Annotated in this window: 50 protein-coding genes and 1 other RNA gene (2 of these 51 only partly in view); 16 read left to right on the top strand and 35 right to left on the bottom strand. The window is 63.0% G+C overall.

Features of this window, described 5'->3' with window-relative positions:
- From FEM01_RS13290 to FEM01_RS13260, 7 genes are all read left to right on the top strand, one after another.
- On the top strand, positions 1-687 hold the end of the coding sequence (locus FEM01_RS13290; RefSeq protein WP_138219943.1) for a putative bifunctional diguanylate cyclase/phosphodiesterase. The gene continues 1,365 nt to the left of window position 1, outside the view; only the last 687 of its 2,052 coding nucleotides appear in the window; its start codon lies off the left edge, out of view; its stop codon occupies positions 685-687.
- 162 nt (positions 688-849) lie between these two features.
- Positions 850-2,184 carry an imelysin family protein gene (locus tag FEM01_RS13285; RefSeq protein WP_138219942.1) on the top strand — a complete coding sequence of 445 codons (1,335 nt, stop codon included), beginning with the start codon at positions 850-852 and terminating at the stop codon, positions 2,182-2,184.
- A gap of 178 nt (positions 2,185-2,362) precedes the next feature.
- Positions 2,363-3,784, top strand: a complete 1,422-nt coding sequence (locus tag FEM01_RS13280) for a di-heme oxidoredictase family protein (RefSeq protein ID WP_138219941.1) — start codon at positions 2,363-2,365, stop codon at positions 3,782-3,784.
- Positions 3,785-3,803: 19 nt separating this feature from the next.
- The gene (locus tag FEM01_RS13275; RefSeq protein WP_138219940.1) at positions 3,804-4,868 is read left to right on the top strand and encodes an imelysin family protein; all 1,065 of its coding nucleotides are present in this window, start codon (positions 3,804-3,806) and stop codon (positions 4,866-4,868) included.
- Between the two features lie 2 nt (positions 4,869-4,870).
- Complete coding sequence (locus FEM01_RS13270; protein WP_138219939.1) at positions 4,871-5,968, top strand: DUF1513 domain-containing protein; 1,098 nt, start codon at positions 4,871-4,873, stop codon at positions 5,966-5,968.
- Between the two features lie 166 nt (positions 5,969-6,134).
- Positions 6,135-7,259 (top strand): efflux RND transporter periplasmic adaptor subunit, encoded by a 1,125-nt coding sequence (locus FEM01_RS13265; RefSeq protein WP_138219938.1) that lies wholly within the window; start codon positions 6,135-6,137, stop codon positions 7,257-7,259.
- Positions 7,260-7,269: 10 nt separating this feature from the next.
- The gene (locus FEM01_RS13260; protein WP_138219937.1) at positions 7,270-10,302 is read left to right on the top strand and encodes a multidrug efflux RND transporter permease subunit; all 3,033 of its coding nucleotides are present in this window, start codon (positions 7,270-7,272) and stop codon (positions 10,300-10,302) included.
- Positions 10,303-11,177: 875 nt separating this feature from the next.
- On the opposite strand, the gene FEM01_RS13255 is transcribed toward FEM01_RS13260, so the two are convergent.
- From FEM01_RS13255 to colR, 5 genes are all read right to left on the bottom strand, one after another.
- Positions 11,178-11,408 carry a hypothetical protein gene (locus tag FEM01_RS13255; RefSeq protein ID WP_138219936.1) on the bottom strand — a complete coding sequence of 77 codons (231 nt, stop codon included), beginning with the start codon at positions 11,406-11,408 and terminating at the stop codon, positions 11,178-11,180.
- Positions 11,408-12,106, bottom strand: coding sequence for a lipopolysaccharide kinase InaA family protein (locus FEM01_RS13250; protein WP_138219935.1), 699 nt, complete (start codon positions 12,104-12,106; stop codon positions 11,408-11,410). The genes FEM01_RS13255 and FEM01_RS13250 overlap by 1 nt, the downstream gene beginning before the upstream one ends.
- Before the next feature lie 8 nt (positions 12,107-12,114).
- Positions 12,115-12,795 carry a class I SAM-dependent methyltransferase gene (locus FEM01_RS13245; RefSeq protein WP_138219934.1) on the bottom strand — a complete coding sequence of 227 codons (681 nt, stop codon included), beginning with the start codon at positions 12,793-12,795 and terminating at the stop codon, positions 12,115-12,117.
- Between the two features lie 107 nt (positions 12,796-12,902).
- The gene (locus FEM01_RS13240; RefSeq protein ID WP_138219933.1) at positions 12,903-14,231 is read right to left on the bottom strand and encodes a sensor histidine kinase; all 1,329 of its coding nucleotides are present in this window, start codon (positions 14,229-14,231) and stop codon (positions 12,903-12,905) included.
- Entirely contained in the window at positions 14,221-14,904 is a 684-nt protein-coding gene (gene colR / locus FEM01_RS13235) for a two-component system response regulator ColR (protein ID WP_003255215.1), read from the bottom strand. Before colR ends, FEM01_RS13240 begins: the two co-directional genes overlap by 11 nt.
- A gap of 180 nt (positions 14,905-15,084) precedes the next feature.
- Here colR and FEM01_RS13230 point away from each other — a divergent pair, with 180 nt between their 5' ends.
- Positions 15,085-15,813, top strand: coding sequence for a phosphatase PAP2 family protein (locus FEM01_RS13230; RefSeq protein WP_138219932.1), 729 nt, complete (start codon positions 15,085-15,087; stop codon positions 15,811-15,813).
- A 161-nt stretch (positions 15,814-15,974) separates the two neighbouring features.
- Here FEM01_RS13230 and groL read toward each other — a convergent pair whose 3' ends face one another.
- The 5 genes from groL to FEM01_RS13205 all read right to left on the bottom strand — a co-directional run bounded on the left by groL (position 15,975) and on the right by FEM01_RS13205 (position 20,601).
- Positions 15,975-17,615 (bottom strand): chaperonin GroEL, encoded by a 1,641-nt coding sequence (gene groL, locus FEM01_RS13225; protein WP_138219931.1) that lies wholly within the window; start codon positions 17,613-17,615, stop codon positions 15,975-15,977.
- A 48-nt stretch (positions 17,616-17,663) separates the two neighbouring features.
- The gene (locus tag FEM01_RS13220; protein WP_003260750.1) at positions 17,664-17,957 is read right to left on the bottom strand and encodes a co-chaperone GroES; all 294 of its coding nucleotides are present in this window, start codon (positions 17,955-17,957) and stop codon (positions 17,664-17,666) included.
- Between the two features lie 249 nt (positions 17,958-18,206).
- On the bottom strand, positions 18,207-18,668 hold the full coding sequence (locus FEM01_RS13215; protein ID WP_138219930.1) for an FxsA family protein: 462 nt from the start codon (positions 18,666-18,668) through the stop codon (positions 18,207-18,209).
- A 66-nt stretch (positions 18,669-18,734) separates the two neighbouring features.
- Positions 18,735-19,466 carry a HugZ family protein gene (locus FEM01_RS13210; protein WP_138219929.1) on the bottom strand — a complete coding sequence of 244 codons (732 nt, stop codon included), beginning with the start codon at positions 19,464-19,466 and terminating at the stop codon, positions 18,735-18,737.
- Between the two features lie 127 nt (positions 19,467-19,593).
- The gene (locus FEM01_RS13205) at positions 19,594-20,601 is read right to left on the bottom strand and encodes a DUF481 domain-containing protein (RefSeq protein ID WP_138219928.1); all 1,008 of its coding nucleotides are present in this window, start codon (positions 20,599-20,601) and stop codon (positions 19,594-19,596) included.
- 153 nt (positions 20,602-20,754) lie between these two features.
- On the opposite strand from FEM01_RS13205, the gene FEM01_RS13200 reads away from it, so the two are divergent.
- Entirely contained in the window at positions 20,755-21,108 is a 354-nt protein-coding gene (locus FEM01_RS13200) for an MGMT family protein (RefSeq protein ID WP_138219927.1), read from the top strand.
- 43 nt (positions 21,109-21,151) lie between these two features.
- Positions 21,152-22,693, top strand: a complete 1,542-nt coding sequence (locus FEM01_RS13195) for an AmpG family muropeptide MFS transporter (RefSeq protein WP_138219926.1) — start codon at positions 21,152-21,154, stop codon at positions 22,691-22,693.
- A 99-nt stretch (positions 22,694-22,792) separates the two neighbouring features.
- Here the strand turns inward: FEM01_RS13195 and FEM01_RS13190 are convergent, their stop codons facing one another.
- The 3 genes from FEM01_RS13190 to FEM01_RS13180 form a co-directional block, all read right to left on the bottom strand.
- Positions 22,793-24,052 carry an MFS transporter gene (locus FEM01_RS13190; RefSeq protein ID WP_138219925.1) on the bottom strand — a complete coding sequence of 420 codons (1,260 nt, stop codon included), beginning with the start codon at positions 24,050-24,052 and terminating at the stop codon, positions 22,793-22,795.
- Between the two features lie 171 nt (positions 24,053-24,223).
- Positions 24,224-25,063 carry a mechanosensitive ion channel family protein gene (locus FEM01_RS13185; protein WP_138219924.1) on the bottom strand — a complete coding sequence of 280 codons (840 nt, stop codon included), beginning with the start codon at positions 25,061-25,063 and terminating at the stop codon, positions 24,224-24,226.
- 116 nt (positions 25,064-25,179) lie between these two features.
- Entirely contained in the window at positions 25,180-25,665 is a 486-nt protein-coding gene (locus FEM01_RS13180) for a YajQ family cyclic di-GMP-binding protein (protein ID WP_138219923.1), read from the bottom strand.
- Positions 25,666-25,767: 102 nt separating this feature from the next.
- Between FEM01_RS13180 and FEM01_RS13175 the strand changes: the two genes are divergently transcribed.
- Genes FEM01_RS13175 through FEM01_RS13165 form a run of 3 tightly spaced genes read left to right on the top strand, consistent with a single transcriptional unit; the run spans position 25,768 to position 29,307 of the window.
- Positions 25,768-26,685: a putative 2-dehydropantoate 2-reductase gene (locus FEM01_RS13175; RefSeq protein ID WP_138219922.1), complete on the top strand. Its 918-nt coding sequence runs from the start codon at positions 25,768-25,770 to the stop codon at positions 26,683-26,685.
- A 35-nt stretch (positions 26,686-26,720) separates the two neighbouring features.
- Positions 26,721-28,742 (top strand): sensor histidine kinase, encoded by a 2,022-nt coding sequence (locus FEM01_RS13170; RefSeq protein ID WP_138220047.1) that lies wholly within the window; start codon positions 26,721-26,723, stop codon positions 28,740-28,742.
- 1 nt (position 28,743) lies between these two features.
- Positions 28,744-29,307, top strand: a complete 564-nt coding sequence (locus FEM01_RS13165) for a cob(I)yrinic acid a,c-diamide adenosyltransferase (protein ID WP_138219921.1) — start codon at positions 28,744-28,746, stop codon at positions 29,305-29,307.
- A 61-nt stretch (positions 29,308-29,368) separates the two neighbouring features.
- On the opposite strand, the gene FEM01_RS13160 is transcribed toward FEM01_RS13165, so the two are convergent.
- The 4 genes from FEM01_RS13160 to secA all read right to left on the bottom strand — a co-directional run bounded on the left by FEM01_RS13160 (position 29,369) and on the right by secA (position 35,161).
- A complete protein-coding gene (locus FEM01_RS13160; protein WP_138219920.1) occupies positions 29,369-30,313 on the bottom strand; it encodes a Nudix family hydrolase in 945 nt (314 codons plus the stop codon).
- The gene (locus FEM01_RS13155; RefSeq protein WP_138219919.1) at positions 30,310-30,942 is read right to left on the bottom strand and encodes a glutathione S-transferase family protein; all 633 of its coding nucleotides are present in this window, start codon (positions 30,940-30,942) and stop codon (positions 30,310-30,312) included. The genes FEM01_RS13160 and FEM01_RS13155 overlap by 4 nt, the downstream gene beginning before the upstream one ends.
- A 93-nt stretch (positions 30,943-31,035) precedes the next feature.
- The gene (argJ, locus tag FEM01_RS13150; RefSeq protein ID WP_138219918.1) at positions 31,036-32,253 is read right to left on the bottom strand and encodes a bifunctional glutamate N-acetyltransferase/amino-acid acetyltransferase ArgJ; all 1,218 of its coding nucleotides are present in this window, start codon (positions 32,251-32,253) and stop codon (positions 31,036-31,038) included.
- Between the two features lie 172 nt (positions 32,254-32,425).
- The gene (gene secA / locus FEM01_RS13145; RefSeq protein ID WP_138219917.1) at positions 32,426-35,161 is read right to left on the bottom strand and encodes a preprotein translocase subunit SecA; all 2,736 of its coding nucleotides are present in this window, start codon (positions 35,159-35,161) and stop codon (positions 32,426-32,428) included.
- Positions 35,162-35,479: 318 nt separating this feature from the next.
- Between secA and FEM01_RS13135 the strand changes: the two genes are divergently transcribed.
- Positions 35,480-35,935, top strand: coding sequence for a DUF721 domain-containing protein (locus FEM01_RS13135; RefSeq protein WP_138219915.1), 456 nt, complete (start codon positions 35,480-35,482; stop codon positions 35,933-35,935).
- A gap of 61 nt (positions 35,936-35,996) precedes the next feature.
- On the opposite strand, the gene lpxC is transcribed toward FEM01_RS13135, so the two are convergent.
- From lpxC to rsmI, 18 genes are all read right to left on the bottom strand, one after another.
- Entirely contained in the window at positions 35,997-36,908 is a 912-nt protein-coding gene (lpxC, locus tag FEM01_RS13130; RefSeq protein ID WP_138219914.1) for a UDP-3-O-acyl-N-acetylglucosamine deacetylase, read from the bottom strand.
- Positions 36,909-37,020: 112 nt separating this feature from the next.
- A complete protein-coding gene (gene ftsZ, locus FEM01_RS13125; RefSeq protein WP_003251871.1) occupies positions 37,021-38,217 on the bottom strand; it encodes a cell division protein FtsZ in 1,197 nt (398 codons plus the stop codon).
- A gap of 55 nt (positions 38,218-38,272) precedes the next feature.
- Entirely contained in the window at positions 38,273-39,541 is a 1,269-nt protein-coding gene (ftsA, locus tag FEM01_RS13120) for a cell division protein FtsA (RefSeq protein WP_138219913.1), read from the bottom strand.
- A 14-nt stretch (positions 39,542-39,555) separates the two neighbouring features.
- Positions 39,556-40,425: a cell division protein FtsQ/DivIB gene (locus tag FEM01_RS13115; protein ID WP_138219912.1), complete on the bottom strand. Its 870-nt coding sequence runs from the start codon at positions 40,423-40,425 to the stop codon at positions 39,556-39,558.
- 6 nt (positions 40,426-40,431) lie between these two features.
- The gene (locus FEM01_RS13110) at positions 40,432-41,388 is read right to left on the bottom strand and encodes a D-alanine--D-alanine ligase (protein WP_138219911.1); all 957 of its coding nucleotides are present in this window, start codon (positions 41,386-41,388) and stop codon (positions 40,432-40,434) included.
- Positions 41,385-42,833 carry a UDP-N-acetylmuramate--L-alanine ligase gene (murC, locus tag FEM01_RS13105; RefSeq protein WP_138219910.1) on the bottom strand — a complete coding sequence of 483 codons (1,449 nt, stop codon included), beginning with the start codon at positions 42,831-42,833 and terminating at the stop codon, positions 41,385-41,387. Before murC ends, FEM01_RS13110 begins: the two co-directional genes overlap by 4 nt.
- Positions 42,826-43,905, bottom strand: coding sequence for an undecaprenyldiphospho-muramoylpentapeptide beta-N-acetylglucosaminyltransferase (gene murG, locus FEM01_RS13100; protein ID WP_138219909.1), 1,080 nt, complete (start codon positions 43,903-43,905; stop codon positions 42,826-42,828). The genes murC and murG overlap by 8 nt, the downstream gene beginning before the upstream one ends.
- Positions 43,895-45,109, bottom strand: a complete 1,215-nt coding sequence (gene ftsW, locus FEM01_RS13095) for a putative lipid II flippase FtsW (protein ID WP_138219908.1) — start codon at positions 45,107-45,109, stop codon at positions 43,895-43,897. Before ftsW ends, murG begins: the two co-directional genes overlap by 11 nt.
- On the bottom strand, positions 45,106-46,452 hold the full coding sequence (gene murD, locus FEM01_RS13090) for a UDP-N-acetylmuramoyl-L-alanine--D-glutamate ligase (protein ID WP_138219907.1): 1,347 nt from the start codon (positions 46,450-46,452) through the stop codon (positions 45,106-45,108). The genes ftsW and murD overlap by 4 nt, the downstream gene beginning before the upstream one ends.
- A gap of 6 nt (positions 46,453-46,458) precedes the next feature.
- The gene (mraY, locus tag FEM01_RS13085) at positions 46,459-47,541 is read right to left on the bottom strand and encodes a phospho-N-acetylmuramoyl-pentapeptide-transferase (RefSeq protein ID WP_138219906.1); all 1,083 of its coding nucleotides are present in this window, start codon (positions 47,539-47,541) and stop codon (positions 46,459-46,461) included.
- Entirely contained in the window at positions 47,541-48,908 is a 1,368-nt protein-coding gene (locus tag FEM01_RS13080) for a UDP-N-acetylmuramoyl-tripeptide--D-alanyl-D-alanine ligase (RefSeq protein ID WP_138219905.1), read from the bottom strand. The genes mraY and FEM01_RS13080 overlap by 1 nt, the downstream gene beginning before the upstream one ends.
- Complete coding sequence (locus tag FEM01_RS13075) at positions 48,901-50,388, bottom strand: UDP-N-acetylmuramoyl-L-alanyl-D-glutamate--2,6-diaminopimelate ligase (RefSeq protein WP_138219904.1); 1,488 nt, start codon at positions 50,386-50,388, stop codon at positions 48,901-48,903. The genes FEM01_RS13080 and FEM01_RS13075 overlap by 8 nt, the downstream gene beginning before the upstream one ends.
- Positions 50,388-52,118, bottom strand: a complete 1,731-nt coding sequence (locus FEM01_RS13070) for a peptidoglycan D,D-transpeptidase FtsI family protein (protein WP_171030959.1) — start codon at positions 52,116-52,118, stop codon at positions 50,388-50,390. The genes FEM01_RS13075 and FEM01_RS13070 overlap by 1 nt, the downstream gene beginning before the upstream one ends.
- The gene (ftsL, locus tag FEM01_RS13065; protein WP_054899260.1) at positions 52,118-52,411 is read right to left on the bottom strand and encodes a cell division protein FtsL; all 294 of its coding nucleotides are present in this window, start codon (positions 52,409-52,411) and stop codon (positions 52,118-52,120) included. Before ftsL ends, FEM01_RS13070 begins: the two co-directional genes overlap by 1 nt.
- Positions 52,408-53,355 (bottom strand): 16S rRNA (cytosine(1402)-N(4))-methyltransferase RsmH, encoded by a 948-nt coding sequence (rsmH, locus tag FEM01_RS13060; protein ID WP_431188594.1) that lies wholly within the window; start codon positions 53,353-53,355, stop codon positions 52,408-52,410. Before rsmH ends, ftsL begins: the two co-directional genes overlap by 4 nt.
- Positions 53,352-53,807, bottom strand: a complete 456-nt coding sequence (mraZ, locus tag FEM01_RS13055; RefSeq protein WP_004575120.1) for a division/cell wall cluster transcriptional repressor MraZ — start codon at positions 53,805-53,807, stop codon at positions 53,352-53,354. The genes rsmH and mraZ overlap by 4 nt, the downstream gene beginning before the upstream one ends.
- A 309-nt stretch (positions 53,808-54,116) precedes the next feature.
- Positions 54,117-54,476, bottom strand: an RNA gene (gene rnpB / locus FEM01_RS13050) — RNase P RNA component class A.
- Between the two features lie 67 nt (positions 54,477-54,543).
- Positions 54,544-55,434: a 16S rRNA (cytidine(1402)-2'-O)-methyltransferase gene (gene rsmI, locus FEM01_RS13045; RefSeq protein WP_171030955.1), complete on the bottom strand. Its 891-nt coding sequence runs from the start codon at positions 55,432-55,434 to the stop codon at positions 54,544-54,546.
- Positions 55,435-55,640: 206 nt separating this feature from the next.
- Between rsmI and FEM01_RS13040 the strand changes: the two genes are divergently transcribed.
- Both FEM01_RS13040 and FEM01_RS13035 read left to right on the top strand, forming a co-directional pair.
- Positions 55,641-57,458: a penicillin-binding protein activator gene (locus FEM01_RS13040; RefSeq protein ID WP_138219901.1), complete on the top strand. Its 1,818-nt coding sequence runs from the start codon at positions 55,641-55,643 to the stop codon at positions 57,456-57,458.
- Positions 57,458-57,671 carry the 5' portion of a YraN family protein gene (locus FEM01_RS13035; protein WP_138219900.1) on the top strand. 158 nt of this gene lie beyond the right edge of the window, so the window shows 214 of its 372 coding nt (coding positions 1-214); it begins with the start codon at positions 57,458-57,460; the stop codon falls past the right edge of the window. Before FEM01_RS13040 ends, FEM01_RS13035 begins: the two co-directional genes overlap by 1 nt.

Raw genomic sequence — 57,671 nt, 5'->3', positions numbered from 1 at the left:
GTCGAGGCTCTGCTGCGTTGGCAGCACCCGGAGCTGGGCATGGTTCCACCGGACCAGTTCATCCCCCTGGCCGAGCAGAATGGCAACATCATCAGCATCGGCGAATGGGTCCTGGACCAGGCCTGTCGCCAACTGCGCGAATGGCACGACCAAGGTTTCAGCGAGCTGCGCATGGCAGTCAACCTGTCCACCGTGCAACTGCACCACAGCGAGTTGCCACGTGTGGTCAACAACCTGCTGCAAGCTTACCGCCTGCCGCCGCGCAGCCTGGAACTGGAAGTGACCGAGACCGGCCTGATGGAAGACATCAGCACCGCAGCCCAGCACTTGCTGAGCCTACGCCGCTCAGGGGCATTGATCGCCATCGACGACTTCGGCACCGGCTACTCCTCGCTGAGCTACCTGAAATCGCTGCCGCTGGACAAGATCAAGATCGACAAAAGCTTTGTCCAGGACCTGCTCGACGATGACGACGATGCCACCATCGTGCGTGCCATCATCCAGCTGGGCAAGAGCCTCGGAATGCAGGTAATCGCCGAAGGTGTCGAGACCAGCGAGCAGGAAAGCTACATCATCGCCCAGGGCTGCCACGAAGGTCAGGGCTACCACTACAGCAAACCGCTGCCGGCACGCGAGCTGACCGCGTTCCTCAAGCAAGCGCAACGCAATCAGGTCTCGGCGTTGTAACGGCGGCCAGCCCATCCCCCGCATCAGGAACGGGCGTTTGCATGAAATGCACGCCCTACCCCTTTACAGCAAATGCAAATCTTTCGCATGATGTGTCGTTTTCGCGTGCCACGGCGCACGGCTCAACCATTGGTCCAACCAACACGACGCAGGAAATCCACAATGATTCGAATGCCTCTGGCCTCCGCCAGTCTGCTGGCCATTGCCATTGCCCTTGCCGGTTGCGGCGAGAAGGACGACAAGGCGAGCGCACCTCAAGCCCAGGCCCCTGCTGCCGCCAGCACCACGGCCGCCGCGCCCGGCGCTGTCGACGAAGCGGCCGGCAAGGCCGTGGTCAAGCATTACGCCGAGATGGTCTACGCCGTGTACAGCGATGCGTTGAGCACCGCCAAGCAGTTGCAGACTGCGGTCGATGCATTCCTCGCCACGCCGAACGAGCAGACCCTCGCGGCCGCCAAGCAAGCCTGGGCCGCAGCCCGCGTTCCGTACCTGCAAAGCGAGGCATTCCGCTTCGGTAACACCATCATCGACGACTGGGAAGGCCAAGTGAACGCCTGGCCACTGGACGAAGGCCTGATCGACTACGTCGACCAGAGCTACGAACACGCCTTGGGCAACCCCGCCGCCAGCGCCAACATCATCGCCAATACCGAGATCCAGGTGGGCGAAGAAAAAGTCGACGTCAAGGACATCACCCCTGAGAAACTGGCCAGCTTGAACGAGCTGGGCGGTTCCGAAGCCAACGTCGCCACCGGCTACCACGCCATCGAATTCCTGCTCTGGGGCCAGGACCTCAACGGCACTGGCCCAGGCGCAGGCGCGCGTCCGGTCTCCGACTACCTGGAAGGCAAAGGTGCCACTGGCGGTCATAACGACCGTCGCCGCGCCTACCTCAAGGCGGTTACCGAGCTGCTGGTCAAGGACCTCGAAGAGATGGTCGGCAACTGGGCGCCGAACGTCGCCGACAACTATCGCGCAACGCTTGAGAACGAGCCGGTCAACGACGGCCTGCGCAAAATGCTGTTCGGCATGGGCAGCCTGTCGCTGGGCGAACTGGCTGGCGAGCGCATGAAGGTTTCGCTGGAAGCCAACTCGCCTGAAGACGAACAGGACTGCTTCAGCGACAACACCCACTACTCGCACTTCTACGATGCCAAGGGCATCCGCAACGTCTACCTGGGCGAGTACACCCGTGTCGACGGCACCAAGATGACCGGCCCGAGCCTGTCTTCGCTGGTGGCCAAGGCCGATCCTGCAACCGACGCTACGCTCAAGGCCGACCTCGAAGCCACCGAAGCCAAGATTCAGGTCATGGTCGATCACGCCCTCAAGGGTGAGCACTACGACCAACTGATCGCCGCCGACAACGCGGCCGGCAACCAGATCGTGCGCGACGCCATCGCATCGCTGGTCAAGCAGACCGGTGCAATCGAGCAAGCCGCTGGCAAGCTGGGGATCGACAACCTGAACCCGGACACCGCCGATCACGAGTTCTGATCGTTGCGGCAGAAAACAGGCGGCCATGGCCGCCTGTTTTTTTAGCTGCAAGCTAGAAGCTAGAGCTGCGACTGGCGCGGGTTTTCTTGAGGCTTGCAGCTTGAAGCTTGCAGCTGTTTTCCCCTCCCCGGCCTGCTAAGCTTGCACGCCGGTTTTTCGCCTACGTCCAGGATTATCGATGTCCTTGCTCCGCCTAAGCCCCCTGCTACTGGCCCTCACCCTCACCGCCTGCGACGACGCACCGCGCTTCACCCAGGCCGAGCCCGGTGAAGCCCTCTCGGGAGGCAACACAACGGTGCAACGCAACGACCGTGGTGCTTATTCGCTGCCCTCGGCCAACCTTTCGCCCGAACGACGCCTGGATTTTTCGGTGGGCAACAGCTTCTTTCGCAGCCCCTGGGTAATCGCCCCGAGCACCACCACGGCCCGCGACGGCCTCGGCCCGCTGTTCAACACCAACGCCTGCCAGAACTGCCACGTGCGCGACGGACGCGGCCACCCGCCCGCGCCAGACGACAGCAACGCGGTGTCCATGCTGGTGCGCCTGTCGATCCCCGATCAACCCTATCTCGCCGGTGAGATCGAGCGCCTCGGCGTGGTCCCGGAACCGACCTACGGCACCCAGTTACAGGACATGGCGATCCCTGGCGTTGCGCCAGAAGGCAAGGTCCGCGTGCGCTATGACAGCCACACCGTAACCTTCAAAGACGGTCATCAGGTCGAACTGCAACGCCCGACGCTGCACATCACCCAATTAGGCTATGGCCCGATGCACCCGGACACCCGCTTCTCGGCCCGGGTCGCCCCGCCGATGATCGGCCTGGGCCTGCTCGAAGCCATCCCCGAGGCCGACCTGCTGGCCCACGAAGACCCGGACGACCGCAACCGTGACGGTATCCGTGGCCGCGCCAACCGTGTCTGGGACGACGCCCAAGGCAAGACCGTGATCGGCCGCTTCGGCTGGAAAGCCGGCCAGCCCAACGTCAACCAGCAGAACGTACACGCCTTCGCCGGCGACATGGGCCTGACCAGCACGTTGCAACCGAAGGACGACTGCACCCCGGCACAAGTCGATTGCCTGGCAGCGCCCAACGGCGACGGCGTGGATGGCGAAAAGGAAGTCAGCGACAACATCCTGCGCCTGATCACCTTTTACACCCGCAACCTGGCGGTCCCGGCCCGCCGCGACGTCGACGCCCCGCAGGTCCTGGCCGGCAAGAACCTGTTCTTCCAGGCTGGCTGCCAGGCCTGCCACACCCCCCAGTTCACCACCGCCAAGGACGCCGCCGAGCCAGAACTGGCCGGCCAGGTGATCCGCCCCTACAGCGACCTGTTGCTGCACGACATGGGGCCGGGCCTGAGCGATGAACGCACCGAGTTCGCCGCCAATGGCCAGGACTGGCGCACCCCGCCGCTGTGGGGCATTGGCTTGAGCGAGACCGTCAGCGGCCACAGCCGTTTCCTGCATGACGGCCGTGCCCGCAACCTGCTCGAAGCCGTGCTTTGGCACGGCGGCGAAGCTCAAGCGGCGCGCGACCAGGTACTGACCTTCAACGCCGAGCAGCGCGACGCGCTGCTGGCGTTCCTGAACTCCCTTTAAACCGCACAAGGAGCCGGGCATGTTCCGACCCAAACTGTTGTTCACCAGCCTTGCCGCCCTCGCCCTCGGCGCCTGCTCGCCGCAAGACCCGCAAGCGGTAACCTCTGCGGCGATCGCCAAGCAAGTGATCCTGCCCACTTACAGCCGCTGGGTCGAAGCCGACCGCAACCTGGCCGCCAGTGCATTGGCCTACTGCGAAGGCAAGACCTCGCTGGACACCGCCCGCGCCGACTTCCTCAACGCGCAGAAAGCCTGGGCAGAACTGCAACCGCTGCTGGTCGGCCCGCTGGCCGAAGGCAACCGCGCCTGGCAGGTACAGTTCTGGCCTGACAAGAAGAACCTGGTCGGGCGTCAGGTCGAGCAACTGCTCAACGGCGACAAACCGGTGGACAAGGACTCGCTGGGCAAGGCCAGCGTCGTGGTGCGTGGCCTGTCCGCCTACGAATACATCCTCTTCGACAGCAAGCCTGACGTCGCCACGGCCGAACAAAAAGCCCGCTACTGCCCGCTGCTGGTAGCCATCGCCGAGCATCAGCAAGCCCTGGCCGAGGAAATCCTCAAGAGCTGGAACAGCACCGACGGCATGCTCTCGCAGATGACCAAGTTCCCCAACCAGCGCTACGCCGACTCCCACGAGGCGATCGCCGACCTGCTGCGTGCCCAGGTCACCGCCCTGGACACCCTGAAGAAGAAGCTCGGCGCACCGATGGGCCGCCAAAGCAAAGGCATCGCGCAACCGCTGCAGGCCGAAGCCTGGCGCAGCCATTCCTCGCTCAAGAGCCTGGAGGCCTCGCTCAAGGCCGCCGAAACCGTGTGGCAGGGCGTCGACAACCAGGGCCTGCGCGCCCTGCTGGGCAAAGACCAGGCCGCCCTGGCGCAGAAGATCGACGACGCCTACGCGACCTCGCTCAAGCTGCTGGCCGACAACCAGCAGAGCCTGGGCGAGCTGTTGGCCGACCCAGCCGGCCAGCAGAAACTCAACCAGATCTACGACAGCCTCAACGTCCTCCACCGCCTGCACGAAGGCGAGTTGGCCAAAGCGTTGAACATCCAGCTGGGCTTCAATGCCAACGACGGTGACTGATCATGCTGCGACGCCAGGCCCTCAAACTCGGTAGCGTATTGCTCAGCGCCCTGACCCTAGGCGGCTGGAGCCTGTTTCGCAGCAAAGGCAGCCAACCTCTGCTGCTCTCGGCGCGCGATGATGGCAACGGCAAACACTATGCCGTCGGGTTTCGCCTGGACGGCACCGAGGTGTTCAGCACCGAGGTGGCGCAGCGTTGCCACGCGATCATCAACCATCCTGAGCGGCCCATCGCCCTGTTCGTGGCACGCCGGCCAGGCACCGAAAGCTACCTGATCGACCTGCGCGACGGGCGCTTGTTGCAGACCCTTGTCTCGCAGCCTGATCGGCACTTCTACGGCCATGCCGTGATCCACAAGGGCGGCGAGTGGCTGTACGCCACCGAGAACGATACCACCGACCCCGGGCGCGGGGTGCTGGGCGTATACCGTTTCGACGGTGAGCGCCTGGTGCACACCGGCGAAATCCCGACCCACGGCATTGGCCCCCACGAAGTTGCCTGGCTACCCGACGGCGAAACACTGGTGGTGGCCAACGGCGGCATCCGTACCGAGGCCGAAAGCCGGGTCGAGATGAACCTCGACGCCATGCAGCCGAGCCTGGTGCTGATGCAGCGTGACGGCACATTGCTGAGCAAGGAAACCCTGGCCCAGCAGATGAACAGCGTGCGTCACCTGGCCATAGGCGAGGATGGCACGATTGCCGCCTGCCAGCAGTTCATGGGTGGCGCAGAGGAAACCGCCGAGCTACTGGCGATCAAGCGTCCGGGCGAGCCGTTCAAGGCCTTTCCGGTGCCGGAATACCAGTTGCAGTCGATGGCCCAGTACACCGCCAGCGTCGCCATCCACAGCGACCTGCGCCTGGTCGCACTGACGGCGCCACGTGCCAACCGGTTGTTCATCTGGGACCTGGACAGCGGCGCGGTGAAGCTCGATGCGCCGATGCCTGACTGTGCAGGTGTAGGTGCGGTAAAAGACGGCTTCGTGGTCACCTCCGGCCAGGGGCGCTGCCGCTTCTATGACTGCCGCAAGCCGGCACTGATCGGGCAACCGATGAACTTGCCTTCCGGGTTCTGGGATAACCACCTGCATCTGGCCTGATCGCTCACGCACCTGTAGCGGCCGTGTCGCGGGGTAAGCCCGCGATACGTACGCCGGGTTTCCCTCCCCTTTTCGCAAATCTCGACAATACTTCTCCCATCGCCCATGGGCAGGATGCTCGCGCGCGTACAACCCCACCCTCACCTCGCCTCCAGGGAACCGGACCATGTTGCGCCGCCGCATGCTGATCATGTTGGCCGTCGTCCTGCTGATCGTGCTGATTCTGGGAGGCATCAAAGGCCTCTCCATCTACCGGCAGGTACAGATGTTCTCGCAGCCCAAGCCGCCGGTCAGCGTCGCCGCGGCCCACGCCGAGCTGCGCCAGTGGCAGGAACGCCTGCCAACGGTCGGCAGCCTCAAGGCCTACCAGGGCGTGGAGCTGAGCCTGGAAGTGGCCGGCACCGTCAAGGCGCTCTATTTCGAGTCCGGGCAGCCAGTCAAGGCCGGGCAGTTGCTGCTGCAACTGGACAACGACCAGGAAACCGCACAACTGGCGACCGCCGAGGCCGACCTGGGCCTGGCCAAGGTGGACTTCGGGCGCGGCAGCCAGCTGGTCGGTGACTCGGCCATCTCGCGCGGCGAATTCGACCGCCTCAGTGCACAGTACCGGCGCAATCAGGCCGTGGTCAGTCAACTCAAGGCGACCCTTGCGAAAAAGCGCATCAACGCGCCGTTCAGCGGCACCATCGGCATCCGCCAGGTGGACGTCGGGGCCTACCTGCCCAGCGGTACGGTGCTTGCGACCCTGCAAGACCTTTCCAGTCTCTACGTCGACTTCAACGTGCCCGAGCAAGCCCTGCCGCAGCTTGCCTTGGGCCAGCAAGTGCAGGTACAGGTGGCGGCCTATCCGGGCCAGACCTTCCCTGCCAACATCAGCGCGATCAACCCCAAAATCGAGGAAAGCACCCGCAACCTGCTGGTACGCGCGACCCTGGCCAATCCTGATGGCAAGCTTCTGCCGGGCATGTTCGCAAGCCTGCAAGTGCTGCTGCCCGGCCCCAGCCCACAGGTGGTGGTGCCCGAAAATGCCATCACCTACACCCTCTACGGCAATTCGGTGTACGTGATCACATCGAACAAGGACGCCGGGCAAAACGCCGAAGCGCCGCTGATCGCCGAGCAGCGTACGGTGCAGACCGGCGAGCGGCGTGACGGCTGGGTCGTGGTGAGCAAAGGCCTGCATCCGGGCGACCAGGTGGTGACCGCTGGTCAGCTCAAGCTCACCCCGGGCGCCACGGTGCATATCAGCACTGACACAGCCCTCAAGCCCACTGCCTCCGGCACCGACTGAGGGACCCGGCATGGCCTTCACCGACCCGTTCATCCGTCGTCCCGTGCTCGCGTGCGTGGTCAGCCTACTGATCCTGCTACTGGGGCTGCAAGCCTGGAGCAAGTTGCAGATCCGCCAGTACCCGCAGATGGAAAACGCCCTGATCACCGTGACCACCGCCTACCCAGGAGCCAACGCCGAGACCATTCAGGGCTACATCACCCAGCCTCTGCAACAGAGCCTGGCCAGCGCCGACGGTATCGACTACATGACCTCGGTGAGCCGGCAGAACTTCTCGGTCATTTCGATCTACGCCCGCGTGGGCGCCGACAGCGACCGGCTGTTCACCCAATTGCTGGCCAAGGCCAACGAAGTGCGCAACAAGCTGCCACAGGATGCGCAAGACCCGGTGCTGAGCAAGGAAGCAGCCGATGCTTCAGCACTGATGTACGTGAGCTTCTACAGCAGCGAAATGAGCAACCCGCAAATCACCGACTACTTGTCGCGGGTGATCCAGCCCAAGCTTGCGACCCTGCCAGGCATGGCCGAGGCCGAGATCCTCGGCAATCAGGTGTTCGCCATGCGCTTGTGGCTGGACCCGGTGAAACTGGCCGGGTTCGGCCTGTCGGCCGCGGATGTGACCAGCGCGGTCCGCCGCTACAACTTCCTGTCGGCCGCCGGCGAGGTGAAAGGTGAGTATGTCGTCACCAGCGTCAATGCGCGTACCGAGCTTAAGTCCGTCGAAGACTTCGCTGCACTGCCGGTCAAGACTCGCGGTGACAGCCGGGTGCTGCTGGGCGACGTCGCACGCATCGAAATGGGCGCGGAGAACTACGACACCGTCAGCTCCTTCGACGGCACGCCGTCGGTGTACATCGGTATCAAGGCAACACCTGCGGCCAACCCGCTGGAGGTGATCAAGGAGGTGCGGCGGATCATGCCGCAGTTGGAAGAACAACTGCCCTCGACCCTCAAGGTGTCGATCGCCTACGACGCCACGCTGTTCATCCAGGCCTCCATCGACGAAGTGATCAAAACCCTCGGCGAGGCAGTGCTGATCGTTATCGTGGTGGTATTCCTGTTCCTCGGCGCGTTGCGCTCGGTGCTGATCCCGGTGGTGACCATCCCGCTGTCGATGATCGGGGTACTGTTCTTCATGCAGATGATGGGCTATTCGCTCAACCTGCTGACCCTGCTGGCGATGGTGCTGGCCATCGGCCTGGTGGTCGACGACGCCATCGTCGTGGTGGAAAACATCCACCGGCATATCGAAGAAGGCCAGTCGCCGTTCGACGCAGCGCTTGAGGGGGCCCGGGAAATCGCCCTGCCGGTGGTGTCGATGACCATCACCCTGGCCGCAGTTTATGCGCCCATCGGCTTTCTGACCGGGCTGACCGGCGCACTGTTCAAGGAGTTCGCCCTGACCCTGGCAGGGGCGGTGATCATCTCCGGTATCGTCGCCCTGACCCTGTCGCCAATGATGTGCGCCCTGCTGCTGCGCCGCGAGCAAAGCGACGGCGGCCTGGCCCAGCGCCTGGACCGCGTGTTCGACCGGCTCAAACAGCGCTACCAGCGTCTGTTGCACGCCACCTTGGACAGCCGCCCGGTAGTGATGGTGCTCGCCGTGCTGATCTTGTGCCTGATCCCGGTGTTGCTGATGTTCACCCGCAACGAGCTTGCCCCGGACGAGGATCAAGGGGTGATTTTCATGATAAGCAGCTCACCGCAGACCGCCAACCTGGACTACCTGAACGCCTACACCGACCAGTTCACGCCGATCTTCAAGCGCTTCCCCGAGTACTACTCGTCGTTCCAGATCAATGGCTTCAACGGGGTGCAGAGTGGCATTGGCGGTTTCCTGCTCAAGCCCTGGAACGAGCGGGAACGCACGCAGATGCAGCTGCTGCCGCTGGTACAGGCCGAGCTTGGGAAAATCGGCGGGTTGCAGATTTTCGGCTTCAACCTGCCGTCGCTGCCGGGCACGGGTGAAGGTTTGCCGTTCCAATTCGTGATCAACACCGCAGGCGATTACCCTGCCCTGCTCGACGTGGCCCAGCGCGTCAAGACGCGCGCCCTGGCTTCGGGCAAGTTCGCCTTTCTGGACATCGACCTGGCCTTCGACAAGCCTGAGGTGATGGTCGATATCGATAGGGCCAAGGCTGCGCAGATGGGGGTTGCGATGGATACCCTGGGGAGCACGCTGGCGACCTTGCTGGGCGAGGCCGAGATCAACCGTTTTACCCTCGAAGGCCGCAGCTACAAGGTGATTGCCCAGGTCGAGCGCCCTTACCGCGCCGAACCCGGTTGGCTGAACCGCTACTACGTGAAGAACGAGCAAGGCCAGCTGCTACCGTTGTCGACCCTGGTCACCCTCACTGATCGTGCCCGGCCGCGCCAGTTGAACCAGTTCCAGCAGTTGAACTCGGCGATCATTCAGGGCTTTCCACTGGTGAGCATGGGCGAGGCCCTGGACACGGTACGCAGCATCGCCCGCGAAGAGGCGCCCGAGGGGTTCTCCATCGATTACGCAGGGACCGCCCGGCAATTCGTGCAGGAGGGCAGCGCGCTATGGGTGACCTTTGGCTTGGCGCTGGCGATTATCTTCCTGGTGCTGGCGGCGCAGTTCGAAAGTTTCCGCGATCCGTTGGTGATCCTGGTGACCGTGCCGCTGTCGATCTGTGGGGCGCTGTTGCCGCTGTTCCTGGGGGTGTCGAGCATGAACATCTATACCCAGGTGGGGCTGGTGACCTTGATTGGGCTGATTACCAAGCATGGAATCCTGATCGTCGAATTCGCCAACCAGCTACGTGAGGAAAAGGGCCTCGGGGCACGTGCAGCTATCGAAGAAGCGGCGGCGATTCGCTTGCGTCCGGTGCTGATGACCACGGCGGCCATGGTGTTCGGCATGGTGCCGTTGATACTGGCCAGTGGCGCCGGGGCGGTGAGCCGGTTCGATATCGGCGTGGTCATTGCCACAGGGATGTCAGTGGGGACGCTGTTTACGCTGTTTGTGTTGCCTTGTGTTTATACGGTTTTGGGGCATCGGGGAGGGGCCGGTTTATAAGGGTTTGTTTTTGGAAATGTATGCACATTTATTGACGATGTCGACTTTTCGGCACCTTTCCGCCCTTACGGCGGGTCCCTTTTTGAAGCATCAAAAAGGAACCAAAAAATGCTCGCTCCATCATCCGGCCCCTGCGCTGCGCTCCGGGGTTCCCTCGCTCCGGCGCCTTTCGGGCCCGCGGGCCTGCGACTTGCTACGCAAGTCTACATCTCGCGCCTTCGGCTACGCCGAAGGGTGCTGCGCACCTGGCCCTACAGACGCCTACACTCGGCCTACTGAAGTCGCAATTGGCGGCGCCTGGGCTATTGCGCGCTTAGAAGCAAGAGCAAGAGCAAGAGCAAGGTCTGAAGTTTTGAGCAATTCAGGTTTTGCACAATCCTGTAGGAGCGGGCTTGTCCCGCGAAGCAGGCAACGCGGTGGATGGCACCGGCTACGCCGGTGTGCGCGGCACAAGTCCGCTCCTACAGGTGCAGCGCTGGACTCAGGCTTGGCGCAGTCCTGTAACCCAGAGTTCCCACATCTGTAACTAGCGGTTAGCTGCGCAAGCCCAGGCGCCACCCGTAACTTCGCGACTTCAGTAGGCCGAGCGAAGGTGACTGGAGGGCCCAAGGTGCGCAGCACCCTTCGGCGTAGCCGAAGGCGCGAGATGTAGACTTGCGCAGCAAGTCGGAGGCCGCGCGGGCCCGCAAGTCACCGCAGCGAGGGAACCCCGGAGCGAAGCGCAGGGGCCGGATGATGGAGCGAGCATTTTTTGGTTCCTTTTTGATGCTTCAAAAAGGGACCCGCCGTAAAGGCGGAAAGGTGACTCAAAGTCGACATCACTAATGAATGCGCATACAACTTTCAAACCAACCCAACCCTAGCCTAACCAGCCATCACCCAAACGGCCGCAACCCCTGCCGCATCCCAAACAAAAACAACAAGAAATCATGATCGGGCTCGACCCGACTCTGCTCGACCTTGGCCACCCGCGGCAGCGACGCTACCCCGGGCACCTGTGCCTGACTCAACACCATCATTCTCGGCTCTTCCCAAGCCGCAAATGCGAGGGTCGTGACACCAAGCGCCGCGACCAGGAACAAACCTCGAGCGATTTCTAGTTTCATTACTCCAACCCTTTGACAGCGCTGCCAAACGCCCTCTGGTAAAAGTAGAGCAAGGTTTTCCAGTGCGCCTCGTCCAACGACGAGTGGCGACGCAACTGACGCAAATCGTTGTAGGCCGCCCGCTGACAACTGATCCGCCGACGGCACTTTTCCAAGTCCAGCAATGCCACCTCTGCCTGGGCCTGCTCACCCTCACCGATCACTTTCACGAACACGTGCTTGCCGTACAGGCAACCATGTTGCCAATGCCCCAGGTGCATGCGCGCCAGGTTATCCGCCAGATCCTTGAGCATGCGCTCGTGAACCACCGGCGCATAACGCTCGCGGGCCCCTTCGGCGAGCCAGGTTTCCAGGTCGACGAACCCATCGAGGGCTTCGCTGATCAACAGCGCATGCCACTGCTGATCGTCACTGCGCTCGGCGCCCGCGTAAACGATGCGTGGTACACGTACCCCCAATTGCTCGAAGCTGTTCAGCGCATCAAGCTCACGCAGTACCGTCGGCCGCCCGAACGGATGCCTCAGGCTGCGGTAGATATGGCCCACCTGACGCTTGGCATACAGCACTTGGCCGCTGGCGTCGCACAAGCGCTGCACGCCGCTCTCGCCGCCACGTCGCTGATTGGGCTCCTCGACCCATTCACCCTGCTGCTGCCAGTAAAACTCGAACTGCTCGGATCGTCTCTGGGCCACTGCCATCGGTTTCCTTATCCCTTGCGCAATACATAAACTCGCCACATCGCATAGAGCGGCAGAAAGTCCAGGCGCTCCTGAATTCTGAAACCTGCGGATGCGAACTCTTGCTCGACTGTGTGCGCAGGTAACACGAAGCGATTCTGGTAGCTGCCTGGCTCGCTTTTAGCGCTACGGCGCGCCTCCAGCTTACGGCGTCGCCAGGCCTTGAAGTTACCATCGACCCACAGCGACAGTATCACGCTGTCGCGGCTAACCCGTTGAAACTCCGACAAAATTTGCTTGCGGTGCTCTGCTTCGCCGATGTGGTGGAACAAGCGCATGCAGAAAATGCTGTCCACGGCGTTATCGGGCAGATCAATGGCAAAGGCTGAAGTCTGCAAAGGGCGTACCCGCGCGACCACTTCTGGCGGTTGTGCCGCGCAGGCCGTCTCGATCATCGCAGCAGAGTTGTCCGCACCGATGATCACGCGGTTAGGTTTTTCCGCCAGCAGCGGCCAGAAGCGGCCAGCGCCGCAGGGCAGGTCGAGCACTAGACCGGGCTCGCCAGCCAGCGCCAGGGCACGCCGGGCCAGCTGTTCATCACGCTTGTGCGAAAGGCGTCGGGCCAGGCCGTCCTGGTGCTTCAGAAAATACTCCTGAGCATGCTCTTGGTCGTATTTGTCTGAAAATTCAAGTTTGGTGGGGGTGCGCATAGGTATCTCCTGACTCCAGTGCGCACACCTTATTCAGGCAAGCGTTGGAATCAGGTCATGCCGATGTGAAAAAACTGTCATCCGCGCACCTTGAGTTTTACAAAAAACTACGTCAGATCCGAGGCTTGCCTGCCCCCTACGTCGCTGTGCAGCGCAGCGCGGCCCTGGCTCAAATCCACGTGGAACCGGCAGCCATGGGGCAAGGTGGTGGTCAAGGTGACCCGCCAACCCTGGTCGTCGCAGATCCGCTGTACCAATGACAGGCCCAACCCCAAACCCTCGCCACGGCGCTCGTCACCCCGTACAAAAGGCCGGAACATCGCCTCGCGCTGTTCTTCGGGGATGCCAACACCACTGTCCTCGACACTGAAACCGTCACCTTGCAAACTCAGGCGGATATAACCGCTATCGGTGTAATGCGCCGCGTTACGTAACAGGTTGCCCATGACCGACTGCAAGAACGTGGCGTTGTACAACACAGGGCTTGCACCGACCTGGCCATCGTAGTGCAGGGTCAGGCCTTTCTGCTCGATGGTGTCGCGCCACACCCCGGTCAGATCGTCGGCCACCTCGCGCAGGGTCGCCTGAGAGGCCACGGCTCCCTCGTCACGCTGCGCACGGGCCAGCATCAGGAAGGTCTTGACCAGTTCGCGCATCTCCTCGGTCGCCCGCGCGATGCGCTCCACCTGGCTGCGTGAACGGCTATCGAGGTTGGGGTTCTCGATCAGCAGTTCGCAGGAAGTGGCCAAGACCATCAGCGGCGTACGCAGCTCGTGGCTGACATCACTGGTGAACAGACGCTCACGGGTCAAGGCATCGCGCAACCGGCCCAACGTGTCGTCGAACGCCACCGCCAACTGGCCCACCTCGTCCGCCGCGTAGTCCGGCGCCAACGGAGGTGCCAAACCCAGCAACTGGTCGCGGTGGCGTACCTGTCGGGCCAGGCGAATGACCGGTGCCATGACCCGGCGCGCCAACAGCCAACCGAGAATCACCGCCAGCGCTAGGCTGAGCACGAAGCCGACCACGACCACCGCGAACAGCACCCGCTCGCGCTCTTCGAAATCGCTTTGGTCCTGCAACAGCACGTAACGGCGACCGTCGACGATCTCGACCATGGCGTGGTACGAGAGCTGGTCACGGAACACCTCATGGAAGCCCGGATTCAGGTGACGCAGGTCCTTGGGCATTTCGAACTCATCACGCCCGCCACTGAAGTAGAACAACTGGTCCGGCCGCGGACGGTGGCTCCAGTCGCTGACGCTGTCCATGCGTAGCAGACGCTGTAGGTCACCGCCGAGCACCGAGGAAATCAGGCGCTCCTCGACCAGGTGCACCGTGGCGACGATACCGAACGCGAAGGCGCCGGCTACCAGCGCGCTCATCAGCGCGAAAGCGATGATGATGCGCTGGGCAAGGCTTTGCTTAAACTCCATCGCGACCCTCGGCGAGGCGATAGCCAACGCCATGGACCGTATGCAGCAACGGTTTTTCGAACGGCTTGTCGATCACTTGGCGAAGCTGGTGGACGTGGCTGCGCAGGCTGTCGCTGTCAGGGCAGTCGTCGCCCCACAGGGCTTCCTCCAGCACCTCGCGACGCAGCACGTGGGGACTTTTCTGCATCAGGACCGCCAACAGTTTCAGGCCAACCGGGTTGAGCTTGAGCAGGCGGCCCTGACGGGTGACTTCGAGGGTGTCGAGGTCGTAGCTCAGGTCAGCGACCTGCAAGGTACGCCGTCCGCCACCCTGGGCGCGGCGCAGTACCGCCTCGATGCGCGCCGCCAACTCCGACAGCGCGAACGGCTTGAGCAGGTAGTCGTCAGCCCCGGAACGGAAGCCCTGCAGGCGATCGTCGAGTTGGTCGCGGGCGGTGAGCATGATCACTGGCGTGTCGCGCCGGGCATCTTCGCGCAGGCGCTTGCACAGCGTATAGCCATCGATGCCTGGGAGCATGATGTCGAGCACGATCAAGTCGTAGTGTTCGGTGGCAGCCAGGTGCAGGCCCGACAGGCCGTCCTGGGCGCAATCGACGGTGTAGCCTTTCATGCCGAGGTAGTCGGCAAGGTTGGCTAGAATATCGCGGTTGTCTTCAACCAAAAGAATACGCATCGAGGTCTCCTGGGCGTCGCTTCGCGCGGCGCGGCTGGCGGCAGCTTAAGGCCATCGCGCGCACTGTGCCAGTGCTGTGGAAATATCGCCGAAGTTGACAGTTTTTTCACTCATCCTTCACGGACACAGGATAGCGGCCAGACCACAATGCCCGGTCTTTTTCTGTCCCTTGGAGTCGCCATGCAGGAAACCATCCGCCCTCGCCCGCTCAACCCATGGCTGTACCTGGGCATTCCGATCGCCACCATCCTCGCCTTGATCCTGCTTGAGTCGACCTCGATCGACATGAACATCGCCGACCTGTTCTTCGACCAGCAAGCCGGAGAGTTCATCGGACGCCACAGCTACCTGCTGGAAAACATCCTGCATGACCGGGTCAAGCAAGGTGTGATCGTGTTCGGCCTGCTGGCCGTGGTGGGCTTTATCGCCAGCTTCTTCGTTCAGCGCCTGTATGGCTGGCGTCGCGAACTGGGCTGCCTGGTACTGGCGCTGGGCCTGTCGACCGCATTCGTCACCCCGCTCAAGCAACTGACCCAGGTGCAATGCCCATGGAGCCTGACTCAGTTTGGCGGCAAGGAAACCTACAGCAAGCTGCTCGAACCGCGTCCGCCCACCGACAAGCCCGGCCTGTGCTGGCCAGGCGGCCATGCGGCCACCGGTTTCTGCCTGTTCGCATTGTTCTTCGTGCTGCGTGATCGCAAGCCACGCCTGGCCAAGGCCGCGCTGGGGCTGGCGTTCGTCGCGGGCTCGCTGCTCTCGGTGGGGCGGATGATGCAGGGCGCGCATTTCTTGTCGCACAACATCTGGACGGCGGTGTTCTGTTGGCTGATCGGGCTGGGCTGCTACTACCTGGTGCTGTATCGCCGAGGGATCGCCAAGGTGCCGGTGACCGAGCGCGGCGTGGCCTGAATACCCACGTCCCTGTAGGAGCGGCCTCGCCGGTCCGGCGCCCCGGCGAGGCCGCACCTACAGGGGGACGTGCAGCCACCGCGATTGACGGGTTGGCGCACATGAAAAAGCCCCGGCTATCACTAGCCGGGGCTTTGCTTACAACAGGGGGTAAGGCTGGCTTACATCATGCCGCCCATGCCACCCATGCCGCCCATGTCAGGCATGCCAGCAGCTGGCTTGTCTTCCGGCAGGTCGGCAACCATGGCTTCGGTGGTGATCATCAGACCACCGATCGAGGCAGCGGCTTGCAGCGCCGAACGGGTGACCTTGGCTGGGTCCAGGATACCCATCTCGATCATGTCGCCGTATTCGCCGGTAGCGGCGTTGTAGCCGTAGTTGCCCGAACCTTGCTTGACCTTGTCAGCGACAACGCTTGGCTCGTCGCCGGCGTTGGCAGTGATCTGGCGCAGCGGCGCTTCGACAGCGCGACGCAGCAGAGCGATACCGACGTTCTGGTCTTCGTTGTCGCCTTTGAGGTCAACGATAGCAGCCAGGGAGCGAACCAGGGCAACACCACCGCCAGGCACCACGCCTTCTTCAACGGCTGCACGGGTAGCGTGCAGGGCGTCTTCAACGCGGGCTTTCTTCTCTTTCATCTCGACTTCGGTGCCAGCACCGACCTTGATCACGGCAACACCGCCAGCCAGCTTGGCCAGGCGCTCTTGCAGCTTCTCACGGTCGTAGTCCGAGGAAGTCTCTTCGATCTGGGCACGGATCTGCTTGACGCGTGCTTCGATGTCGGCGTCAACGCCAGCACCGTCGATGATGGTGGTGTTTTCCTTGGACAGGATGACGCGCTTGGCGTTACCCAGGTGCTCCAGGGTGGTGGTTTCCAGGGTCAGGCCGATTTCTTCGGAGATGACCTGGCCGCCGGTCAGGACGGCGATGTCCTGCAGCATGGCCTTGCGGCGATCGCCGAAGCCCGGAGCCTTGACCGCAGCGACCTTGACGATGCCGCGCATGTTATTGACGACCAGGGTAGCCAGGGCTTCGCCTTCGACGTCTTCAGCGACGATCAGCAGCGGACGACCGGCCTTGGCAACAGCTTCCAGCACCGGCAGCAGCTCACGGATGTTGGAGATCTTCTTGTCGACCAGCAGCAGCAGCGGGCCTTCCAGCTCAGCGACCATGGTGTCTGGCTTGTTGACGAAGTACGGCGACAGGTAGCCACGGTCGAACTGCATGCCTTCGACGACGGACAGTTCGTTTTCCAGGCCCGAGCCTTCTTCAACAGTGATCACGCCTTCTTTACCGACTTTTTCCATGGCTTCGGCGATGATTTCACCGATGGAGCTGTCGGAGTTGGCGGAGATGGTGCCGACCTGGGCGATGGCCTTGGAATCGGCGCATGGCTTGGACAGGTTCTTCAGTTCGGCGACGACAGCCGCGGTGGCCTTGTCGATACCGCGCTTGAGGTCCATCGGGTTCATGCCGGCGGCAACGGCCTTGAGGCCTTCGTTGACGATGGCTTGAGCCAGAACGGTGGCGGTGGTGGTGCCGTCACCAGCAGCATCGTTGGCCTTGGAAGCAACTTCCTTGACCAGCTGGGCGCCCATGTTCTCGAAAGCGTCTTTGAGTTCGATCTCTTTGGCGACGGAAACGCCGTCCTTGGTGATGGTCGGTGCGCCGAAGCTCTTGGCCAGAACCACGTTGCGGCCTTTCGGGCCGAGGGTCGCTTTGACGGCGTCAGCCAGTACGTTGACACCAACCAGCATTTTCTTACGAGCGGAATCGCCGAATTTTACGTCTTTAGCAGCCATGATCGTTTAATCCTTGAAAATCTTTGGAGTAACGGGAAGTCGGGGAAATCAGCCTTCGATGACGGCGAGAATCTCGTTCTCGGCCATGACCAGCAGGTCTTCACCATCGACTTTCACGGTGTTGCTGCCCGAGTAAGGGCCGAAAACCACTTTGTCACCCACTTTCACGGCCAGCGCACGTACTTCGCCGTTGTCCAGGATGCGACCGGTGCCGACGGCGACGACTTCACCGCGGTTTGGTTTTTCAGCGGCCGAACCTGGCAGAACGATACCGCCAGCGGTTTTCGATTCTTCTTCGCTGCGACGGATGACGACGCGGTCATGCAGAGGACGAAGCTTCATTGTCGATCTCTCCCAAATTGTGGTTTTCATCGGCCGGTATAGACACCGGCGGGTTGATGCAATCCGGCGTTGCCGGGGGTGGCCCGCGTTGGGCGAACCACCTGAGTCATGTCTGGTGCAACCACCAGAAACCTTGCGGTGACCACTACATGAGGCCGCCTGATTCGATTACAAGGCTTGCTGCAGAAATTTTTTACTCAAGTGGGTGTCCGTGATCCAAAACCCAGACTGCCTGGCGCCCGCCAGCAATCACTGGTCGCGGCGCTCGTACTCGCCTTCGATCACGTTCGGACGCTGAGCGCCCTCGCGCGGCTGGGCCTGGAAGGGATCGTCCTGGAAGGCACGCTGGCGCATCGCTTGCGCCTCGGCACGCTGACGCAGCTTGCCGGCCACCAGGCGGCGGGTGAACGGCAGCAGGCACAACAAGCCCAGTACATCGCTGATAAAGCCCGGCACCACCAGTAGGCCGCCACCGACAGCCAACATCAGCCCTTGGAACATGTCCTCGGCAGGCAGCTCGCCACGTTGCAGGCTTTCACGCGCCCGCAGGGCCGTCGCCAGGCCGGCAAAACGCATCACCAGCACGCCCAGGGCGGAACCGGCGATGATCAGCAACAGCGCCGGGAAGAAACCGATCGCCCCTGCAACCTTGACGAAGACGAACAGCTCGAGCACAGGGAAAATCAGAAACAGCAATAGAAAGGCACGCATCAAGAATTCCTCGACGGAAGAGAATCTTCCTGTAAGACCTTCAGATGGATGCGTCGTCCTGGGTTTTCAACCCTCGGTCGTCGCCGCAACCGGCCACTGTTGCGCGCGGGCCAACAAGACCAAGGCTTCGCGGACTTGTGTCGGCGTATTGCACGTTTCCGGGAAGGCCAGCCAGTAAACGGCCTGGCCGATGCGCAGGTGCATGCCTTCGCTGTCGATGCCGACCAGTTCGGCCGGCGCCGTGCGCGGCAGGCCGGTGAGTTCGACGTAGTGAGCGATGGCATTGGCATGGTCGCTGTTCATGTGCTCGACCATGCTGGCCTCAGCCTTGCCGGCGAAGGGGTTGGCCAGTGTGACCTGATCGAGCCAGTGGATTGCGCCAAAGCCACCGATATAACGGTGGCGCACCGGCTGTAGTACCCAGAAATCGAAGTCGTGGGCCTTGTGGTAGTTGGCCGACTCAGGGAAATACCGGTAGTAACGTGCGGCAGCCGCTTCGATGGCGGCGTCCTCGGTCAGCTTGTGGGCTTCGGCCATCACGGTCAGGCGCCCCACCGCCTGAACGTCCTCGGCCTCACGCTCGCCGACCAGCAGCGAACACTTGGGGTCTTTGAGCAGGTTATGGGTGTGCTGGGCGATGCGGCTGATGAGGATCAGCGGATGGCCTTCAGCATCCAGGCAGTACGGGACCACCGAGCCGAACGGAAAACCAGGCATGGACTTGGAATGCGTCGACAGCACCCCGCGGTACTCCTTGAGCAGCAGTTCCCGGGCAGGGCGAAGGGCGTTGATACTCACGGCAAGAACCTCGAACAAGAATCAGTTGCAAGCTATAAGCTACAAGCTGCAAGAAAAAGCAAGGGCTGCGGCCCTGCAACCACCGTGCTTTTTCTTGCAGCTTGCGACTTGCAGCTCGCAGCTGCCCTTACCAGGTAACGCCGAAGCCTGCGGTGTAGCGCGTCTTGCTCAGGTCGCTGTCGTCAGTGCCCTTGATCAGGTCTTTTTCGGCCTTGAGGTTGAGCGACGCCCACTCGGTCACCTTGTAGCGCAGGCCCATTTCCGCATCCAGGGTGTAGTCGGCGACACCGCCAAATGGCTTGCCCACCTCACCGGTGGTGAAGAACTCGACACGCTTGCCGATCAGGTAACGGTTGTAATCCCACTTCAAAGACGCGGCATAGAAGTTGTCCTTGTCACCGTCGCGATATTCGAAGTCGCTGCGGTTGATCAGCGAACTCAAGGAAAATGCGCCCAACTCGTCATCCCAGAACTGGTAGCCCGGACCGGTACCGACAGTGCGTTGGCGGGCTAGGTCTTCGATCTGATCGCGCTTGTACTCCGCCCTTCCCTGCCAGAACCACTGCTCGGTAATGAAGCGGTCCAGCGCGTACTCGGCGCTCCAGTTGTTGGTGGTGGTGACATCGTCCTTGCTCTCGCGGTTGTATTCGCCTTCGGCGTTATGCCGCCAGCGCCCGTGACGCGCGGTGGTCTTGAAGCTGACGTCGTAGTCGTCGGTGTCGTTCTCGGCGCGTTTGTAGTCCATGGCCACATCGACGTTGCCCTTCCACATCAGGTCCTCGACGACCGGACGCGGCTTCATGATCTGCTGGATACTGGCCAGTTCCACGGTTTTGGGGGCCTCGCCATTGGCCAGGGTGACCTTGCCGGGCTCGGCGGCCTTGAGCGACTTGGCCTTCTCGCCGCTGTAGGCGTCCTGCTTGACCAGCAACTCCTGATCGCTTTCCAGGGTCTGCACCTGCTTCCAGTCCAGTGCGATCGAGCCGCCATACGGCGTCTGCAACACCAGCTTGCCGCCATCGAAGACCGTGATCGTGCCGGTCAGACGGTCGCCGTTCTTCATCCAGACGGTGTCGGCGAAAGCTGGGGTGCACAGGGAGGCAGCGATGAGGCACAGCAGGGTTCTGGAAGGCATAGGCGCACTACGGGTTCGATTCGGCGAAAAAAGCGGGCATTATTCGAATGCCCGGGCACTGAACATGCACAGACCCGGCCCTACCCGATGAGTTCCATTCCCATTCACTGCCACCGCCTGTCCGGTTTCATCCGCAGGCCAGGAATCGCGCCGATGCCAGCCCTCACGTCTGCGCCCACGGACAATGCCCAAGCCCGACGGATGGCACTGTATAGCGTTTTGGGCCAAGTACCCGCAGGTAAAGTGGTCAGCTATGGCCAACTCGCCGAACTGGCAGGCCTGGGCCGCGCGGCACGCTGGGTTGGGCGAACCCTGGGGCAACTGCCAGGCGACACACGCCTGCCCTGGCACCGGGTACTGGGCGCTGGTGGGCGGCTGAGCCTGGCCGCAGGCACCCCGTCCGGCGACGAACAGCGTGCCAGGCTGCGCGCCGAAGGCGTGAATGTGTCCAATAATCGTGTGGATATAGCACGCCATGGCTGGCGTCCAATGGAGCACAGCGGTTAGAGTGCGCGCTTTGTTTTCGAAAACTTGAGGCAGATGTTGGCCCATGCCCCGTAAAACCTGGCGCGCTGCGCTCGCTGCCTATGCCAGCCCGTCAACCCTGGTGCTCTTGCTGCTTGGCTTCGCCGCCGGCCTGCCTTACATGCTGGTGTTTTCGACCCTCTCGGTATGGCTGCGCGAAGCGGGTGTGGCCCGCGAGACCATTGGCTACGCCAGCCTGATCGGTCTGGCCTATGCCTTCAAATGGGTATGGTCGCCACTGCTCGATCAATGGCGCTTGCCGCTGCTCGGCGGCATGGGCCGACGCCGCTCCTGGCTGCTGCTGTCACAGGTGTTGGTGGTGCTGGGCCTGATAGGCATGGGCTTTTGCGACCCACAGAAACACTTGTCCTGGTTGATCGCCCTGGCGGTACTGGTGGCCTTCGCCTCGGCCACCCAGGACATCGCCGTCGACGCCTACCGCCTCGAAATCGCCGACGACCAGCGCCAAGCCGCACTGGCAGCCAGTTATATGGCCGGTTACCGCGTCGCCGCACTGCTGGCCACGGCTGGCGCACTGTTCTTCGCCGAGTGGTTCGGCTCGACCGGTTTCAGCTACCTGCACAAGGCCTGGACAGGCACCTACGTGCTGTTCGGCGTGCTCATGCTGCCTGCGGTCTTCACCACCTTGGTGATGCGCGAACCGCCAGTGCCGCTGCGCACCCAGCTATCTGCGGCTCGCTACGGCCTGATGCACCAGTTGGTGTCGGTGTTCGTACTGATCATCCTACTGGTGTCGGTACCGGCCAGCTTCACCCAAATGTTCAACACCGACTGGGCCAGCGTGCTGTTCGGCGATGCCACCGTGCTCGATCTGCTGCTGGAAGACCGCGCGTTCCTGCGCCTGCTGCTGTACGCCCTGTTGACCTGGGCGTGCCTGTCGTCGCTGGGCCGCCGTGGCCTGGCCCCAGTGCTGACCCCGGTCAACGACTTCATCGTGCGCTACCGCTGGCAAGCCCTGCTGTTACTAGGCTTGATCGCCACCTACAGGATGTCGGACACCGTGATGGGGGTCATGGCTAACGTCTTCTACATCGACATGGGCTTCACCAAGGATCAGATCGCCAGCGTGAGCAAGATCTTCGGCCTGATCATGACCCTGCTCGGTGCCGGTGTCGGCGGCTTGCTAATCGTGCGCTTCGGCATCCTGCCAATCCTGTTCATCGGCGGTGCGGCCTCGGCAGCCACCAACATCCTGTTCGTAATGCTCGCCGACATGGGCCCGAACCTGCAGATGCTGGTGGTGACCATTTCGCTGGACAACCTCAGCTCAGGCCTGGCCACCTCGGCCTTCGTCGCCTACCTATCGAGCCTGACCAACTTGAAGTTCTCGGCGACGCAATACGCGCTGCTGAGTTCGATCATGCTCTTGCTGCCGCGCCTGATCGGCGGCTACTCCGGGGTGATGGTAGAGAAATTCGGCTACCACAATTTCTTCCTGATCACCGCCCTGCTAGGTGTGCCGACACTGATCCTGATCGCACTGCACTGGCGCCAGCAGAGCGGTCGGGGCAAGCCGGCAGCCGCCCCGACAGCCGAGAAAAACTGACGCTGCAACCAGCGCCGCCCCTGTAGGAGCGGCCTTGTGCCGCGAAACGAGGGCGCAGCCCTCCCGGCAATCGTGCATGAGGCCGAATTCCTATGGCCGCTACGCGCCCGGTTTGCGGCGCAAGGCAGCGCCTACAGCCCGTTGCCTACCGACGACGAACCACAATGGCCAGAGTGCCAGAGCCCCGGCAAGCCCCGCAGCCACGGCGAAGTGCAGCAAGCTCGCGCCCGCCCCCACCATCGCCAGCAGCGCACCGCCCAGGCCCAGCAAGGCAATGGTGATCATCCCCAACATCGCCGAAACCAGGCCCTTGCTCTGCTCGCTGGCAAACAGTGTCATGCGGTACAGCACCGCATTGGCCACCCCCAGCCCCAGGGCATACAACGACATGCCCGCCACCACGCTGACCACCGTCTGCCAGTACCAGGTAGCCACGACCATCAGGCACAGGCCCGCCAGGTAGGGCCACAGGGCACCGCGCACCAACGCCGGCAGCGGATAGCGCTCGGCAATACGGTTGATGATCAGGTTGCCGGCAATCAGCCCAGCGAACACCGGCAGTTGCCACAGCGCGTAGTCCATCGTGCTCAGGCCTTCGTCATGAATCAGCAGCACCGGCGACAGACCGATCCAGCCGATCAGCGGCAGGCCCACTAGCCCCAGCGCCGCGCTGCCAGCGACGAACTTGCGGTTGCCCAGCAACTGGCCGTAACCGGCCAGCAGCGGCAGCAGGTGGATCGGCGTGAATGCCAGGCGTGAACCATCCCGGCGCTCCACCCCCAAGGTCTCGGGCATCAGGCGCCACAACAGGAGCCAGCACAGCACCGCGCCCACCGCAAAGGCCACGAACAGCCAGCGCCAGTCGAGCCACTGCAACATCAAGGTGCCGACCAGCGGCCCAAGCAGCGGTGAAAGCAGCGCGATATTGGCCAACAGCGCCATCATGCGCACCGCATCGGCCTCGCTGAACGCCTCGTTGAGTGCTGGGTAGCTGACCGTCACCACGAAACCCAGGCCAATGCCCTGCAATAGGCGCAGCAGGTTGAACAGGCCGATATCGTGTACCCAGTAGGTCGCCAGGCAGGCGATGCCGAAGCACAGGCAACCAGCCAGCAACAGTGGACGACGCCCATAGCGGTCGGCCAGCGGGCCGATCAGCCACTGCAATACCACCCCGCCCAGCAGGTACAGGTTGAGGGCATGGGGGATGTACTCGGGGCTGGCCTGAAGGTCGCCGACCACCACCGGCATGGCAGGCATGACCGCATCGCTGGCCAGGTAGGTGAGCAGCTCGAACAAAGCCAGGGTCAGGCCGAACAGCAGGGCTCGAAGGGGGGTGATGTACAGCAGTGGTTTCATGGTGGGTATCGGGTACAGGCAGGTAGGGGCAGGTTATATGCCAGAAACAGCCGGGGTTGGCTGTGAACAAGTGTAAGGCGTGCAAATGCACGCGGGGCAAGCCTGCCTCCACGCAGCCTGTACAAGGCCTTGTGAGGGCGGGCTTGCCCCGCGATGAGCGCTACGCCGATGTTACTGCGCGGCCGTCTCCTGCACCACGCGAATCACTCGCTGCGGAAAAGGAATGTCGATGCCCTGGGCCTTGAGCCGGTCACGGGCATGCTCGTTGAGCATGAACATCACATCCCAGTAATCCGAGGTCTTGGTCCACAGGCGCAGCGACACGGTGATCGAACTGTCGCCCAGGGTGGAAATCACTGCCTGGGGCGCCGGATCCGACAGCACACGTGGGTCCTGCGCCAGTTCCAGCAGGACCTGGCGCGCCTTCTGCAGGTCGGCTTCGTAATCGACACCAACGTCGAACACCACCTTGCGCGTTGGCTGACGGTTGGTGTTGGTGATGATGCCGTTGGACAGGCTGCCGTTGGGCATGATCACGGTCTTGTTGTCGCCGGTACGCAACACGGTATGGAAGATCTGGATGCTGTCTACCGTACCGGAAACCCCCTGCGCCTCGATCCAGTCACCGATGCGAAACGGTCGGAACATCAGGATCAGCACGCCGCCAGCGAAGTTCGCCAGGCTGCCCTGCAACGCCAGGCCAATGGCAAGGCCCGCGGCACCGATGGCCGCGACGAACGAGGTGGTCTCGATGCCGATCATCGACGCCACGCTGACCAGCAGCAGTACCTTCAGCACGATGTTGGCCAGGGTGCTGATGAACCCCTGCAAGGCCGCGTCGGCACGCAGGCCGACCAGTTTGCCCAGGCGCGCACTGACCTTGTTGACGATCCACCAACCAATGGCCAGGGTGAGCAACGCCAACAGCAGCCGGCTGCCGTACTGCATGATCAAAGGGATCCAAGTCTGCGACTGGCGGACCAGCTGATCGACCTCTGCGTTCAAATCCATATTCATCTCCTGAGCCCTGCGGCACCTACACAGTGAAGCAAGCCGCCAGTCTCGCCGGGCGGCCTCGAACCCACATGGACATCACTGCGCCATCAAGGTTCAAGGTCCACGGCCGATCAATCGCGGAAGTTGTTGAACTGCAGCGGCATATCGAATTCCTTGGTGCGCAGCAGGGCAATGGCTTCCTGCAGGTCGTCACGCTTCTTGCCGGTAACACGCACCTGCTCGCCCTGGATCGCGGCCTGGACCTTCAACTTGCCGTCCTTGATGGTGGCGACGATCTTCTTGGCCAGGTCCTTGTCGATGCCTTCACGGAACTTGGCTTCCTGCTTCTTTTCCTTGCCCGAGGGGTACGGGTCCTTGGTTTCCAGGCACTTGACGTCGATCTTGCGCTTGACCAGCGCCAGGCGCAGGATTTCGAGCATGGCTTCGAGCTGGAACTCCTCCTCGGCGGTCATGAGCACGGTCTGCTCCTTGTCCTTGAACTCGAACGTGCCCTTGCCCTTGAGGTCGTAGCGACGGTCGAGGTCTTTGATGGCGTTGTCCACAGCGTTCTGCACTTCGTGCTTGTCCAGTTCCGATACCACGTCGAACGAAGGCATTAGGTAATCTCCATAAATGAAACGCGCGCTCGGTCTGAAGATGGAGCACGCGGTATTAGATAGTTAAAATGCGGGCTCATTATAACGGGTTGCGAAACGCAGATGAGCAGCACCTGGCATATTCTCGGCGCCGGCAGCCTCGGTACCCTCTGGGCCTGTCGCCTGGCCCGCGCCGGCAAGGCGGTTCGCCTGATCCTGCGCGATGCTGCACGCCTGGCCGACTATCAAGCGGCCGGCGGGCTGACGTTGGTCGAACAGGACCTGCGCAGCCACTACGCGATTCCTGCCGAAACCTGCGCGGCAGCTGGCCCTATCCACCGCCTGCTGGTGGCCTGCAAAGCCTACGATGCCGCCCTCGCCGTGGCACGCCTGGCACCACGCCTGGGCGCCGGTGCCGAGCTGGTACTGCTGCAAAACGGCCTGGGCAGCCAGGACGAAGTCGCCGAACAGGTGCCGCATGCGCGTTGCGTGTTTGCCTCCAGCACCGAAGGCGCGTTCCGTGAGGCCGACTGGCAGGTGCGCTTCGCCGGCCACGGCTTCAACTGGCTGGGCGACCCCGCCAATCCCAGCGTGCCGACTTGGTTCGACGATTTGCAGCAAGCCGGTATCCCGGCACAGTGGAGCCTCGACATCCTTGGCCGGCTGTGGCGCAAGCTGGCGCTAAACTGCGCGATCAACCCACTGACGGTGTTGCACGACTGCCCGAACGGCGGCCTGCTGGGTCACCTGGCCGAAGTCAATGCCCTGTGCGACGAGCTGGCCGAGCTGCTGCGCCGCTGCGGCCAGCCGGATGCCGCCAGCGGCCTGCACGAAGACGTACAACGGGTGATTCTTGCCACCGCGGCCAACTACTCTTCGATGTACCAGGACGTACGCCATGCGCGGCGCACCGAAATCCACTACCTGCTCGGCCACGCGTGCCGCGCCGGCAGACGTCATGGGCTGGCACTGCCAAAACTGGAACGTCTGCACCAGCACCTGGTCGACAGCCTGACGGCGCGCGGCTTGCCCAGCGCCTGAACCCACGCTCAACGGATACGGAAGCGGCCTTGCCCATGACCTTGCGCCAACGCCTGGAAAACCTCCCAGTCGGGCAAAAACTGCTGGCGGCCCTGCTGGTACTGCTGGTGACCATCCTGCTGGTGGCCAACCTGGCCTTCATCAGCGCCGCCTACTGGATTACCCAGGAGAGCATGGCGCCTCAAGCCTTGCAAACACTCGGCAAGCTGGTGTCCAACCCGCAGCTGTCGGCCCGCGCCGGCGACAGCCCCGAGCGCGCCGAAGCACTACTCAAGGCGCTCGACAGCTACACCCCACTGCGCGCCGCCGCAGTCTACGGCAGCGACGGACGCCAGCTCGCCCAACTCCAACATGGCGATGCACTGAGCCTGCCCAAGCGCTTTCGCAACGTCGACGCCTGGCGGCTCATGGAGTTTCGCAGCACCCAGCTGATCCGCCTGCCGCGCGACGGCAGCGCGCCGGCATACCTGCTGTTGGTGGCCAGCAGCGAACTGCCCAGTGCCTTCTACACCGGCACACTTTCCGCCAGCCTGGCAATCCTGGTGTTCAGCGTGGTGCTGTGGATCCTTATCGCCCGCCAGATCAAGCGCCTGATCACCGTGCCGATCAACCGCCTCGAAGAACTCACCCGCCAGGTCACTCGCGAAGAGAGCTACGCCCTGCGTGCCCAGCGTGGCAACGATGACGAGATCGGCAGTCTGGCCCAGGCGTTCAACACCATGCTCTCGCGCATCGAGGCGCGCGAGCAGCAACTCAAGAGCGCCCGCGACGAATTCCAGAGCGCGTACGACCAGGCCCAGGGCCTGGCCGAGGAAACTCGCCACACCAACCGCAAGCTGGAACTGGAAGTCCAGGTACGCAGCAAGATCGAGAAAAAACTCACAGGTTTTCAGAACTACCTCAACAGCATCATCGACTCGATGCCTTCGGCGCTGATCGCATTGGACGAGCAGCTCTACGTCACCCAATGGAATCAGGAGGCCACGGCACTCTCCGGCACGCCGTTGGACCAAGCCTTGAATCAGCCTATCTTCCTCGCCTTCGAGCCGCTCAAACCGTTCCTGCCGCAGCTCAAGGAGAGCGTCGAGAAGCATCGGGTGGCGAAGATCGAGCGGGTGACCTGGCCCAAAGGCGACGAAGCGCGCCACTATGCCCTGACGTTCTACCCGCTGACCGGCGGCGGTGGGCGTGGCGTGGTGATCCGCATCGACGACATCACCCAGCGTCTATCCCTGGAAGAAATGATGGTGCAGTCCGAGAAGATGCTGTCGGTGGGCGGCCTGGCGGCCGGCATGGCGCATGAGATCAACAACCCGCTGGGCGCGATCCTACACAACGTACAGAACATTCGCCGGCGCCTGTCACCGGAGCTACCGCGTAACCAGGAGCAAGCTGACGAGCAAGGCATCGATCTACTCAGCGTCAACCGCTACCTGGAAAGCCGCGAAGTACCGCAGCTGCTCGACGGTATCCAGCAGGCCGGGGCACGCGCCGCGAAAATCGTCACGCACATGCTCAGCTTCAGTCGCCGCAGCAATCGCCAGCTGGCCCCCTGTGACCTGCCCGCACTGATCGACCAGGCAGTGGACATCGCCGGTAACGACTTTGACCTGACCATCGGCTTCGACTTCAAGGGCCAGGCCATCGTGCGTCAGTTCGACCCAGAGCTGGGCCCGGTGCCCTGTACCGCCAACGAGCTGGAACAAGTGCTGCTGAACCTGTTGAAGAACGCCGCCCAGGCCATTCACCAGCGCCCGCAGCCAAGTGAGCCTGGGCGCATCACCCTGCGCACCCGGCTCAACCCACCGTGGGCGGAAATCCAGATCGAGGACAATGGCATCGGCATGCCCGAGGCCGTGCGCAAGCGCACCTTCGAGCCGTTCTTCACCACCAAGGAGATCGGCCAGGGCACCGGGCTTGGGCTGTCCGTGTCGTACTTCATCATCACCAACAACCACAAAGGGCAGATGGAGGTGCACTCCACGCCCGGCCAGGGCACCTGCTTCACCCTGCGCCTGCCCCTGGGCCCAGCCCAGCCGAACAAGACGGAGACCTGACATGGGCAATCGCCTGACCAAGATCTACACCCGCACCGGAGACCAGGGCCAGACCGGCCTGGGCGACGGCCGCCGGGTACCCAAGGACCACCCGCGCATCGAGGCAATCGGCGAAGTGGACAGCCTCAACAGCCAACTGGGGGTGTTACTGGCGGGGCTGGCGCAGGCCGGCATCGACGAGGTACTGGAGGTGCTTGCCCCCTGCCAGCATCGGCTGTTCGACTTGGGCGGCGAACTGGCAATGCCCAGTTACCAGGCACTCGATGCGCGCGAGGTGGAACGCCTGGAGCAGGCAATCGATGTGTGGAATGACGAGTTGGGGCCGCTGAAGAACTTCATCCTGCCCGGCGGTTCGGCGCTGGTCGCCCAAGCCCATGTGTGCCGCAGCGTGGCGCGGGCGGCAGAACGGCGCTGCCAGCAATTGAATGCGCTCGAGCCGTTGGCCGGGGTTGGGTTGGCTTACATCAACCGGGTGTCGGATTTGCTGTTCGTCGCGGCGCGGATCATCGGGCGACGCCAAGGCGTGGACGAGGTGCTGTGGCAGCCGGCAGCGAAGCCTGACTGAGCCGCTCGCAGGGCAAGTCGCCTCGGTACGCCGAGTCGACTTGCCCTGCGAGCGGGGCGACTCAAGCGTCTGGCCAGAACGCCCGAATACCCGCCACCCCCTGTGCCCCAACCTGCCAGGCACGCTCACGCTCATCCGGCCCGACGCCACCGAGCAGATACACAGGATGCTTGAACGCGCCGATCAGCCGCTGCGCCGCCTCCCACCCCAGCGGCGTGGCATCAGGATGGGTCTGGGTCGCCTGCACCGGCGACAGGGTGACGAAATCCACTCCCATCTGCTCGGCCAACGCCAGCTCTTCGGCACTGTGGCACGAAGCTGCCAACCAGCGCGAAACCGGGAATGGCCGACCGTTAGCTGCATATTTACGCAACTGCGCAGCCGTCAGGTGCCAGCCTGCCGAAGGGAAGTCGCCCAGCCATTCCAACGGCCCCTTGAGCATCAACTGCGCCTTGCCAGCGCACAGGCCCACCGCATCCACTGCCACGTCGCGGTACTTGGGATCGTACATGTCCGGGGCGCGCAGCTGGATCAGGCGAACACCACTGGCCACGGCCTTCTGAATGCCCTTGAGCAGCGCAGGGACCTCAAGCCCGTCCGGCGTGATCAGGTACTGATCCGGCAAGCGCGCGGCGGCGACGATAGGCTTGTTGGCCTCGGGAAACGCGTACTGGTCTAGCTCCCGCGCGGCCACCCAGGCCAGCGGCTGGCCTTCGGCGCCGTGGGGTTCGCCGGTAAAGGCGTCGACTTCGCGCACCTCCAGCAGTACCTGCTTGTCCGGGTAATCGTGACTGACCGTGATCAGCGGGCGCGAGCGCGTGACCTCGATGCCAAGCTCCTCGCGCAGTTCACGGGCCAGCGCCGCCTCGACGCCTTCGCCCTGCTCCACCTTGCCGCCGGGGAACTCCCACAGGCCACCCTGGTGCTGCGTGTCGGCGCGCCGTGCGATCAGGATGCGTGCTTCTGCACCGCGGATCACCGCAGCCACTACATGAATCCGCTTCACCCTTCACGCTCCGCCAAGCCCGCTTTCTGCCAGGCCTGGAAGGCCGGCCACTGATAGATTGCCTCAATGTAAGCGGCCGCCTCTGCCGGCACTTCGACGCGATAGGTGCGCAGACGCACCGCTACCGGGGCGAAGAACGCATCGGCAAGGGTCGGCCTGCCGAACAGGAACGGGCCGCTGTCCTTGGCGACCAGGCGGCATTCGGCCCACAGCGCGAGGATCCGGTCGATGTCCACCTGCACCTCCAGGGGAATGCTCTCCAGCGCCTGGTCACGCGACAGATCGAACGGCATGTTGCTGCGCAGGGCGAGAAAACCGCTGTGCATCTGCGCGCAGGCCGAACGCGCCTGGGCCCGGGCAGCCACGTCCTCGGGCCACAAACGGGCCTCTGGATGCTGTTCGGCGAGGTACTCGGCGATGGCCAGGGAATCGGCGATCAGACCGTGCGGGGACTTGAGCAGCGGGACTTTACCACTGGGAGAGAACGCCAGGATGCGCTGACGCGTGTCAGGCTGCTTGAGCTTGACCAGGGTTTCATCGTAGGAAGCACCGGCCAGTTCCAAGGCCAAGGCGCCGCGTAGAGACCAGGAAGACAGCAACTTGTCGCCGATGATCAAGTGATAATTCATGGGTCGGCTCCATTGAATGGGCAATTCAGGCCCTGCTGGCTGTCCAGCAGCCAATCGCGGGCAAGCCCGCGACAAGGCCTTTGGATCAATACATCAAGTACGGTACTCGGCGTTGATCTTCACGTACTCGTGGGACAGGTCGGTGGTCCAGATGGTTTCGCTGCACTGGCCGCGGCCCAGCTCGATACGGATGGTGATCTCTTCCTGGGCCATGACCTTGGAGCCCTGCTCTTCGGTGTAGCTGGGGCTACGACCGCCCTGACTGGCAATGCACACGTCGTCGAGATAGACGTCGATCAGGCTGACATCCAACTCGGGTACGCCCGCACGGCCAACGGCAGCCAGAATGCGGCCCCAGTTGGGATCGGAGGCGAACAGCGCGGTCTTGATCAGTGGCGAGTGGGCCACGGCGTAGCCGACGTCCAGGCACTCCTGGTGGTTGCCGCCGCCGTTCACCTGCACGGTGACGAACTTGGTGGCGCCTTCGCCGTCACGGACGATGGCTTGGGCCACTTCCATGCACACTTCGAACACCGCCTTCTTCAGCGCTTCGAACAGCTCGCCGCGCGCTTCGGTCACTTCAGGCACGTCGGCCTTGCCAGTGGCGATCAGCATGCAGCAGTCGTTGGTCGAGGTGTCGCCGTCGATGGTGATGCGGTTGAACGACTTGTTGGCGCCGTCGAGCATCAGGTCCTTGAGCACGGCCGGGGCGACCTTGGCATCGGTGGCGATGTAGCCGAGCATGGTCGCCATGTTCGGACGGATCATGCCCGCGCCCTTGCTGATACCGGTGACGGTGATGGTCTTGCCGGCGAACTGGAACTGGCGGCTGGCACCCTTGGGCAGGGTGTCGGTGGTCATGATGCCGGTAGCGGCTTCGGCCCAGTTGTTCTCGGAGAGGTTGTCCAGGGCGGCTTGCAGGGCGCCTTCGATCTTCTCGACCGGCAGCGGCTCACCGATCACGCCGGTGGAGAACGGCAGAACGGACTCGGGCGCAACACCCGTCAGCTCGGCCAGCTTGGCGCAGGTGCGCTCGGCAGCGGCCAGGCCCGGAGCGCCGGTGCCGGCGTTGGCGTTACCAGTGTTGGTCAGCAGGTAGCGCACAGTGCCTTGCACACGCTGCTTGGAGAGGATCACCGGGGCTGCACAGAAGGCGTTGAGGGTAAACACCCCTGCCACGCTGGAGCCTTCGGCGCAGCGCATCACGACCACGTCCTTGCGCCCTGGGCGCTTGATGCCGGCCGAAGCGATGCCAAGTTCGAAACCGGGAACCGGGTGCAGGGTAGGCAGGGGACCAAGACCAACAGCCATTAGAGCGCTCCTAGAAAAATCGGTTGATATCAAAAAGCGGGGCCGCTTCGCGCCCCATCGCGACACAAGGCCGCTCCTACAAGGTGGTTGCGATACCTGTAGGAGCGGCCTTGCGTCGCGAAAGGGCCGCAAAGCGGCCCCCGGTTGTCTCCGTCTGCACAGCCTGCTCAGATCACTCGATCTGACCGTGGCAATGCTTGAATTTCTTGCCCGAACCACACCAGCACGGCTCGTTGCGGCCCAGCTTCAGGTCGTTGCGTACAGGGGCGGAGGCGACGGCGACTTCAGCGCCCTCATCGGCCAACTGCTCGCCTTCAAGGCCCGGCGCTGCGGCGTGCTGGAACTGCATGCGGCTGGCCAGTTCCTCGGCTTCGCGGCGCAGGCGCGCCTCTTCTTCTGCCGGGTCTTCGCGACGTACCTGAACGTGCGAAAGCACACGGATGGTGTCGCGCTTGATCGACTCCAGCAACTCCTGGAACAGGGTGAACGACTCGCGCTTGTACTCCTGCTTCGGGTTCTTCTGCGCATAGCCACGCAGGTGGATACCATGGCGCAGGTGATCCATGGTCGACAGGTGGTCTTTCCACAGGTCGTCCAGCACGCGCAGCAGGATCTGTTTCTCGAAGGTACGCAGGGCGTCGAGACCGGCCTGGTCTTCCTTCTCGTTGTAGGCGTCGGTGATTTCCTTGAGCAGCTTCTCGCGCAGGGTCTCTTCGTAGAGGTGATCGTCCTCGTCGAGCCACTGCTGGATCGGCAGCTTCATGGCGAAGTCGCTGGCCAGGGAAGCTTCCAGGCCGGCCACGTCCCACTGCTCGGGCAGCGATTGCGGCGGAATGTGCTGGCTGATGGTGGCATCGAGCACTTCCTGACGGAACTCGGCGATGGTATCGCCGATGTTTTCTGCGGCCAGCAGGCTGTTGCGCATGTGGTAGATCACCTTGCGCTGTTCGTTGGCCACGTCGTCGTATTCGAGCAGTTGCTTGCGGATGTCGAAGTTGCGGCCTTCGACCTTGCGCTGGGCTTTCTCGATGGCATTGGTGACCATGCGGTGCTCGATGGCCTCGCCGGACTGCATGCCCAAGGCCTTCATGAAGTTCTTCACCCGATCAGAGGCGAAGATGCGCATCAGGCTGTCTTCCAGCGACAGGTAGAAGCGGCTGGAGCCGGCGTCGCCCTGACGGCCGGCACGGCCGCGCAACTGGTTGTCGATACGACGGGACTCGTGGCGCTCGGAGGCGATCACGTGCAGGCCACCGGCCTCCAGCACTTGCTGGTGACGCTTCTGCCAGTCGGCCTTGATCTGGGCGATCTGCTCGGGGGTCGGGTTGTCTAGGGCGGCCACTTCGGCCTCCCAGTTACCACCCAACAGGATGTCGGTACCACGGCCAGCCATGTTGGTGGCGATGGTCAGCGCACCCGGCGCACCGGCCTGGGCGATGATCTCGGCTTCTTTTTCGTGGTACTTGGCGTTCAGGACCTTGTGATCGATGCCTTCCTTCTTGAGCAGGTTGGACATGTGCTCGGAGGTTTCGATGGTCGCGGTACCGACCAGCACCGGACGACCCTGGGCCATGCTTTCCTTGATGTCGGCGATGATCGCGGCGTACTTCTCGTCGGCGGTCAGGTACACCAGGTCGTTGAAGTCCTTGCGCGCCAACGGCTTGTTTGGCGGGATGACCATCACGTTGAGGTTGTAGATCTGGGCGAACTCGAACGCTTCGGTGTCAGCGGTACCGGTCATGCCGGACAGCTTGGTGTAGAGACGGAAGTAGTTCTGGAAGGTGGTCGAGGCCAGGGTCTGGCTCTCGGCCTGGATGTTCAGGTTTTCCTTCGCTTCGATGGCCTGGTGCAGACCCTCGGAGAGACGGCGGCCCGGCATGGTCCGACCGGTGTGTTCGTCGATCAGCAGGATCTGGCCGTCCTGCACGATGTATTCGACGTTACGGTGGAACAGCTTGTGCGCACGCAGCCCGGCATAGACATGCGTCAGCAGGCCAAGGTTGTGCGCCGAGTACAGGCTTTCACCTTCGGCCAGCAGGCCCGCCTGGGTCAGCATGTCCTCGATGAACTGGTGCCCAGCTTCGTTCAGCTCGACCTGACGGCTCTTCTCGTCGATGGTGTAGTGACCCTCTTGAGTCACCTGGCCTTCGACTTCCTCGATGTGCTGGGTCAGACGCGGGATCAGGCGGTTGATCTCGATGTACAGCTTGGAGCTGTCCTCGGCCTGGCCGGAGATGATCAACGGGGTACGCGCTTCGTCGATGAGGATGGAGTCGACTTCGTCGATCACCGCGAAGTTCAGCTCACGCTGGAACTTCTCGTCCTGGCTGAACGCCATGTTGTCGCGCAGGTAGTCGAAACCGAACTCGTTGTTGGTGCCGTAGGTGATGTCGGCGGCGTAGGCCGCACGTTTTTCTTCCGGCGGCTGGAAGGCCGAGACGATGCCCACGTTCAGGCCAAGGAACTCGTACAGCGGGCGCATCCAGTTGGCGTCGCGACGGGCCAGGTAGTCGTTGACCGTGACCACATGCACGCCCTTGCCGGACAGCGCGTTGAGGTAGACGGCCAGGGTACCGACCAAGGTCTTGCCTTCACCGGTACGCATTTCTGCGATCATGCCTTCGTGCAGGGTCATGCCGCCGATCAGCTGGACGTCGAAGTGGCGCATGCCCATGACACGCTTGCCGGCCTCACGGGCCACGGCAAACGCTTCAGGCAACAGTTGGTCGAGCGTTTCGCCTTTGGCCAGACGCTCCTTGAACTCTGCGGTCTTGCCACGCAGTTGCTCGTCGGAGAGGGCGACCATCTTCTCTTCGAAGGCATTGACGGTGTTCACCGTCTTGAGCATGCGCTTGATTTCACGCTCGTTCTTGCTTCCAAAAAGTTTCTTTAACAAAGGCGCAAACATATCGGCAGGATCTTCCACACGTAGGGATGGAGGGCGGCCCCGTGAGTCGCCCGTGCAGCCCTAAGGCCGCATGCGAACGAGCATTCTACCCGGAAACGATGGTGAGGAAAGTGGTGGATTTCCACGATGCTGGCACAGCGCTTTTAGGGGGCTTGAATAACATAGGGGCTTTTTCCGCAAGTTCAAGGTGCGTAAAGATGAAACGTGCCGAGCATGACGTGCATCAAAAGCCCGCTTAGCGCAGACCGAGCACGATGCCCGCCCATACCCGGGGCTCAACTGATAGACTGCCGATCTTGTAACCGTCTGCGTACATTCATGGCCTACAAACCCTCCTCCGCCCATCAGCCTTCGGCGCTGTTGCGCAAGGCCCGCCCACTGCGCCTGCTGCTCAATCAGGCCGAACGCCTGGAACACCTACAGCGCCTGCTGGAAAGCCAGCTGCAACCGGCTGCACGCGAGCACTGCCATGTGGCATCGTGGAAAGACGGCACGTTGCTGCTGGTGGTTACCGACGGCCACTGGGCCACGCGCCTGCGCTATCAGCAAAAGCGCCTGCAACGCCAACTGCAAGGCATGGAGGCGTTCGCCAACCTGAGCCGTATCATCTTCAAGGTCCAGCCACCTTTGGTGCCCACCAAACGTGAAGGGCACGCTCCTGTCCTGTCGCAACAAGCGGCCAACAGTATTCACGCCTCTGCCGAAGGCATCAGCGATCCGAAGCTCAAGGCCGCGCTGGAACGCTTGGCAGCCCACGCCCAGGACAAGCCCTGAGCGAGCGCCCATAAAAAAGGCCACCCGAAGGTGGCCTCAATGAACTAGAGAGTGTTCGAACTTACACGGCCGCAACAGGGCGCATGTACGAGATCGGTGCCGTGCTGGCATCTTCGAAGGTGACCACTTCCCAGGCGTCAGTTTCTGCGATCAGCTTGCGCAGCAGCTGGTTGTTCAGCGCGTGCCCGGACTTGTAGCCCTTGAACTCGCCGATCAGGCTGTTGCCCAGCAGATAGAGGTCGCCGATGGCGTCGAGGATCTTGTGCTTGACGAACTCGTCATCGGAACGAAGGCCGTCTTCGTTGAGCACACCGGTCTCGTCCACCACGATGGCGTTCTCGACACTGCCACCCAACGCAAGGTTGTGCTTGCGCAGGTACTCGATGTCACGCATGAAGCCAAACGTACGGGCGCGGCTGACTTCCTTGACGAACGAGGTGCTCGAGAAGTCAACGACCGCACTTTGGGTCTGGCCCTTGAGGACCGGGTGATCGAAGTCGATCTCGAAGCTCACCTTGAACCCGTCGAACGGCAGGAAAGTGGCGCGCTTGTCGCCCTCTTCCACAGTCACTTCGCGCAGGATACGGATGAACTTCTTCGCGGCGTCCTGTTCTTCCAGGCCAGCCGATTGAATCAGGAATACGAAGGGACCGGCGCTGCCATCCATGATCGGCACTTCCGAGGCGGAGAGCTCGACGTAGGCGTTATCGATGCCCAGGCCCGCCATGGCGGAGAGCAAGTGCTCGACCGTATCGACTTTGACGTCACCGTTGACCAGTGTCGTGGACATGGTGGTCTCGCCGACATTGGCTGCGCGCGCCGGAATCTCCACGACAGGAGAAAGGTCGGCGCGACGGAAGACGATGCCGGTGTCGACAGGCGCAGGCTTGAGGGTCAGATAGACCTTCTCCCCGGAGTGCAGGCCGACACCTGTGGCACGGATGGTATTCTTCAGGGTGCGTTGTCTAATCATGGCATTGGCCGCTTCAGCGCAAATTGCGAACAGGTATCAACAAAGGCTGGGGATAATAACAGACCCGGCCTTTGCTGAACACCAATCACCCTTATACCCCTGATAAATTCCATCAATCGGCCTGGCGACGCAGGAAGGCTGGGATATCGAGGTAGTCCAGATCGTCCTGAGGGTTGAGTTTAGCGGCTGCGGCGGCACCGGCGTGAGCCTGGTTGCGCATCACGGTCGGACGCTCCAGGTCGCGGTAGTTGACCGCTGGCTGCTCTTGGCGAACCGGGGCCGGGTTAGAGGCCTCGTAAGCCTGCTGGGCAGTTTGCAGGGTATTGTCGACGACTTTGACCGGCTTCTCGATGCGTGCACCCAGACCGGTGGCCACGACGGTGACGTGCAGCTCGTCGCGCATGTCCGGGTCGATCACAGTACCGACCTTGACCATGGCGTGGTCGGAGGCGAAGGCCTCGATGATGCTACCCACGTCGGAGTACTCACCCAGCGACAGGTCCGGTCCGGCGGTGATGTTCACCAGGATGCCACGGGCGCCCTGCAGGTTGACGTCTTCGAGCAGTGGATTGCGAATCGCCGCCTCGGTAGCTTCACGCGCACGGTTCGGACCGCTGGCGCAGCCGGTACCCATCATCGCCATACCCATCTCGCCCATTACGGTACGCACGTCGGCAAAGTCGACGTTGATCATGCCCGGACGCTTGATGATGTCGGAGATGCCGCGCACGGCGCCGGCCAGCACGTCGTCAGCCTTGGCGAAAGCGGACAGCAGGCTTGCATCCTTGCCCAGGATGGTCAGCAGCTTCTCGTTGGGGATGGTGATCAGCGAGTCGACGCTCTCGGCGAGCATACGGATGCCTTCATCGGCGATCTGCATGCGCTTGCGGCCTTCGAACGGGAACGGACGGGTCACTACCGCAACAGTAAGGATACCCATCTCTTTCGCGACTTCGGCGATGATCGGCGCAGCACCGGTACCGGTACCGCCGCCCATGCCGGTGGTGATGAACACCATGTTGGTGCCTTGCAGCACTTCGGCGATGCGCTCACGGTCTTCCAGCGCGGCTTGACGGCCGACCTCTGGATTGGCCCCCGCACCCAGGCCCTTGGTCACGCCGGTGCCCAGTTGCAGGATGGTGCGTGCGCCAATGTTTTTCAGCGCTTGAGCATCGGTGTTGGCGCAGATGAACTCGACGCCTTCGATGCTGCTTTTGACCATGTGGTTGACGGCGTTGCCGCCGCCACCGCCGACGCCGATCACCTTGATGACCGGGCTTTGCGGGACGTTGTCTACGAGCTCGAACATTTTCCCTCTCCTTACAGTTCTCTAGTTGTCGCGCCTACCACTACTGCTTTGAAACTCAGAAGTTGCTCTGGACCCAACGCTTGAGTCGTTCAAGCACTGGCCCCTTGGGTTCATCGCCATAGCTGTTATTGCTGTTGCTGCTGTTGCTGATACCGGTCATGACCAGGTCTTCGGACTGCTTCTGCAAGCCGTAGGTGAGCAGGCCCACGCCGGTGGAATAGATCGGGTTGCGCACCACGTCGCTCAGGCCCCGAACGCTGTGCGGCACGCCAAGGCGTACCGGCATGTGGAAGATTTCCTCGGCCAGTTCCACGGCGCCTTCCATCTTCGCGGTGCCGCCGGTGAGGACGATACCGGCGGGCACCAGGTCCTCGTAGCCGCTGCGGCGCAGCTCGGCCTGGATCAGGGTGAACAGCTCGTCGTAACGAGGCTCGACCACTTCTGCCAGGGCCTGGCGCGACAGCTCGCGCGGTGGACGATCGCCCACGCTCGGCACCTTGATGGTCTCGCCAGCGCCAGCCAGCTTGGCCAGGGCACAGGCGTAGCGGATCTTGATCTCCTCGGCGTACTGCGTCGGTGTACGCAGAGCCATGGCGATGTCGTTGGTGACCTGGTCGCCCGCGATAGGGATCACCGCGGTGTGGCGAATCGCGCCTTCGGTAAAGATCGCGATGTCGGTGGTGCCACCCCCGATGTCCACCAGGCACACGCCGAGTTCTTTCTCATCGTCGGTCAGCACCGAATAGGCCGAAGCCAACTGTTCGAGGATGATGTCGTCGATTTCCAGGCCACAGCGGCGTACGCACTTCTCGATATTCTGTGCGGCATTGACGGCGCAGGTGACCACGTGGACCTTGGCTTCCAGGCGCACGCCCGACATGCCCAGCGGCTCGCGAACGCCTTCCTGGTTGTCGATCACGTAGTCCTGCGGCAGGGTGTGCAGCACACGCTGGTCGGCCGGAATGGCCACAGCCTGGGCAGCGTCGAGCACACGTTCGAGGTCGGCCATGCTCACTTCACGGTCGCGGATGGCGACGATGCCGTGGGAGTTCAGGCTGCGGATGTGGTTGCCAGCCACGCCAACGAACGCCGAGTGGATGCGGCAGCCGGCCATCAGTTGGGCCTCTTCCACAGCGCGCTGGATCGACTGCACGGTCGACTCGATGTTCACCACCACGCCTTTCTTCAGGCCGCGCGATGGGTGGGTGCCGATGCCCACGATCTCCAGGGTGCCGTCTTCGCCGACCTCGCCCACCAGCGCCACCACCTTGGAGGTGCCGATGTCCAGCCCGACGATCATTTTGCCGCTATGCGCGTTTGCCATGGTCCTGCCTCTCTCTAATTCTTCGCAACGGCGGGTTGGGCCGTCGTCGGTGCATTCGGTTCCCGCCAACCAACGGCAAGTCCGTTGGAATAACGCAGATCGATGCGGGCGATATTGGTGATCTGGTCTTTAAGCGATTTGTCGTAAATGGCAATGAAACGGCGCATCTTCTCCACCAGATGATCACGCCCCAGCAGCAATTCGATACCTGGCCCTGCGCTGCCGGCGCCAGTGGTCAGGAACCAGCTGCCGCGCTCGCGCAGCTCCAGGCGCGCGATGGAAAAGCCCATGGGGCGCAACATCTGGCTCAATACCTGATACTGCTGCATGACCTGTTGCTGAGCGCGCTGCGGCCCGAACAACTGCGGCAGGTGCTCGTAGTTGGCCAGCTCGCGCGGGGTGAAAGCCTGGCCCTGGTTGTTCAGCAGGGCCTCATCGCCCCAGCGCGCCACCGGCAGTTGCTCTTCGAGGCGCACCACGACCTCGTCCGGCCACACCCGACGCACTTCGGCATGGGCGATCCAAGGCATCTGCTCAAGCTCCATGCGCATCGCCGCCAGGTCCACGGTGAAGAAGCTCGCGGCCACGTAGGGGGCGATTCGCTGCTGTACCGCCTGCTGGCTGATGTAGCTCAGGTCGCCCTGCACAGCGATCTTGGTGATCGGACGGTCGGCATACGGCATCAGGCGAACCGCGCCTTCGTAGGCGCCAAAGCCTGCGGCCACCAGCAGCACCGGCCACAGCAGGCGCTTGAGGCCGCCGAAGCTCGGCCGTGGCAGGCGCGCCGATACGGGCTCGTCGGCCACCAGTCGGCTGGCACCACGCGGCACCGGCTTGCTTCGGCCGGTAACGGGTTGCTGCTGACGTATCATCGCGCCCTGCATGGCTGCTTAACCTCGCGTCGCTACGCTGTCGGCCAGGATCGCCAGCACCAGTTGCTGGAAGTCCAGGCCGGCCGCGCGGGCCGCCATGGGCACCAGGCTATGATCAGTCATGCCCGGTGCGGTGTTGACTTCGAGCAGCCAGAACCGGCCCTGCTCGTCCTGCATCACGTCCAGACGCCCCCAGCCCTCGATGCCAACGGCATCGCAGGCGCGCGCGGTCAGGTCGATCAGCTCTTGCTCCTTGACGCTGTCCAGGCCGCACGGAATGCGGTACTGGGTGTCATTGGCGATGTACTTGGCGTCGTAGTCGTAGAACACGTGAGGCGTGCCCAGGGCAATCGGCGGCAGCACCTGGCCACGCAGCACGGCGATGGTGAATTCCGGGCCGTGAATCCATTGTTCGACCAGGACTTGCGAATCGTAGTGGGCGGCATCTTTCCAGGCAGCGATCAATTCCTGTTCGCTATTCACCTTGGCCATGCCGATGCTGGAACCTTCATGGGCAGGTTTGACGATCAACGGGAAGCCCAGTTCCGTACTGGCCTTCACACAATCGTGCTCGCTGGCCAGCACCGCATGACGCGGCGTGGGAATGCCCAGACTCTGCCACACCTGCTTGGTGCGCAGCTTGTCCATGGCCAGCGCCGAGGCAAGAATGCCGCTGCCGGTGTAAGGAATACCCAGGCACTCCAACAGGCCCTGCATGCTGCCGTCCTCACCGCCACGGCCGTGCAGGATAATGAAGGCGCGATCGATCTTTTCGCTCTGCAGGCGCGCCAGCAGGTCGTCGCCCACATCGATGCCGACCACGTCGACACCGGCAGCCGTCAGCGCCTCGATCACCGCCGCGCCGGACTTGAGCGACACCTCACGCTCGGCGCTTTTGCCACCGTACAGCACGGCGACGCGGCCGAAGGCCTTTATGTCGAGGGTGGAATGCAGCTTGTCATAGGCGCGGGTCATTTCGACTTCTCCTGCTTGGCGCCTGCGAACAGCGGGCTTTTCATCAGTTGCGGGGCCAACCCACCGACATCACCGGCACCCTGGCAGATCAGGATGTCGCCAGCGCGCAGCAGCGGCTTGACCAACGGCGCGAGTTCGGCGCCACGTTCGATGTAGATCGGGTCCAGCTTGCCGCGCTGGCGAATGCTGTGGCACAGCTGGCGGCTGTCGGCGCCGGGGATCGGCTCTTCGCCAGCCGGGTAGACTTCCATCAGCAGCAATACGTTGGCATCGCCCAGCACCTGCACGAAATCGTCGTACAGGTCGCGGGTACGGCTGTAGCGGTGCGGCTGGTAGACGATCACCAGGCGCCGGCTCGGCCAGCCGCCACGCACGGCCTTGATCACCGCGGCGACTTCGGTCGGGTGGTGGCCGTAGTCGTCCACCAGCATCACGCTGCCGCCATCGACGGGTAGCTCGCCGTAGACCTGGAAGCGTCGACCGACCCCTTGGAAGCCCGACAGGCCCTGGATGATGGCCTCGTCGCTGATGCCCTCGTCGGTGGCGATGGCGATGGTGGCCAAGGCGTTGAGTACGTTGTGGTTGCCCGGCATGTTGACCGACACCTCCAGCGGCGCGCAGTCGCGGCGCAGTACGGTGAAGTGGGTCTGCATGCCCTGTTGACGCACGTTGATCGCGCGCACGTCGGCTTCTTCGCTAAAGCCATAGGTGACGGTCGGACGCTTGACCTGCGGCAGGATCTCGCGCACCACCGGATCGTCCAGGCACATCACGGCCAGCCCATAGAACGGCAGGTTGTGCAGGAACTCGACGAAAGTCTTCTTCAGCTTGTTGAAGTCACCTTCGTAGGTGGCCATGTGGTCGGCGTCGATGTTGGTGACCACCGCGACCATAGGTTGCAAGTGCAGGAAGCTGGCGTCGCTTTCATCGGCTTCGGCGATCAGGTAACGGCTGGTGCCCAACTGCGCGTTGGTGCCGGCTGCGGTCAGGCGGCCACCGATGACGAAGGTGGGGTCCAGGCCGCCGGCAGCGAATACCGAGGCCAGCAGGCTGGTGGTAGTGGTCTTGCCGTGAGTGCCGGCCACCGCTACGCCGTGGCGATAGCGCATCAGCTCAGCGAGCATCTCGGCGCGCGGCACCACAGGAATGCGACGTTCCAGGGCGGTGGCGACTTCCGGGTTGGCCGGGTTGATCGCACTGGATACCACCAGCACATCGGCGGTGGCGGCGTTCTCGGCGCGGTGACCGACGAAGATCTCGGCGCCGAACGACTCCAGGCGTTCGGTGACCGGCGATGCCTTGAGGTCAGAACCGGACACTTCATAGCCCAGATTCAGCAACACCTCGGCAATCCCGCACATGCCCACTCCGCCGATCCCGACGAAGTGAATACGGCGGATACGGCCCATCTTCGGTTGCGGCATGGCTTTCTGGCTTTCAACCATGGGCCACCTCCAGGCAGATATCGACCACGGTGCTGGTTGCAGCAGGTTTGGCCAGGCGGCGGGCAGTACCAGCCATGGCGTTGAGTTTCTCGGGTTGCATCAGCACCTCGTTCAGGCGTTCAGCGAGTTGCGCTGCGCCAGTTGTCGCTTGTGGCATGAGGAAGGCAGCACCTTCACCAGCCAGGTATTGGGCGTTGTGGGTCTGGTGGTCGTCGATGGCGTGCGGCAACGGCACCAGCATCGACGGCAGGCCTGCGGCGGCCAGCTCGCTGACGGTCAGCGCACCGGCACGGCAGACGACCAGATCGGCCCAGCCATAGGCATGGGCCATGTCCTTGATGAACGGCTCGACCTGGGCCTTGACCCCGGCCTCCTGGTAACGCTCGGCGGTGACCGGCGCATGATGCTTGCCAGCCTGGTGGAATACCTCGGGGCGCAGGCTGGCCGGCACTTCGGACAGGGCCTTAGGCAACAATTTGTTCAAGGGTTCCGCACCCAGGCTGCCACCCATGACCAAAAGCCGTGCACGGCGCTCGGCCAGCGGTGCGCGCTGCGCGTCCATGAACAGCTCAGGGCGCACCGGATTGCCGGTGGTACGCAGCTTGTCGCTCGCGCTGAACGTGCCCGGGAAGGCTTCGCACACCCGCGCGGCCAACGGCAGCAAGAGGCGGTTGGTGGTGCCGGCACGCGCATTCTGTTCGTGTATCACCAGCGGCACGCCGCACAGGCGCGCGGCCACACCGCCGGGGCCAGTCACATAGCCGCCGAAGCCGACCACACAGACAGGCTTGAGCGCACGCACGATACGCCGCGCCTGAAGCACGGCCTTGACCAGGGTGAACGGCGCCTTGAGCAGCGACAGCTTACCCTTGCCACGCAGACCGCCAACCTGGATCAGGTGCAACTCAAGACCCGCCTGGGGCACCAGCTCATTCTCGATACCGCGCGCAGTGCCGAGCCAGTGCACGGTGTAGCCGCGGGCCTGGAACTCACGGGCGCAGGCCAGTGCCGGGAACACATGGCCACCGGTACCACCGGCCATGATCAGTACGTTCTTGCCGTCAGCGGCCATGATTGGTCTCCTCGGCAAAATCGCTTTCGTTGAATTCGTGCTCTTCGCTGCCGAAGTGCGTTCGACTTTCCCACTCGATGCGTAGCAACAACCCTACGCAGGCGCAGCAGATCACCAGTGAGCTGCCCCCGTAGCTGAGGAACGGCAGTGTCAGGCCTTTGGTCGGCAACAGCCCGACGTTCACGCCAATGTTGATCAGGAACTGGCCGATCCACAGGAACGCTAGACCAAACGCCATGTAGGCCGCGAAGAACTGCTTGGCCTTCTCGGCCCACAGGCCGATGTACAACGCACGTACAGTGACGAACACGAACAGCGCGATGGTCAGCAATGAGCCGACCACGCCAAGCTCCTCGGCCAGCACCGAAAACACGAAGTCGGTGTGTGCCTCGGGCAGGTAGAATTGTTTCTGTACGCTGTTGCCCAGTCCCACGCCCAGCCACTCGCCGCGCCCGAACGCGATCAGGGCCTGGGTCAGCTGGTAGCCCGAGCCGAACTGATCCGACCACGGGTCGGTGAAGGTGATCAAACGCGCCATCCGGTAAGGCTGAGCCTGAACCAGGATCACCACCGAGACCACTGCGAGCACCACCATCAACGAGAACCGGAACAATCCCACCCCGCCCAGGAACAGCATGGCGGCGGCGGCGCCCATCATCACCACGGTGGCGCCGAAGTCCGGCTCCATCAGCAGCAGGCCGGCCATCGGCAGCAGCACGATGAAAGGCTTGAAGAAGCCCATCCAGCTTTCGCGCACCTCGGTTTGGCGGCGCACCAGATAACCGGCGAGATAGATCACCACGAAGACCTTGGCGATCTCCGAAGGCTGAACGTTGAAGAAACTGAAGCCGATCCAGCGCATCGAGCCGTTTACTTCGCGGCCAATACCAGGGATCAGCACCATGACCAGCAACCCGAACGCCCCCACCAGCATCATGAAGCCCATGCGCTGCCAGGTGGCGATCGGCACAAGCATGGTCATGCCACAGGCCCCCAGGCCAAGGGCCACGTAAACCAGGTGGCGGAACATGTGGTAGAGCGGGTTGCCTGACTGCACCGCAGCCACTTCCGAGGACGCCGAGGTGATCATCACCAGCCCCAGGCCCAACAGCGCCAGACAACCGGCCAGCAGCGGGAAATCGAGGTCGATGCCTCGGCCGCTGATCAGCGGCGATGGGTAAGGCTTGAGGATGCCGAAGATCATGCCAGCCCCTCCGCCGCCTGGGCGAACAGACGCCCGCGTTCTTCGAAGTTCTTAAACATGTCCAGGCTGGCGCAAGCAGGCGACAGCAGCACGGCGTCGCCGGGCTGGGCCAGTTCGGCGCAGCGTTGCACGGCCTCGTCTAGGGTCTGCACGCGCACCAGTTGCACGCCATCCTTGAGTGTTTCGGCCAGCCGCTCGGCGTCACGCCCCAGCAGCACCACGGCGCGGCAATGCTGGGCGACCGGTGCACGCAGCGCGGCAAAGTCCGCGCCCTTGCCATCGCCACCGGCGATCAGCACCAGTTGACCGTCGATATCGGCGCCCAGGCCTTCGATGGCGGCCAGTGCGGCGCCAACATTGGTAGCCTTGGAATCGTCGTACCAGTTCACCCCGTTGCGCTCGCGGATCCACTGGCAGCGATGAGCCAGGCCCTTGAATTCGCGCAGCGCTTCGAGCATCGGCTCGAATGGCAGACCTGCGGCGTGACCCAGGGCGAGCGCGGCCAAGGCGTTGCTCTGGTTGTGCGCACCGCGAATCTTCAGCTCACGTACCGGCATAAGCGTCTGGAATTCGAACGCCAGGTATTTTTCACCGTCCACTTCACGCAGGCCGAAAGCCTTGAAGTCCGGTTGATTGAGACCAAAAGTCCAGCATGGACGACCTTCGACCGGCAGCGGACGGCTCAAGGCGTCCTGGCGGTTGACCACTACCTGGCGCGCACCACGGAAGATCCGGTGCTTGGCCAAGTGGTAGGCCGGCAGGCCGCTGTAGCGGTCCATATGGTCTTCGCTGATGTTCAGCACCGTCGCCACTTCGGCATTGAGCTGGTCTGTGGTTTCGAGCTGGAAGCTCGACAACTCCAGCACGTACAGCTCGACGTTGTCATCGAGCAGGTCCAGCGCCGGGGTCCCCAGGTTGCCGCCCACCGCCACACGCTTGCCAGCCTTGGCGGCCATTTCGCCAACCAGGGTGGTGACCGTGCTCTTGGCGTTGGAGCCGCTGATGGCCACGATCGGCGCCTTGGCGTGGCGGGCGAACAGTTCGATGTCGCCGGACAGCGTCACGCCACGCGCCGCAGCCTGCTGCAGGGCCGGGGTGGCCAAGGCCAGGCCTGGGCTCACATACAGCTCGTTGGCACGGCACAGGAAGTCCACGTCCAGTTCGCCACAGCGCACTTCCACCTGCGGGTAATCACGGCGCAGGGTGTCCAGTTCCGGCGGTTGCTCGCGGGTGTCGGCGACCGCAAAGGCAATGCCCCGGTTCGCCAGGAAGCGAACCAGGGACATGCCGCTCTTGCCGAGGCCGACAACGATGCGGAATTGGTCGGAAGCGATCAGTGACACGCTCGTTTACCTCAGTTTCAGGGTGGCAAGGCCGATCAGCACCAGGATCACCGTGATGATCCAGAAGCGCACGATCACGCGTGGCTCGGGCCAGCCCTTGAGTTCGAAGTGGTGGTGAATCGGCGCCATACGGAACACGCGCTTGCCGGTGAGCTTGAACGAAGCCACCTGGATCACCACCGACAGGGTTTCCATCACAAACACACCGCCCATGATGAACAACACGATTTCCTGGCGCACGATCACGGCGATGGTGCCGAGGGCTGCGCCCAGCGCCAGCGCACCGACGTCACCCATGAACACCTGGGCCGGGTAGGTGTTGAACCACAGGAAACCAAGGCCTGCGCCAATCAGTGCGCCACAGAACACGATCAACTCGCCCGAGCCTGGCACGTAAGGGATCAGCAGATACTCGGCGAACTTCACGTTGCCCGACAGGTAGCAGAAGATGCCCAGGGCACCACCGACCATCACGGTTGGCATGATCGCCAGACCGTCGAGGCCGTCAGTCAGGTTGACCGCGTTGCTCGAACCGACGATCACGAAGTAGGTCAGCACCACGAAGCCCACGCCCAGCGGGATGGTGAAATCCTTGAGCATCGGCACGATCAGCGTGGTCTCGACGCTGGTGGGGGCGGTCTTGTAGAGGAAGATCGCGGCACCCAGGCCGAACACCGACTGCCAGAAATACTTCCAGCGGCTCGGCAGGCCGCGGGAGTTTTTCTCGATCACCTTGCGGTAGTCGTCGACCCAGCCGATGGCACCGAACAGCAGCGTGACGATCAGTACCACCCACACATAGCGGTTGCTCAGGTCGGCCCACAGCAGCGTGCTGATGGCGATGGCGGAAAGAATCAGCGCACCGCCCATGGTTGGAGTACCCGATTTGGACAGGTGCGATTGCGGGCCGTCGTTACGCACGGCCTGACCGATCTGGCGGATCTGCAGGGTACGGATCATCCACGGGCCCAGCCACAGGGCCAGGGACAACGCGGTCAGCACCCCCAGAATCCCGCGCAGCGACAGGTACTGGAAGACCGCGAAGCCCTTGTAGAACTGTTGCAGATACTCAGCCAACAGCAGCAGCATTAATGTTTCTCCCCGCTAGGCCCGCACAATGCCGCCACGACGTTTTCCATCGCAGCGCTGCGCGAGCCCTTGATCAAGATAGTGGTGTCGCTGCCTGTCTCGGCGCCAACGGCGTCGATCAGCTCAGCTTGAGTAGTGAAATGGCGGCCATTGGCGCCGAACGCTTGGACCGCGTGAGCCATGTTGGTTCCCACTGCGTACACTGCGTCGACCTTGCCACGGGCGTAATCACCCACTTGGCGGTGGCCTTCCTCGGCCCATTGCCCCAACTCGCCGATATCCCCGAGCACCAGAACGGTGCGCCCGGAAAAGCCGGCGAGTATATCAATGGCCGCACACATCGAGGTGGGATTTGCGTTGTAGCTGTCGTCGATCACGCGCACGCCGTTCGGAGCGATCTGCGCCACGCTACGGCCCTTGACCGGTTGCACGGCTTCGAGGCCTGCGGCAATGCCACTCAGGCTCAGACCAACGGCATCTGCTGCGGCAGCGGCGGCCAGGGCGTTGCTAACGTTGTGCGTGCCCAGCAGGTTCAATTGGACCTTCACGCTGCCATCTCGGCCGTGCAGGATGAACGAGGGGCAACCACGCACATCGCGATCGATATCGCTGGCATGGAAATCAGCCTGCGGATTGTCCAAGGCGAAGCTGACGATCCGGTGATTGCCGGCGCGCTTGCGCCACACATCAAAGGCTTTGTCGGCCAGGTTGAGAATGGCGGTGCCCCCCTCGCCCAGGCCTTCGAGAATTTCACCCTTGGCCTCGACGATCTTCTCTGGCCCACCGAACTCGCCCACATGGGCGGTGCCGGCATTGTTGATGATCACCACCTGGGGTTGGGTGAGGCCGACGGTATAGCGGATCTCGCCAATGCGCGAAGCGCCCAGTTCAATCACTGCGGCGCTGTGCTCGGGGGCGATTTCCAGCAAGGTGAGCGGCGCGCCGAGGTCGTTGTTGAGGTTGCCACGGGTCGCGTGCACCGGGCCACGCGTACGCAGGATGCAGGCGAGCATCTCCTTGACCGTGGTCTTGCCGCTGGAACCGGTGATGGCAATCACGGGCTTGTCGAAAGCGGCGCGGTTCAACGCACCAAGCTGCCCAAGGGCCAGGCGGCAGTCGGCGACCACCAGTTGCGGCAACTCGACGCCTTCGATTTCGCGCTCGACCAGCGCAGCGACTGCTCCCTTGGCCTTCACGTCGGCCAGGTAGTCATGCCCATCGAAACGCGGGCCAGCCAGCGCGACGAACAGTTGGCCTTCACTGACGCTTCGGCTGTCGATGCTGACGCCGGTAAAGCAGGCATCAGGACCGACCAGACGCCCGGACAGGCCTGCACTCAGTTGGCTGAGTGTCATGGGCTTAAGCATGTGGAGCCTCCCAGGCTGCAAGTGCCTTATCGGCTTCGATCAGGTCGGAGAAGGCGTGCCGCTGGCCGTCGATCTCCTGATAATCCTCATGCCCCTTGCCAGCCAGCACGATCACATCGTCGGCAGCAGCGGTGGCGATCAGGTGTGCGATGGCCTCGCCGCGCCCAGCGACGAACTCGACACCGGCCGGGTTGGCGAAACCGGGACGAATGTCGTCGAAGATACGCAGCGGGTCTTCAGTACGTGGATTGTCGTCGGTGACCAGCACACGGTCGGCCAGACGCTCAGCCACTTCGGCCATCAGCGGGCGCTTGCCGCGATCACGGTCGCCGCCACAGCCGAACAGGCACAGCAGCTTGCCGTGAGCGTGAGGACGCAGGGCGCCCAGCACCTTCTCCAGGGCGTCCGGGGTGTGCGCGTAATCGACCACCACCAACGGCTTGGCACCGCCACCTAAGCGCTGCATGCGGCCAACCGGGCCCTGCAACTGCGCGGTGACCTTGAGAATTTCATCCAGTGGGTAGTCCAGCGCCAGCAGCGTGGCCACCGCAGCCAGCAGGTTGCTCAGGTTGAAACGCCCGAGCAGTTGGCTGCGCAGGGTGCGCTCACCCTGGGCGGTGACGAGGATGGCGCGCACGCCATCGTCATCGAAGTGGGCTTCTCGGCAGTACAGCGACGCGTCCGGGTTTTCCAGGCTATAGCTGAGCAGCCGGGTCTCGATATGATCGGCAACAGGGCGGCGGGCGAAGTCGTCCGCCAGGCGGCAACCGAATGCGTCGTCCAGGTTCACCACCTGGCAGCGCAGGCTCGGCCAGGCAAACAGCTTGGCCTTCGCGGCCTCATAGGCCTGCATGCTGCCGTGGTAGTCGAGATGGTCGCGGGACAGGTTGGTCATCACCGCGATGTCGAACTCCAACGCCGCCACCCGTCCCTGCTCCAGTGCATGCGAGGACACCTCCATGGCCACAGCCTTGGCGCCGGCCTTTTTCAGGTCGTTCAGGGTCGCCTGCACGGCAATCGGATCCGGGGTAGTCAGCCGCCCGCTTTGCAGCTCGCCGTAGAAACCTGTGCCCAGTGTGCCGATCAGCCCGCAACGCTGTCCCAGCACATCGAGCGCCTGGGCCACCAGTTGCGTGACACTGGTCTTGCCATTGGTGCCGGTAACGCCGACCAGATTCAATTGGCGGCTCGGCTCACCATAAAAACGCCCCGCGATCTGCGACAGCTGGCCGATCAGGCCCTTGACTGGAATCAACGGCACGTCGGTGAGCGGCAGTACGGTCGCGCCCTGTTCTTCATAGGCGACCGCGGCGGCACCACGGGCCAGCGCGTCGGCGATGTGCGCACGGCCATCGACCTTGGCACCAGGCACGGCAAGGAACAAGTCGCCCTGGCGTACCTGACGGCTGTCCAGGGTGAGTTCACGAATCAACGGGTCGCGGCTGGCCTGGGCGAACAGCTTGCTCAATGGCATCGTCATTATCCACGCCCTCCGTTGGCGGGTACTGCTGCGGCTTGCTGGGTCGATGGCGGCGGCAGATTGTCTGGCGGCACATTCATCAGGCGCAGGGTGCCCGACATCACTTTGCTGAATACCGGAGCCGAGACCAGGCCGCCGAAGTAACCGCCCTTGCCCGGCTCATCGATGACCACGACGATCGCGTAGCGCGGATCGCTCATCGGGCCGAAGCCTGCGAACAGCGAGCGGTAGGCGTTCTCGGTGTAGCCCTTGGAGCCCACGGTGGCCTTACGCGCCGTACCGGACTTGCCAGCGACGTGGTAGAACGGCACCTGCGCGCGGTATACGCCTCGCGGTGCCTCGATCACTTGCTGCAACATGCCCTGGATGGTTTCGGCGGTCTCCTTCGGGATCGCCTGCACGGCCTCCGGCGCCTTGTCGACCTTGAGGATCGACAGCGGCACCATCTTGCCGTCGTTGGCCAGCGCCGCGTAGGCATGCACCAGTTGCAGGGCGGTCACCGACACGCCGTAGCCGTACGACAGCGTTGCCGTCTCGGCCTTGCGCCATTCGCGGTGATTGGGCAAGTTGCCGACCCGCTCACCCGGGAAACCGAGGCCGGTGTACTGGCCCAGGCCCAGCTGGGACATGACCCGATAGATCGCCTCGCCGCCGATGTCGAAGGCGACCTTGCTCATCCCCACGTTACTGGAGTTGATCAGGATGCCGGTCAGGTCGAGGATCGGACCTTCGCTCTTGGAAACGTCCTTGATCGTGTAGCGACCGATCTGCAGGCTGCCGGGATACACCTCGACCTTGTCGGTCGGCTTCCAACGACCGCTCTGCAATGCCGCACTCATGGAAATCGGCTTGACCGTGGAACCCGGCTCGAACACGTCGATGATCGCCCGGTTGCGCATGGCCGCCGGGAACATGCTGCGACGGTTGTTGGGGTTGTAGGTCGGCTGGTTGACCATGGCCAGGACCTCGCCGGTCTTGACGTCCATGATCACCAGGCTACCGGCCTTGGCATCCTGTTCAGCGATGGCGTTGCGCAGCTCGCGGGTCGCCAGGTATTGCAGGCGCAGGTCTATCGACAACGCCAAGGTCTTTCCGGCCTTGGCGTTCTTGGTTACCTGAATGTCCTTGATCAGCCGACCGCGCCGGTCCTTGATCACCTGGCGCTTGCCCGGCACACCGGCGAGCCATTCGTCATACGCCAGCTCGACGCCTTCACGACCATGATCGTCAAGGTCGGTGAAACCGACCATATGGGCGGTGACGTCGCCGGCCGGATAAAACCGACGGAACTCTTCCAGGCCGTAAACGCCCGGTACTTTCAGCCCGAGCACATGCTGCCCCTGCTCCGGGGTCAGGCCACGGACCAGGTAGATGAACTCTTTGCTGGCCTGCTGGGTGAGGCGCTCGGTCAATTGCTGCGGGTTCTGCCCAAGCGCTGCGGCCAACTGTGGCCAACGGTCCTTGGAGGCCTGCATTTCCTTGGGGTTGGCCCACAGCGTAGTGACCGGCGTACTGACCGCCAGTGGCTCGCCGTTGCGGTCGGTGATCAACCCACGGTGCGCGGGAATGGGAATATGTCGCAAGCTGCGGGCGTCACCCTGCCCCTTGAGGAAGTCGCGGTCGACCACCTGCAAGTCGATGATGCGCCAGCAGATCGCACCGACCATCAGGGCCAGCAAGCCGATCACCACCCGGAAGCGCCAGGGGTAGAGTGCGCCTTCGAGCTTCATCATGGCGCGACCATCCGCACTTCGTCAGCCGCCGGCACACGCATTTTCAGCTGCTCGGAGGCCAGGTTCTCGATACGGCTGGAGGCTGTCCAGGTGCTTTGTTCGAGAATCAAACGGCCCCATTCGGCCTGGGCCTTGTCGCGCTCGTTCAATTCGCCATACAGGGTGTTCAGCAATTGGCGATTCCAGTGCGCGCTGTACGACACCGCAATCGCCGAAACGAGCACGCCGACGAACAGCAGAAGCATCAGGAAGCTTCCGCCTGGCAGAGGTTTGGCGAACAGCCGGCTCACCGAAGCTTCTCCGCCACCCGCATGACGGCGCTGCGCGACCGCGGGTTGGCCTTGAGTTCTTCATCGGAGGCGAACTGCGCCTTGCCGATCAGCTTGATCCTCGGCTCGAATACCTTGTGCTGCACGGGCAGGTTGCGCGGCAGGTTATCGGCCTCGCCTTTGGCGAGCTTGCGCATGAACAACTTGACGATGCGGTCTTCGAGGGAGTGGAAGCTGATCACCGCCAGGCGACCGCCCACTTCAAGGGCGTCGATAGCAGCCTCAAGGCCAGCTTCGAGATCGCCCAGTTCATTGTTGACGTGGATACGCAGGCCCTGGAAAGCACGGGTAGCGGGGTTCTTACCCTTTTCCCAGGCCGGGTTGGCGACCTTGAGCACTTCCGCCAAGTCGGCGGTGCGGGTGAAAGGCTGCTGCTCGCGGCGCAACACCACGGCGCGGGCCATGCGCTTGGCGAAGCGCTCTTCACCGTACTCTTTAAAGACGCGGGCGATTTCTTCTTCCGCGGCGGTCGCGATGAACTCGGCGGCACTGATGCCTTGGTCCGGGTTCATGCGCATGTCCAACGGGCCGTCGTTGAGGAAGCTGAAACCACGCTCGGGATCATCCAACTGCGGCGAGGACACGCCCAGGTCGAGCAAGATCCCGCTGACCTTACCGTCCAGCCCGCGCGCCGCGACTTCCTGGCCCAGCTCGGCAAAGCTGCGCTGCACAATGACAAAGCGGCCGTCTTCGGCCGCCAGCGCTTGCCCCGTGGCAATCGCCTGTGGGTCCTTGTCGAACCCCAGCAGCCGACCTTGCGGCCCGAGCTTGCTGAGGATCAGGCGACTGTGGCCACCCCGCCCGAAGGTGCCATCCAGATAGCAACCGTCGGCGCGCAGGGCCAGTGCCTCGACAGCTTCGTCGAGCAGGACGGTGATGTGGTTGAAGCCGCTATCTATGGTCACAGGATCAGGTCACGCAATTCATCGGGCATGGCACCCGGTTGTTGGATAGCTGCAAGGTCGGCTGCCGAAACCGCGTTCCAGGCATCCTCATCCCACAGCTGGAATTTGTTCAGTTGCCCCACCAGCATCGCCTTCTTGTCGAGCTTGGCGTATTCGCGCAAACGGGGCGGCACCAGAAAACGCCCACTGCCATCAAGCTCCAGGTCAACCGCGTTACCGATCAGCAAGCGCTGCAGGCGACGGTTTTCCTCACGCAAGGATGGCAAGGCGCGCAACTTGGCTTCTATCTGCTCCCACTCATCGAGGGGATAAACACACAAGCAGGGATCCACCGCGTCGATGGTCACGATCAGCTGACCGTTGCAACGCGAATCGAGCTCGTCACGGTACCGGCTCGGCATGGCGAGACGGCCCTTGGCATCGAGACTGACGGCATTGGCTCCGCGGAACACGGCTGCGATTCCCCACAATGGTAGCTTTTTTGTGTCAGAAAACCCACTTCATCCCACTTTCTGCCACTTGCGCACACTATAGGAATCCGTCCGCCACACCGTCAAGGCGCGTTCATAAGGAAAACCCTTACAGGACGGAGATTTAGCGCAACAAACGAAGACGGAACGAGTAACCGACAAGAAAAAGAGAGGGAAAAATCAAATGCACTCAAGCGGATAGAGTGTGAAGTTAAAGTGAATTATTAAGAGTAAGATTTTTTCGGTATTACGAAGGGGCCTCTGCTATCGATTCCAGCAGGGCAGGAAGAGGTGGAGAGTCGATCTGTAAGCCGGGTTTTGTCGAGGACAGTCATTCCTCTACGACGGCCATCACTGGACGCCTCTAGCAACCTACCCGGTTCCGACGCGGGCCACGCCGTATGGAACCCTATTTGGTCTTGCTCCGAGTGGGGTTTACCTAGCCACGGACTGTTGCCAGCCGTGCGGTGCGCTCTTACCGCACCTTTTCACCCTTACCGGCACCGAAGTGCTTAGGCGGTTATTTTCTGTGGCACTTTCCGTAGGCTCGCGCCTCCCAGGCGTTACCTGGCACTCTGCCCTATGGAGCCCGGACTTTCCTCCCCCGTTTTTTGCGGAACAAAAGACGGCAGCGACTGTCCGATCGACTCTCCGCCGCCAAGGTTACCGGCAGGCGCGGCCAAGAACAAGCGATGTGACAAAAGATGTCGCAATGCCATCATTCGGACTTGTGTTTTTCCAGTGCCAGTTGATACAGCAGGTTCTTGCGCACTCCGGTGATCTGCGCCGCCAACGCAGCCGCACGCTTGAGCGGCATTTCCGCCAATAGCAGGTCGAGCACGCGCTGTGCCTCGACACTGACCGCCTGCTCGCCTTCTGGCGCACTCCAGCCGGCGACCAACACCACGCACTCGCCACGCTGCTGGTTACTGTCGCCCTGGACGAACGCACGCAATTGCGCAAGCGGCAACCCCTTGAGCGTCTCGAAGGTCTTGGTCAGCTCGCGAGCCAATAGCGCCGGGCGCTCAGCCCCGAATACCGCCTCCATGTCCTCGAGGCATTCCAGGATACGGTGCGGGGCCTCATAGAAGATCAACGTGCGCGGCTCTTCCCGCACCTGCTCCAGGCGCGCCCTGCGCCCGGCCGTCTTGGCCGGCAGGAAGCCTTCGAAGATGAAGCGATCCGACGGCAGCCCGGCCGCCGACAATGCCGCGATCAGCGCACAGGGCCCCGGCACTGGGACTACCTGGACCCCGGCCGCGCGCGCCTGACGTACCAAGTGATAGCCAGGATCGGAAATCAGTGGCGTACCGGCATCGGACACCAGCGCAACATCGTCGCCGGCCAGCAGGCGAGTGATGAAGCGCCCGCCCTCGTCGCGTTCGTTATGTTCATGACACGCCGCCAACGGAGTATCGATGCCGAAATGCTGAAGCAGGCGCACCGAATGGCGAGTGTCTTCGGCGGCGATCAGGCTGACACTGGCGAGTACCTTGAGCGCCCGAGCGCTCATGTCGTCGAGATTGCCGATGGGCGTTGCGACGACATAAAGCGTACCCAAGGTGGATTTCGAAGCCCCTGCAACATCTGTCACTGCGCGCACCTGCATCGTGGATCAAAAGGCGCCATTGTAGCCCGGCCACCGGCAACAGGTCGCAAAGAACTTTGCCGCCCACCACGCCCAGGCCACCTATAGTGAACCCTCAACGTAACCGCTCGCCCGGACAACCCTTCGCGTGGCGCGAATTAGCCACACAGGCCACTGGTGCTTGGGTACAATTGGCGGCCAACTTGATCGAGTAACAGGACTATTACATGATCGCTTGCCTGCGGCTGATCTCAGCCCTCTGCCTCGCTGCCCTGCTGGCAGCCTGCGCCAGCTCGCCCTCATCCAGCCTTGGCGAGCTGCCACGCACCCCGGACGCCAGTATCGAGCAACTGCTCGACAAAGCGGCCTCCAGCAAGTCTGCCGAGGATGCAGCCCTGCTGCGCCTGAGCGCCGCCGACATGGCCTATAAACAGAAGGACTTCCCACGCTCGGCGCGGATCCTCGAACAGGTCCCGCTGGACGCGCTCAAACCGGCCCAGCAAGTCTTCGCGTCCACGCTGGCCGCCGAGCTTGCCATGAGCCGCAACCAGCCCAAAGCCGCGCTGACCGCCCTGTCGCATCCAAGCCTGCAACGCATCGGCGAATTGCCCGCCGAGCAGCAAGTACGTACCTATAGCGTCCACGCTGCTGCCCTCGAAGCCGACGGCCAGGCCCTGGCCGCCGCCCAGCAACGCGTACTGCTTGGGGCTCTGCTCAGCGACCAGGCCGCGAGCACCAACAACGATGCCATCTGGACGCTGGTCGCTGCACTGCCGGCCGAGCAACTCCAGCAGCCCTCGAATGACGCCACCCTGGCCGGCTGGACTGGCCTTGCCTTCGCCGTCAAGAGCGCCGGCACGCTGGAGCAACAGCAGGCAGCCATCGATACCTGGCGCAACCAGCACCCCAATCATCCAGCCGCCAAGCAACTGCCTACCGCGCTGATCAAGCTAAAGGAGCTGGCCAGCCAGCCGCTGACCAAGATCGCCCTGCTGCTGCCCCAGGAAGGTCCCCTGGCAGGCGTTGCCCGTGCGCTGCGCGATGGTTTCATGGCTGCCCACTTCCAGGCCCAGAAAGCTGGCCAGCCGGCTCCGGCCGTGCAGGTGTTCGACAGCTCGCGCATCACCTCGCTGGATGAGTTCTACCGCCAGGCCCAGGCCGCTGGCGTGCAACTGGTAGTTGGCCCGCTGGAAAAACCGCTGGTCAAGAAACTCGCTGCCTACCCGCAACTGCCGATTACCACCCTGGCCCTGAACTACGCCGACGCCGGCCAGAAAGCGCCGCCGCAGCTGTTCCAGTTCGGCCTTGCCGCCGAGGACGAGGCGCGTGAAGTCGCCCGCCGTGCCCGCGCCGATGGCATGGTCCGCGCCGTGGCGCTGGTGCCGAGCGGCGAATGGGGCGATCGCGTACTGGCCGCGTTCCGCCAGGACTGGCAAGCCAATGGCGGCACCCTGCTCGCCGCCGAGCGCATCGCCCAACCGGTCGCCCTGGCTCAACAGATCGCCGAGCTGTTCCAATTGCGCCAAAGCGAAGGCCGCGCCAAGAGCCTGCAAAGCACCGTCGGCGGGAATATCGCGGCGCAGCCGTCGCGCCGCCAGGACATCGACTTCCTGTTCCTCGCCGCCACCCCGCAGCAGGCTCAACAGATCAAGCCGACCCTGAACTTCCAGTACGCCGGTGACGTGCCGGTCTACGCTACCTCCAACCTGTACAGCGCCAGCGGTGACGTGAACCAGTACAACGACATGAACGGCATCCGCTTCTGCGAAACGCCGTGGCTGCTGGACAACACCAACAGCCTGCGCCAGCAGGTGGTGCAGCAGTGGCCACAGGCCGCTGGCAGCCTGGGTCGCCTGTACGCGATGGGCGTCGACGCGTATAGCCTCGCGCCACGCCTGGGCCAGCTCAAGGCACTGCCGGACAACCGTGTCGAGGGCCTGTCGGGTAGCCTGACCGTCAACGCCAACCAGCGTGTCGAGCGCCAACTGCCATGGGCCGAGTTCTCCGGCGGCCAGATCAAACGTCTGCCGGACACTGCGCGCTGATGCCACACCCCTCGCCAACCCGCGCGGGCGCAGCAGCCGAAGACCAGGCCCTGGACTTCCTCCAGGGCCAAGGTATGAAACTGCTCACGCGCAACTGGCGATGCAAGGGCGGCGAGCTTGATCTGGTCATGCTCGACGTCGATACAGTAGTATTCGCCGAGGTCCGCTACCGGCTGCACGCGGACTTCGGCGGCGCGCTCGGCAGTATCGATG

The organism is Pseudomonas mosselii (assembly GCF_005796105.1).
GTDB classification, from domain to species: Bacteria; Pseudomonadota; Gammaproteobacteria; order Pseudomonadales; family Pseudomonadaceae; genus Aquipseudomonas; species Aquipseudomonas mosselii_C.
This window is presented reverse-complemented; position numbering and strand designations above follow the sequence as displayed.

Coding starts and splice junctions, on each gene's coding strand:
- FEM01_RS13285 (WP_138219942.1), top strand. CDS start 850: ATGATTCGAATGCCTCTGGCCTCCGCCAGTCTGCTGGCCATTGCCATT.
- FEM01_RS13280 (WP_138219941.1), top strand. CDS start 2,363: ATGTCCTTGCTCCGCCTAAGCCCCCTGCTACTGGCCCTCACCCTCACC.
- FEM01_RS13275 (WP_138219940.1), top strand. CDS start 3,804: ATGTTCCGACCCAAACTGTTGTTCACCAGCCTTGCCGCCCTCGCCCTC.
- FEM01_RS13270 (WP_138219939.1), top strand. CDS start 4,871: ATGCTGCGACGCCAGGCCCTCAAACTCGGTAGCGTATTGCTCAGCGCC.
- FEM01_RS13265 (WP_138219938.1), top strand. CDS start 6,135: ATGTTGCGCCGCCGCATGCTGATCATGTTGGCCGTCGTCCTGCTGATC.
- FEM01_RS13260 (WP_138219937.1), top strand. CDS start 7,270: ATGGCCTTCACCGACCCGTTCATCCGTCGTCCCGTGCTCGCGTGCGTG.
- FEM01_RS13255 (WP_138219936.1), bottom strand. CDS start 11,408: ATGAAACTAGAAATCGCTCGAGGTTTGTTCCTGGTCGCGGCGCTTGGT.
- FEM01_RS13250 (WP_138219935.1), bottom strand. CDS start 12,106: ATGGCAGTGGCCCAGAGACGATCCGAGCAGTTCGAGTTTTACTGGCAG.
- FEM01_RS13245 (WP_138219934.1), bottom strand. CDS start 12,795: ATGCGCACCCCCACCAAACTTGAATTTTCAGACAAATACGACCAAGAG.
- FEM01_RS13240 (WP_138219933.1), bottom strand. CDS start 14,231: ATGGAGTTTAAGCAAAGCCTTGCCCAGCGCATCATCATCGCTTTCGCG.
- colR (WP_003255215.1), bottom strand. CDS start 14,904: ATGCGTATTCTTTTGGTTGAAGACAACCGCGATATTCTAGCCAACCTT.
- FEM01_RS13230 (WP_138219932.1), top strand. CDS start 15,085: ATGCAGGAAACCATCCGCCCTCGCCCGCTCAACCCATGGCTGTACCTG.
- groL (WP_138219931.1), bottom strand. CDS start 17,615: ATGGCTGCTAAAGACGTAAAATTCGGCGATTCCGCTCGTAAGAAAATG.
- FEM01_RS13220 (WP_003260750.1), bottom strand. CDS start 17,957: ATGAAGCTTCGTCCTCTGCATGACCGCGTCGTCATCCGTCGCAGCGAA.
- FEM01_RS13215 (WP_138219930.1), bottom strand. CDS start 18,668: ATGCGTGCCTTTCTATTGCTGTTTCTGATTTTCCCTGTGCTCGAGCTG.
- FEM01_RS13205 (WP_138219928.1), bottom strand. CDS start 20,601: ATGCCTTCCAGAACCCTGCTGTGCCTCATCGCTGCCTCCCTGTGCACC.
- FEM01_RS13200 (WP_138219927.1), top strand. CDS start 20,755: ATGCCAGCCCTCACGTCTGCGCCCACGGACAATGCCCAAGCCCGACGG.
- FEM01_RS13195 (WP_138219926.1), top strand. CDS start 21,152: ATGCCCCGTAAAACCTGGCGCGCTGCGCTCGCTGCCTATGCCAGCCCG.
- FEM01_RS13190 (WP_138219925.1), bottom strand. CDS start 24,052: ATGAAACCACTGCTGTACATCACCCCCCTTCGAGCCCTGCTGTTCGGC.
- FEM01_RS13185 (WP_138219924.1), bottom strand. CDS start 25,063: ATGGATTTGAACGCAGAGGTCGATCAGCTGGTCCGCCAGTCGCAGACT.
- FEM01_RS13180 (WP_138219923.1), bottom strand. CDS start 25,665: ATGCCTTCGTTCGACGTGGTATCGGAACTGGACAAGCACGAAGTGCAG.
- FEM01_RS13175 (WP_138219922.1), top strand. CDS start 25,768: ATGAGCAGCACCTGGCATATTCTCGGCGCCGGCAGCCTCGGTACCCTC.
- FEM01_RS13170 (WP_138220047.1), top strand. CDS start 26,721: ATGACCTTGCGCCAACGCCTGGAAAACCTCCCAGTCGGGCAAAAACTG.
- FEM01_RS13165 (WP_138219921.1), top strand. CDS start 28,744: ATGGGCAATCGCCTGACCAAGATCTACACCCGCACCGGAGACCAGGGC.
- FEM01_RS13155 (WP_138219919.1), bottom strand. CDS start 30,942: ATGAATTATCACTTGATCATCGGCGACAAGTTGCTGTCTTCCTGGTCT.
- argJ (WP_138219918.1), bottom strand. CDS start 32,253: ATGGCTGTTGGTCTTGGTCCCCTGCCTACCCTGCACCCGGTTCCCGGT.
- secA (WP_138219917.1), bottom strand. CDS start 35,161: ATGTTTGCGCCTTTGTTAAAGAAACTTTTTGGAAGCAAGAACGAGCGT.
- FEM01_RS13135 (WP_138219915.1), top strand. CDS start 35,480: ATGGCCTACAAACCCTCCTCCGCCCATCAGCCTTCGGCGCTGTTGCGC.
- lpxC (WP_138219914.1), bottom strand. CDS start 36,908: ATGATTAGACAACGCACCCTGAAGAATACCATCCGTGCCACAGGTGTC.
- ftsZ (WP_003251871.1), bottom strand. CDS start 38,217: ATGTTCGAGCTCGTAGACAACGTCCCGCAAAGCCCGGTCATCAAGGTG.
- ftsA (WP_138219913.1), bottom strand. CDS start 39,541: ATGGCAAACGCGCATAGCGGCAAAATGATCGTCGGGCTGGACATCGGC.
- FEM01_RS13115 (WP_138219912.1), bottom strand. CDS start 40,425: ATGCAGGGCGCGATGATACGTCAGCAGCAACCCGTTACCGGCCGAAGC.
- FEM01_RS13110 (WP_138219911.1), bottom strand. CDS start 41,388: ATGACCCGCGCCTATGACAAGCTGCATTCCACCCTCGACATAAAGGCC.
- murC (WP_138219910.1), bottom strand. CDS start 42,833: ATGGTTGAAAGCCAGAAAGCCATGCCGCAACCGAAGATGGGCCGTATC.
- murG (WP_138219909.1), bottom strand. CDS start 43,905: ATGGCCGCTGACGGCAAGAACGTACTGATCATGGCCGGTGGTACCGGT.
- ftsW (WP_138219908.1), bottom strand. CDS start 45,109: ATGATCTTCGGCATCCTCAAGCCTTACCCATCGCCGCTGATCAGCGGC.
- mraY (WP_138219906.1), bottom strand. CDS start 47,541: ATGCTGCTGCTGTTGGCTGAGTATCTGCAACAGTTCTACAAGGGCTTC.
- FEM01_RS13080 (WP_138219905.1), bottom strand. CDS start 48,908: ATGCTTAAGCCCATGACACTCAGCCAACTGAGTGCAGGCCTGTCCGGG.
- FEM01_RS13075 (WP_138219904.1), bottom strand. CDS start 50,388: ATGACGATGCCATTGAGCAAGCTGTTCGCCCAGGCCAGCCGCGACCCG.
- FEM01_RS13070 (WP_171030959.1), bottom strand. CDS start 52,118: ATGAAGCTCGAAGGCGCACTCTACCCCTGGCGCTTCCGGGTGGTGATC.
- rsmI (WP_171030955.1), bottom strand. CDS start 55,434: ATGCAGGTGCGCGCAGTGACAGATGTTGCAGGGGCTTCGAAATCCACC.
- FEM01_RS13040 (WP_138219901.1), top strand. CDS start 55,641: ATGATCGCTTGCCTGCGGCTGATCTCAGCCCTCTGCCTCGCTGCCCTG.